The organism is Rheinheimera muenzenbergensis (assembly GCF_036984005.1).
Classification (GTDB): Bacteria; Pseudomonadota; Gammaproteobacteria; order Enterobacterales; family Alteromonadaceae; genus Alishewanella; species Alishewanella muenzenbergensis.
Genome location: NZ_JALAAR010000009.1, coordinates 1 through 57671, shown reverse-complemented (window position 1 = coordinate 57671; position 57671 = coordinate 1). Strand labels below are relative to the sequence as shown.

The following is a 57671-nucleotide window of genomic DNA, read 5'->3' as shown; positions in this document are numbered from 1 at the left end:
TTTGGCAATATCTTCGGCGCCGATTTTGCGCGCCATATCGATAATTTCCTGCTTGTCCTGATAGATCAGCGGCCGCAGGATTAAGGTATCGGTTACCCGGTCGATCACGTTCAGGTTGGCAATGGTCTGGCTGGACACCTGGCCAATGCTCTCACCGGTAACCAGGGCTTTAATACCCAGACGCTGCGCCACCTCACTGCCGACACGCATCATCATGCGTTTTAACACCACGCCCATCAGGCCGTTGTCGATTTTTTCCAGAATTTGTTCTACCACTGGGGCAAAATTGACGCTGACAAATTTTACCTTGTGCGACAAGCTGTAGCGCTGCCAGATATGGAAGGCCATCTCACGCACGCCGGCTTCATGCGCCGCGCCGCCAAGGTTGAAAAACAGATAGTGAGTACGTAACCCTTTGCGGATCATCAGGTAACTGGCTACAGCTGAGTCATAACCGCCGGAAATCAGCGACAATACATCTGACTGTGACGGCAGCGGAAAACCGCCCATACCCGGGTGCATTTTACGCACCATGATCAGCAGGTCTTTTTTAATTTCCAGCGTGACAACCAGATCCGGCTTTTTCAGCTGAACTTTGGCGCTGGCAACATGCTGATTTAAGCCACCGCCGATATAGCGCTCGGCTTCAATTGAACTGAAGTCATGGTTGCCACTGCGCCGCACTCTGACGCTAAAGGTTTTATTTACCAGCTGCTCGGCATACACCACCAGCACCTGCTCAAAAATATCGTGCAGGCTGCTAAAGCTGCTGGATTGCATTTCCGCAAAAGCCACCACACCCGGAATGCAGCCTAAACGGTCGATTAACTTTTGTTGGATGGCCGGATCGTCGTTGTCACAGCGCACGGTAAGATGATCATAGTTATTGCTAACCTCTACCGCAGAATCAACCTGCAACAGAATAGTTTTAAGATTACGCTCCAGCAGCAGTGTCTGGCGTTTACGCACCGACTTGCTTTTAATGGCAATTTCCGGATGCAATTTAATAAGAAATTCAATCATCTGAGGTTAGCTTTTATTGACCGCAAAAAACAGGGCGCAGATTATAGCGGATCTTGTTACAAAACCCTAATCTGCGCCCGGTATAGCAGCAAAGTAATACTAGGATTGCGGCGCCTCTAAGCTGATAGGCTCAGACTCTTTCGCCTTACCCTGCATTATCGACACTTCAACCCGGCGGTTGCGCCGCCGGTTTAGCTCAGAATCGTTAGGCACCAGTGGTTTGGTGTCCGCATGGCCAACCACAACCAGCCGTTTACGATCAAAACCCGGCGCTTTAACCATTTCAGTTGCCACCGATACTGCTCGCTGGGCGGATAAGTCCCAATTATTACTGTGCAGCTCATCCGCTACCTGAATATCATCAGTATGGCCGGTCACAGTAATTTCACCCGGCACCTCATTGAGCAGCTCGCCAATGCGCTGAATTATTGGTTTAAAACGCGGCTGTAAAAACGATGAACCCGATGGAAAAGAGCCATTTTCACGGATGCGGATGATAATTTGCTGGCCAAGTGACTCCAGCTCTATGGCACCGTCCACAATTTGCTTTTCTAACTGTTCGGCCAGTTTTTTAACCATTTCATTGCTTTGCTCTTGCATCGCCTCAGCTTGAGCCTGCTCAGCCGCAGCTTCGCCATCCATAGTTTCGTCGGCGTTGCTCACCGACTGGCCACCGCTAAGATCCTCGCGTTGCTCTTGCCGGCCACCGGCCGAATCTTCCTCACCGGCCTGAAACTCTATAACCTGCTGGGTAATATCGATGGTTTGCTGCTGTAATGTTTCAATGGGAGTCGGGTCCGGCCGGCCAGGACGAAACTCCATGGCAATAACGCTGGTACCCTTGGGAATATCTTCTACTTCTATTTTATTTTGCACCCCGAAAGCAAACTTCATTGAACCGGCTATTTGCTTAAACTTCAGCACATCCATTTCAGAAAATGCCAGCAACAGCACGAAAAAGCACATTAGCAGTGCCATCAGATCAGCAAAGGTGCCCATATACGCCGGCAAACCCGGCGGCGGGCATTTACACTCTTCTGCTTCGTCGCTCATCACTTACTCCGCTGCCGCAGGTTCGCGCTTACCCTGGGCTAAATAATTGCGCAAAATGCCTTCAATAACTTTCGGGTTCTGGCCATCCTGGATACCTAAAATGGCATCCAGGATCAGCTGATTATTGGTTTTTTCCTGCAGGTTTCTCACGGCCAGCTTATCAGCCAGCGGTATAGCAATAACGTTGGCAATAAAGGCACCGTATAAGGTTGTTAACAGCGCTACCGCCATCGCCGGCCCTATCGCTTTAGGATCATCCATATTGGACAACATAGCTACCAGGCCAATAAGCGTACCAATCATGCCCATAGCCGGCGCCACATCACCAAGGTTTTTAAAAATCGCAATAGCGGTTTCATGGCGTTTTTCTGTCAGGCTGATATCTTTCATCAGCGTCGCCCGCACCACATCGCCATCATGACCATCAACCAGCATATTCACGCCTTTTTGCATAAAGGCATTGGGAATTTCGGCCTCTTCCAGCGCCAAAAACCCCCCTTTGCGGGCTGAATCGGCCAGTTGTACCGCTTTTTCAATCAGCTCTTCCGGCGATTCAATTTTAAACATAAACGCTTTCGCCGCTGCCTTGCCGCAGCCGAAAAACTGGCTTAGCGTAAATTTGGATAACACCACGAAAATAGAACCTACCAATACAATAAGTACTGAAACAGTGTCCATAAACATGGCAGGCGCGCCATTACTACCCAGTATCATCGCCATGATGATAAAGCCTATAGCGCCTAACATACCAACCAGGGTGGCTATATCCACTGTTTTCTCCTTAACTGTTATACTGCTGCGGCAAAGATTTTATCAGTTTATCTTAGACGATAGATGTTTATCGACAAATGCGCCGGATCATTGAATATAAATTGTATGAAATTATCAATTTAGCCTTTCACAACCGCTTTCTGATTGACCATAATAGCCTGCTAGGGTAACTTTGCGCACACTTTTCCAGGGGGTTGTATGAGCAAAAAAAAGGCCGATTTAAGCCAGTTTGAACAAACATTGTCAGAACTTGAGCAAATAGTGCAACAACTGGAACAAGGCGAGCTGTCGCTGGATCAATCTTTACAGCAGTTTGAACGCGGTATTACCCTGGCCCGGCACAGTCAGCAATTGCTGCAATCGGCCGAGCAAAAAGTACAGTTATTAATGCAGCAGCAACAACAGGAAAACCTGCTGCCGTTCGCTCCAGAGCAGGAAGATTAAAGTGCCGCTGCAACAATTACCTTTATATCAGCAGCGGGTTGAGGCTCAGCTACAACAGCTGTTAGCGGCCAAACTGCACACCGACGTGCGCTTACTCGACGCTATGTCTTATAGCCTGTTACTTGGCGGCAAAAGAATACGGCCTTATCTGGTGTACGCCTGTGGTACCTTGCTCGGTGCCAGCCTGCACGATTTAGATGGGCCGGCCGCCGCGCTGGAAGCCATTCATAGTTACTCACTTATTCACGACGATTTACCGGCGATGGATAATGATGATTTACGCCGCGGCAAGCCAACCTGCCACAAAGCCTATGACGAGGCAACCGCAATACTGGCAGGCGATGCGTTGCAGGCACTGGCTTTTGATATCATTGCCAGTCACCCGTATCAGCAGGTTAGTAGTCAGTCTGTGGTTAGCATGTTGCAAAAGCTGGCGCAGGCTGCCGGTTACAGTGGTATGTGTGGTGGTCAGGCGATAGATTTAGCCCAAACCAACCAGGCAACCAATTTGCAGCAACTTGAGCGCATGCACCGGCTAAAAACCGGTGCCCTGATTGAGTGCGCCGTACAACTGGCCTGGCTGTGCAGCCGTAAACAAGATCCGGCAGAGCTTGCTGCGCTGCAGGCTTTTGCCGGAGCATTAGGGCTGGCTTTTCAGGTGCAGGATGATATTCTCGACATTGAAAGTGACACCCAAACACTGGGCAAGCCGCAGGGCTCTGATACTAAGGCGAATAAGTCAACCTACCCGGCGCTGCTTGGGCTACCCCAAGCCAAAGAAAAAGCACAGCAGCTATATCAGGACGCGTTGGACGCACTGGCTGCACTACCTTATAACACCGATGAGTTACGTGGCTTTGCCCGGTACATCATCGAACGCAAGTTTTAATACAGGCAACAATTATGGCGTTAGATCTTAACGATTATCCACTGCTGGCCAAAGCCCAATTACCTGAACAGCTGCGACAGCTGCCACAGGCTCAGTTGCCTGCACTTAGCGATGAACTGCGTCGCTATTTGCTGCGCAGTGTTAGCCAGAGCAGCGGCCATTTCGCCTCTGGTTTGGGTACGGTGGAGCTAACTGTAGCGCTGCACTATGTTTACAATACACCTTTCGACCGGTTGATTTGGGATGTCGGCCACCAGGCCTACCCGCATAAAATTTTAACCGGCCGCGCGGAAAAAATGCATACCATCCGACAGAAAGATGGCTTGCACCCGTTCCCCTATCGCGAAGAAAGCGAATATGACGTGTTGTCGGTTGGCCATTCCAGCACCTCTATCAGTGCTGCGCTGGGTATGGCAATAGCCGCGCGTCAGGCCCGGTCAAACCGCAAAGTGGTTGCCGTAATTGGAGATGGTGCCATTACAGCAGGTATGGCCTTTGAAGCCTTAAACCATGCCGGCGAAGAACGGCCGGATATGCTGGTTATTCTAAATGACAATGAAATGTCTATTTCAGAAAATGTCGGCGCTTTAAACCGCTACTTCGCCCGCATTTTATCCGGTAGCTTTTACACCAGCCTGCGCGAAGGCGGTAAGAAGATTTTAAGCGGTGTCCCGCCCTTGCATGAGCTGGCCAGCCGGGCTGAAGAGCACTTCAAAGGTATGGTAACACCGGGTACCTTTTTTGAAGAGCTCGGTTTTAATTACATTGGCCCGATAGATGGCCATGATGTCTGTGGCCTGGTAGATACCATTCGCAATATGCGTAATCTGAAAGGCCCGCAACTGCTGCATATTGCCACCAAAAAAGGTAAGGGCTATGCCCCTGCTGAGGCAGATCCTATTGGTTATCATGCGGTATCGAAATTTAACCCGGATGAAACAAAACAGCCGACTAAAAAAGCCAGCCTGCCAAGTTTTTCCAATGTATTTGGCAACTGGATTTGCGATATGGCAGCCCAGGATGAACGACTGCAGGCTATTACTCCGGCGATGCGTGAAGGCTCGGATCTGGTGCGCTTTTCCAAAACCTACCCACAACGCTATTTTGATGTTGCCATAGCAGAGCAGCACGCCGTTACGCTGGCTGCAGGTATGGCAATTGAAGCGTTGAAACCGGTAGTAGCCATTTACTCCAGCTTTTTACAGCGCGGTTATGATCAACTCATCCATGATGTCGCCTTGCAAAATCTGGACGTATTGTTTGCTATCGACCGAGCCGGTGTGGTGGGTGCGGATGGCCCAACCCATCAGGGCGCCTTTGACATCAGCTTTATCCGCTGTATTCCCAATATGCTGCTGATGGTCCCGTCAGATGAAGACGAGTGCCGGCAGATGCTTTACACCGGCTATCAATATAACGGCCCGGCTGCGGTGCGTTACCCACGAGGTAGTGGCACCGGTGTAACGCCGACACAAGATATGCAATTACTGCCGCTGGGCAAAGCCAAAGTGGTACGCCAGGGTACAAAGCTGGCCATCCTGGCGTTTGGCCCACTGCTGAGTGCCTGTCAGCAGGCAGCAGAGCAGTTAGACGCCACGCTGGTTGATATGCGCTTTGTTAAACCGCTGGATGAAAGCCTGCTAACTGAACTGGCCAAGCAGCATCAGCATTTTGTTAGCGTGGAAGATAACGCCATTATGGGTGGTGCCGGTTCTGCAGTAGCGGAATTTATCGCCCGGCAACAGCTTAAGGTAAAGATCAGCATGTTGGGATTGCCGGATAACTTTATCAAGCACGGTACGCAACAGGAAATTTATACCGAACTGGGGCTGGATAGCGCCGGCATTCTGGCACAAATTAAGACACTGATGTAAGAAAAAACCCGCAGCCATTGCGGGTTTTTTCTGGTACCTAAGCGGGGCCTTTCATATCAAAATGCGCCAGTCCGGCAGACAATAATCGTTCGACCTGCGCCTCGACATGCGAGGAGTCTTCAAATTCAAATGCATCGACTTGCTGATCAAACGCGATGGTCGCGACGCCATTTTTGCCGGCATGTTTAACATGGTGCAGCGCCATTTCAGCCAGCTGCAGCGAAATCTCCCAGTTAATTAGCTGCCCGCCCAGCAGTTCCAGCGGGTAAATGGCATAACCGACCGAGCAGGTTAGCCGGGTACGGTGTCCGTCCGGTAAATTAAATACGGTGCGGGCCACCAGTTCATTCAGACGCTGGCTGAACTCTGCCACCAGTTCGGTTTGAATATCCCGCAGCACCAACACAAATTCTTCGCCGGCAAAGCGCACCACATAGTCAGAACCACGGGTTTCGCGGATCAGTAAACCAGCAACCTGCTGAATGCAACTATCACCGGAGCTGTTACCAAACTGATCATTAACCTGTTTAAAGTTATCCAGATCCAGATGGATCAGTGCCACACATTTGCCTTGCGCCAGCATGGAGTCCCGATTGCGCTGAAAATGTTCAATGTCTTTCGGTAACTGCTCAAACAGGAACCGGCGGTTACGTAAGCCGGTCAGACTGTCTTTATGCGTTAACAAGGTTAGCTGCTCGTTTAGCTCATTTAGCTTAACGTTACTGTTTTCCAGCTCCTGGGTACGCTGTTTTACCAGGCGCTCTAATTGTTGCTGCTGATACATACTGTTGCGCCGCATCAGCCACATTATCCAGTACAGGCAAAACAACGCCAGTAACAGCCATAAACCGCGATACAGCAAGGTTTCATCAAAGCGTTTGGGTATCGTTAAAGCCAGCCGTGCAGAGCGTGCCTGCTGCCAGGATTCATTATCAAAGCGGGCTTGTAGAAGAAACTCAAACCGGCCTGGAGTCAGATTGGTATAAACCGCCTCCCGCCGATCACCGGCTTCGTGCCATTGCTGATCAAAGCCCTGCAGCTTATAGCGAAACCGCAACGCCGTTGGTTTAACAAATTCTAATGCTGAGTATTGGATTGTCAGATTGCGATCGTCCAACTCCAGTACCAATGGTTGTAGCTCATTGTCTACCACATAGCTTTTTGTACCTTGCACCTGTTTTATTACCGGCTTTAACTGCCGGGTGGCTGATGCCGATAAGTCTGCTTTTACGGCGACAACCCCTTTTAAGGTAGGGTACCAATATTGCTGCTGCCAAAACGCCACCTTAGCGTGCCCGGCGCCGTTGCAGCAGCGCCCGGGTACGGTGCCTAACTGCCTGTCATGCGGGCCTAAAACCTGCTGTGCCGTAAGGTCTGCCTGGCGCAATTGTGGTAAATCGGCAGAGTGCACACGGAAAATACCCTTATGGCTACTTACCCACAAATACTCAGTCGTCGTGTCGAAAATCAGGCTGACCACCGGGCTATGCGGTAAACCATTGCCGCTATGCCACTGCAACCACTGTTGCTGCCCGGGTAAGCGGATAAAAATTCCGTCATCTAATGTAGCCGCGACCACAGTGCTGTCAGGTAATATTTGCAACGCCGTGATATAGCTATTGTACAAAGCACTGCCGATCCCCAGCCTGAGCAACTGATTGTTACTGTACTGATACAAACCACGCGTCGTACCAAACACCAGTAAGCGCTGCTGTTGCTGCATAGCGGTAATATTGCGCGATTCCAACTCATTATTGTGCGAAAACGCTGTCAGCCCACTGCCCTGATAATGAAAAATGCCCATCACGCCACCAATCCACAGGCCGTCAAGGCCATCAGGCAGTAACATGCGAACCGTATACTTACTTAACTCCGGAAATTGCGCTGTCAGGGTATTTTCACCACGGTTCAACCTTTGAACACCGCGGTCAGTCGCCAGCCACATCTCATCGGCTGACGGCCAGAACACGTCATGTATAGTGTTAGCGCCCAGTGCCGAGGCATCCAGTATTTTATGATAACTGCCATCGGCTTTTAGCTCACCGATATCAGACTGACCGGCCAGCAACAAGTTATTGTCCGGCGTCACCGCAACACTGCGTACCACCGGATCAGCGTGCTCGGCCACGATACGGCGAATATTACCGCTGGAGGCCCGGTACAGGCCGTCGCTGAAACTGGCCAGCCAGATATTCTGTTCACGATCTTCAAAAATATCACTAAACCAAGGGTAACTACCGAGCTCGTCACCGGTAATATGTTGCCACTCCTGATCGACATGTTTATGGAACAGTTTGCGGTGTGCTGAAATCCAGTTATTACCTCTGCTGTCTTTTAGCAGCTTATAAACGGCAGTATTATTGTTGTCCGGTAATTGGCATTGCTTTACCGAGCCATCAGCTTCCAGATGAAAAAAGCCGGGCTCTGCGGCTATATGCAGGCGGTCTTTACTCCAATATAAATCATATACCGGTGTCTGCATCAGCTCTGGTGGCAGGTTATAACTTTGCACATCACCGTCGGTGTTAATCAGGTACAGCTTTTCTGTGCTACTTACCCAAACCTGTTCGCCAACCAGCTCTAACTGACTCACCTGGGCCTTTATTTGTTCAACCCGGCTAACCTTACCATCTACCACGCGAAACAAATGATCGGCGGCCACCCAGATTTCACCGGGCCTGACTTCCACAATTGAAGTCACTTCTGCCAGTATTGGATAGCGGTCAAATGTCAGTGTTAACGGATCCAGACCAGACAGGCCGGCCTTAGTGCCTACCCACATGTAGCCCCTGCTGTCATGCAATAAACGGGTAACCGCATTACTGGCAAGATGCCGGTGTTGCTCCATGGTAAAGTGTTCAAACTGCATACCATCGAAGCGGTTTAAACCGTATAAGGTTGCCAGCCAGATAAACCCCTGCGAGTCCTGACTGACCGACCTTACCGAGTTGCTCGACAGGCCATCACCACTACTCCAGTGTTTAATATCAAAATCATATACAGATTGTTGTTGGTAGGCCGCGCCAATAAAGCTGGTGCACAATAAAATGAAGGACAGCAGATATTTCATTGATGGCAGCCTGTTTTCATCGGTTAACTCAGTGGCAGCATTGCCAATATTGTCTGTAACGCCAGCAGTGCAAAGATACCTGCAACGATATCATCCAGCATAATGCCGACACCGCCATGCACTTTTTTATCCAGCCAGCTGATAGGCCAGGGTTTTACAATATCAAACAGCCGGAATAAAACAAAGCCCAGTAGTAAGGTGTGCCACTGCAGTGGTACCCACAACATGGTAATACCATAGCCGATAATTTCGTCCCAAACGATGGCGCCATGATCGTGCACCGCCACATCTTTCGCCGTCTGACCACAGATATAAACACCCAGCACTGAACCTAGCAACACAAACAGCAGCAGATAGATGTTACCGGCCCACAGCAGCAACGCCACCAGCGGTACAGCCGCCAGGGTACCGCAAGTGCCAGGCGCTTTGGGTGCCAGGCCACTGCCAAACCCCAACGCCAGAAACTGATGCCACCTGGTTAGGTTAAATACGACCTTTGTCATGAGAAATGCGTAAATCCCTGATGCTGATAAGCGTACTGTTGCTCAGCTTGTTTCAGTTCCAGTTTGCCGGCAACACCGGTAATGCGGCCAATACAGCTCAAGGGTATGCCATAAGGAGATAGCAACACATCCAGTGAGCCGCGCCGCGCTTCAGGCACGGTAAACAGTAGTTCATAGTCTTCGCCACCAGACAGCGCCAGCTGGATTGCCGTGGCCGGATCACAACTGTCTTTTAATGCCTGAGACAAGGGTAACTTACCGACATCAATACTGGCGCCAACTTTAGACCGCGCCATTATATGCTGGATATCGCTGTACAGGCCGTCGGATAAATCCATCGCGCTACTGGCGATATTACGCAGTGCCTGCCCCAGCGCAACCCGGGCTGACGGATAGTGAAAGCGTTGCAAAATATGGGTCTGGTGCTTTTTGCTGACCTGATGGACGCCCTGACATAACCGCAGCCCCAACGCAGCATCGCCCAGGGTACCGGTAACATAGATGTAGTCACCAACACTGGCGCCGCTGCGGCTAATTGCCTTACCGCGTGGTACTATACCTTTGGCAACCATCGTCAGACTAAGCGGGCCCCGGGTGGTATCACCGCCAATCAGCTGGCAATTATAGTATTCGGCCGTTTCATGCAAGCCGGCAGCAAAAGCACTCAGCCAGTTTTCATCGACATTAGGTAAAGTCAGCGCCAGCGATAACCAGGCCGGTTCAGCGCCCATAGCCGCCAGATCGCTAACATTGACCGCTACCAGCTTATGGCCCAGCGCCCGGGGATCGTCATCAGGAAAAAAATGCGTGCCCGCGACCATAGTGTCAGTGGTGACAACCAAATCATAACCGTCACGCACCTGCAATACTGCGCCATCGTCACCGACACCTATAGTGGTATCACTGCGTTTAGCACCGCTGCTGGCAAAGTAACGGGAAATAAGCTCAAACTCGCCCATAGACTAAAAAGCCGGCGTATGCCGGCTCTCCTTTTAACTTGGCCGTAAAACCCGCACAGCCTTATCGAGAATGCCATTAACAAACTTATGGCTGTCATCGGCAGCAAATGCTTTTGCCAGTTCAATGGCTTCGTTAATTATCACTTTATACGGCACATCCTGGCGGTATTTCAACTCGTAAGCTGACACGCGCAAAATGGCCTTTTCCACCATATCAATTTCTTCGAAAGGGCGGTCCAGATACGGCTTTAACGCTTCATCCAGACTGGTATGGTTTTTCACCACACCACGCACCAGATCCTGAAAATAGCCAACGTCCAGATGTTTAACGTTGGTTTCCAGCATCAGTTGCTGTTCAATTTCAGTAATAGGGTTCTGGCTGACATGCCAGCTGTAAATTCCCTGTACGGCAAGTGACCGTGACTGACGACGGGCGTTCGGTTTCATTAACGTTTCTCTTCCTGTTACAGCTGGTTCAGCAGGTTAACCATTTCCAGCGTCGACATTGCCGCTTCACTGCCTTTGTTACCGGCTTTAGTACCAGCACGCTCAATGGCCTGCTCAATACTGTCAACGGTTAACACGCCAAAGGCGACCGGCAAATTAAACTGCATCATGACCTGGGCAATCCCCTTAGTGCATTCACCGGAGACATATTCAAAATGCGGCGTACCGCCACGGATCACTGCGCCTAAGGCAATAATGCCATCATATTTTTTACTGGCCGCCACTTGTTGTACAGCCAGTGGCAACTCAAAAGCGCCAGGCACGCGGATTACCGTAATATCCTGTTCAGCAACGTTACCAATACGCTTTAACGTGTCGATTGCACCTTCCAACAAGCTTTCAACAATAAAGCTGTTAAACCGCGCAACAACCAGCGCAAATTTTTTCCCGTTGGCAGCATATCCCGCTTCAATCACCTGCATGAGTTACCCTTAAAAATAACAGCGCTAAAAATTAGCCGTGCATAATAGCACAACCTTAACAAAACCGGCAGCGTCTTTGTGCAGACGCGGGCCCTGATTTAACCTTGCTTATTCGCTAACGTAATCTACCACTTCCAGGCCAAAGCCAGACAGCGCATGATACTTTTTCGGCTGGCTTAACAAACGCATTTGCTTCACGCCCAAACTGGCAAGAATTTGCGAACCGACACCTACATTTCGCGATGTGCCATTCCAGGGCGCACTGCGTGGTTTTTCGCCCTTATCTTCAGCTTCAAACGCCTGTACAGTACGAATAAGATGGTCAGCAGACTCATGCTTACCCAGCAATACCAGCACGCCGCCATCACGGGCTATGCGCTCCATCGCAGTATGCAACGGAAAACTGCGGTTAGCCGCCCGGTTTGCCATTAACAGATCACTAAAGGTGTCGTGCAGATGCACCCGTACCAGTGTAGGCTCATCTGCTTTTATCTCGCCTTTAACCAGTGCAAAGTGAATTTGGCTGTCGATAGTATCTTTAAACGTGACCAGCTTAAAATCACCAAATTCAGTTGGCAGATGGCAGCTGGCAACCTGCTCAATAGTGGTTTCATTCAGATTACGGTATTCAATTAAGTCGGCTATGGTGCCAATTTTAATGTCGTGCTTTTTCGCAAACAGCTCTAAATCGGGGCGTCGCGCCATAGTGCCGTCGTCATTCAGAATTTCGACAATCACTGCTGCCGGCTCCAGCCCGGCCAAGCGGGCTAAATCGCAGCCGGCCTCAGTGTGGCCTGCCCGCACCAACACACCACCATCCTGTGCCATTAACGGGAAAATATGTCCCGGCTGTACGATATCACTGGGGCGGGCATCCCGCGCTACCGCCGCTTTTACAGTACGGGCACGATCTGCGGCTGATATACCGGTCGTGACCCCTTCAGCGGCTTCGATAGAAACGGTAAAGTTAGTTGAAAACGGCGACTTATTGGCATCCACCATCAACGGCAGCGCCAGCTGGCTGCAACGCTTTTTGGTCAGGGTTAAACAAATCAGGCCGCGGCCATGGGTGGCCATAAAATTAATCGCTTCCGGCGTAATATACTCAGCAGCCATCAGCAAATCGCCTTCGTTTTCACGGTCTTCATCGTCCATCAGGATCACCATTTTGCCCTGACGGATATCTTCAATTATTTCAGCTGGAGTATTCAGTTGCATAGCAAACCTTATTTATAAAAAACCGCGCTGAGCCAGCAGCGCCATACTGACACCGCCGCTGCTGGCAGCGTTGTCTTTGTTAAGTAACCGTTCGAGATATCGGGCGATAATGTCGACTTCCAAATGCACGACAGTGCCAGGCTTAAACTGGGCAATAGTGGTATGCGCGGCCGTATGTGGCACTATAGTTAGCCGAAAGGCATCCTTTGTCAGTTCGTTCACAGTAAGGCTAATGCCATCGACTGTTACTGAGCCTTTGTGGGCAATGTAATGGGCCAGTTGTTTTGGCAGTGCCAGCCAAACCTGCCAGGCGCGACCGCTTTGTTCAATTTTAACCACGGAGGTAACACCATCGACATGGCCGCTAACAATGTGCCCGCCCATACGGGTGGTCGGCAACATGGCTTTTTCCAGGTTGATCACCTGCCCGGTCTGATATTGAGCAAACAAGGTAAGCGCCAGCGTCTCCGCTGACACGTCCGCATCAAAACTATGCTGGCCAAGCCGGGTCACGGTTAAACACACACCGTTGCTGGCGATACTGTCGCCCGGTTTAACGTCACTAAAATCCAGCTGTTCGCTGCTGATCGTCACGCTGATATCGCCGCCACGCTGGCGGATAGCTTTTAGCTGGCCTGTGGCCTCAATAATACCTGTAAACATAGATTACCCCATTAGGCTGTGACGGCAGCATTAAACCGCGCTGTCAGGCGGATGTCCTGCCCTACCATGCGTACATCTGTCCAGCTCAGCTCAGGCACGTCAGCCAGAGCCTGAAACTGTGGCAGCACCGCCAGTGGCTGCGCCGTATTACCCAGCAGCTTAGGTGCTAAATATACAATCAGCTCATCCACCAGTTGCAGCTGCAATAAGGTCCCCGCTAAGGTGGCGCCGGCTTCTACCCATAAGGTATTAATTTGTTCCCGTACCGCCAGATGTTCCAGCAATGCCGGTATATCAAATTGCGCATTACTGTCTAACGGGCAATGAATTTGTCTGGCGATATTGGGCAACTGCCGGCTATTTTCAACCTTGCTGACACATAACAGCACTTCTCCGCCGTCAGCAAATATTGCCAGTTTGCCGTCCAGCAAGCCGTTGCGATCAAGGATCACCCGCTTAGGTAGGCGTAGCTCACCGTTTTCCAGCCTGGCAACACTATGCTCTAATTGCTCTGGGCGTAAATTTAGCCGGGCATTATCAGCGATAACAGTCGTGGCCGTGGACAATACAGCGCAGCTTTGCGCACGATAATGCTGCACATCCGCACGGGCTGCTGCGCCGGTCAGCCATTTACTGTCACCATTTGCTAACGCCGTGCGCCCATCCAGACTGGCAGCCAGTTTTAATTGTACATAAGGACGCTGGCGTTCCATCCGGCTTAAAAAACCAGGGTTCAACGCTCTAGCCTGTGTGTGCAGCAACCCGGTTTCAACGGTGATACCGGCTGCACGTAGCATAGCAACGCCCCGTCCGGCTACTTGCGGGTTAGGGTCCTGCATGGCAATTACTACCCGGGCAACACCGGCTGCAATCAGTGCTTCAGCACAAGGTGGCGTACGGCCATAATGGCTGCACGGTTCCAGTGTGACATAGCAGGTGGCGCCCTGAGCGGCAGCACCGGCTTCGCGCAGTGCAAATACTTCAGCATGCGGACCACCCGCTTGTTTGTGATAACCAGTGCCTATCACTATGCCGTTGTTAACCAGCACAGCGCCAACATTCGGGTTTGGGCTGGTGGTATAGCAGCCAAGCGCCGCCAGTTGGATAGCTTGCGCCATAAAAGCGGCATCGCTGGCACTGAACATCAGGCTTTTTCCCCTAAACGGGCAATTTCTTCACCAAACTCACGGATATCTTTAAATGAGCGGTAGACAGAGGCAAAACGCACATAGGCAACTTTATCCACTTTAACCAGCTCGTCCATAATCAGGTTACCCAAGAGCTGGCTGCCGACTTCACGTTCACCGGTAGCCCGCAACTGAGATTTAATTTTATTGATCAGCAGTTCTATTTGCTCGGTTGACACCGGCCTTTTTTCTAACGAGCGCAGCAAGCCACTGCGTAACTTGTCTTCGTTAAACGGTTCGCGTGAGCCATCGCGTTTAATGATACGCGGCATCACCAACTCAGCCGATTCAAAAGTCGTAAAACGCTCATGACACGCCAGACATTCCCGCCGGCGGCGCACCTGGTGGCCGTCAGCGACCAACCTGGAATCTATTACCTTGGTATCATCAGCATTACAAAACGGACAGTACATTATAAAACCCCGCCAAGCCGTCCAAAAATCCAATTAAGCTCAGGCCAGATAAAGAAATGGCCGCAATAGCGGCCATCATAGCACTTAATCAGCGCTTAGGCATAAACAGGGAAACGGCTGCACAGTTCAGCCACCTGAGCACGAACTTTGTCAATTACCGCGGCATCGCCACGGCTATCCAGCACGTCACAAATAAAATTAGCTACCGTACGCGCTTCTGCTTCGTTAAAACCACGACGGGTAATCGCAGGTGTACCGATGCGCAAACCAGACGTCACAAAAGGTGAACGCGGATCATTAGGTACCGAGTTTTTATTTACCGTGATGTGCGCCTGGCCCAGCCATGCATCAGCTTCTTTACCGGTAATGTCTTTATCAATTAAATCCATCAGGAACAGATGGTTTTGCGTACCGCCAGACACTATTTTGTAGCCGCGGGCCATCATGGCGTCACACATCGCCACAGCGTTATTCAGCACTTGCTGCTGGTAACTTTTAAACTCTGGTTGCAGTGCTTCTTTGAAAGCTACAGCTTTAGCCGCAATAACGTGCATCAAAGGGCCACCCTGGCCGCCCGGGAATACCGCAGAATTAAGTTTTTTCTCAATTTCTTCGTTTTTACGCGCCAGGATTAAACCACCACGCGGACCTGCCAGTGTTTTGTGTGTTGTGGTTGTAACCACATCGGCAACAGGTACAGGGTTAGGATACAAACCGGCGGCAACTAAGCCAGCAACGTGCGCCATATCTACCATCAGGTAAGCACCGACTTTATCGGCGATGTCACGAAAACGCTGCCAGTCAACTATGCCAGAATAAGCGGAGAAACCAGCGATAATCAGTTTTGGTTTATGTTCCAGCGCTAACGCTTCGGCCTGATCATAATCGATCACGCCGGTTTCCGGGTGCAGGCCATATTGCACCGCTTTGTACAGTTTGCCTGAAGAGCTGACATGAGCACCGTGCGTTAAGTGACCGCCATGTGCCAGGCTCATACCTAAAATAGTGTCTCCGGCGTTTAACAGCGCCAGAAACACGGCAGAATTTGCCTGCGAACCTGAATGCGGCTGCACGTTAGCGTAATCGGCGCCAAACAACTCTTTAGCGCGGGCGATAGCCAGATCTTCAGCAATATCAACGTATTCACAACCACCGTAATAACGCTTGTGCGGATAACCTTCGGCATATTTGTTGGTCAGTTGAGAGCCTTGCGCCTGCAGTACGCGTGGGCTGGCGTAGTTTTCTGACGCGATAAGCTCGATGTGCGCTTCCTGACGGTCAGTTTCGTTGGTAATGGCTTGCCATAATTGCGGATCAAAATCGGCAATATTCATATCACGCTTTAACATGCTCTCTCCTGGCGCGGCTTACACGCTTAGTCTTAATAAAATCGGATCTTAACAAATACAGTTTTTCATAAAAATGCAGCACAAAAAACGGGCTGATAAAATTGGCCGCTATTCTACCGCTAAAAAAACCTTTATGCACTTAGAATTTAGCCATCTAAACGTCTGCTGATAAAAAAGCCTTGCTGTCATCGCTACGCTGCTGTGGCGCACACTTTACAATCAACACAATACCACCTAACATACTGTATATATACACAGCAATGGTAAGCCAATGCGCAAAATAATACATATTGATATGGATTGCTTTTTTGCTGCGGTAGAAATGCGCGATAACCCGGCGCTAAAACACCTGCCGCTAGCCATCGGTGGAGCACGCCAGGCACGTGGTGTTATTTCTACCTGCAATTACCCTGCCCGCGCCTATGGTGTGCGCTCAGCTATGCCAACTGGCCAGGCGCTGAAATTGTGCCCGCAACTGACACTATTAAGCGGCAATATGGATAAATACGTTGCTGCAAGCCGACAAATTCGCGCTATTTTTGCCCGTTACACCGATCAAATTGAGCCACTATCTCTGGATGAAGCCTATCTGGATGTCACTGACTGCACGTTGTTTCAGGGCAGTGCTACCCGTATTGCCGATGATATTCGCCGCAACATTTTTTTAGAAACGGGTCTGACGGCCTCTGCCGGTGTGGCACCAAACAAATTTTTGGCCAAAATTGCCAGCGACGAAAATAAGCCCGATGGCCTGTTTGTTATTACGCCAGCTGAAGTCAGTGAGTTTGTTAAGCGCTTGCCATTGCAACGTTTGCCCGGCGTTGGCGTAAAAACAGCTGAACGGCTAAGCCTGCTTGGGCTACACAACTGTGCCGATATTGCAGCTGCCCCGCTGCCACTGCTGATAAAACATTTTGGCGCTCAAGCCGATAATTTACTTAAGCGCAGCCAGGGCATTGACGAGCGGGCTGTCTGTTGCAATGAACAACGCAAATCGCTCGGCGTAGAGCGTACCTTAGAACATGATTTAACCCAGTATACCGAGTGCGTTGAAACCTTAAGCCAACTATTACCTCAACTGCAACGCCGCTTGGACCATTACAGCAATACTGCCGCCGGGCGGCTGACGCCGGTGCAAAAAGTGGGCGTTAAACTTAAATTCAGTGATTTTCGTCAAACTACGGTAGAAAAACAGGGCCAGCCATTACAACTGGATAAACTATTGCCATTGTTAGATGAAGCCTGGCAAAGACGTTCTGAACAAGGCGTTAGGTTAATAGGCTTACAAATTGGCTTTAAAACGAATGCTTTACAGCAACTCTCTCTGCCATTTTAATGTATCTGTGATTTATAGCAGCGACTAAGGCAGGGCCAGAAAACAGAAAACCGGCCAAAAGCCGGTTTTACGCTAACCTGACCGGAATTATCCGATTACAGTTACGTTCTCAGCCTGAGGGCCTTTCTGACCTTCGGTGACTTCGAAAGTCACTTTCTGACCTTCAACTAACACCTTACGGCCGGTACCATTGATCGCACGGAAGTGAACAAATACATCTTTGCCACCTTCACGCTCAAGGAAACCGTAACCTTTCTCATCGTTGAACCATTTAACCGAACCGGAAATTAACTGTGACATAACACTCTCTTACATTAACTAATTTTGCCAGTGTGCTGGCGTCTTAAATATTACCGGCCATATCAGGTAGCAAGTACATATTTTCGCCTTCATTATCAGTTAAGCATTATGAAGGGTCAATAAGCTGGCTAACTGAACAGAAAAAAAATTCTCTGTGGCCGTATCAGCCAACTGACACTAAGGCTGATAACCCTGTGTAATCAGCCTGGCTGAACACACAATTTTAGTGTAGCAGCATTAATGCTGAAAAAATAACCAGAAAGTGTAATTATTTTTTCCGTCTAACCGGCGCCAATCCATCATCTCCGCCTTCAAAGAAAGCCGGCTTGGTTTTAACCGGCTTCTTCGGGCTTTTCGCAGTAATACTGTTAGCAGGTGCTTTTTTCTTTACTGCTGTTTTGGTTTTTACCACTGCCAGCTGGCGAATATCTTTTTTTGCTTCTAATCCGGCTATCTGGCTAAACTCAACCGGAGTGCGCAATAGTGCTTCTATTCGCTGCAGCGCTGGTGCATCTTTGGGCCCCACTAAAGAAATAGCATCACCTTTATGCCCAGCCCGGCCTGTGCGGCCAATACGGTGAATATACTCTTCTTCATGTTTGGGTAAATCGAAATTCAGTACGTGCGATACCTGTAATAAATCCAGCCCGCGTGAGGCTAAATCAGTCGTCACCAGCACCTGATATTTACCTGCTGAAAACGCCTGCATTACGCTGTTACGGGCGACCTGGCTTAGTTGACCACTTAAACTGACCGCGGTTAAACCTAAAGTTTCACACAATGCCGGTAAACGCTCCGCATCGGAGCGGGTTGCGGTGAAAATAATGACCTGATTTATCGCTTCCTGTTGCAGAAAATGACTTAACAAGGCTTCTTTATGGCTTAAATTGTCTGCCATATAAAAGCGCTGCCGGATGTCCTGATGCTGCTGATAACTGGTTCCTACGGCTACCCGATAGGGGTTTTTCAATAGCGTCAGTGCCAGTTCGCTGACTTCGGCATGGTCCAGTGTTGCTGAAAACAGTAATGTCTGACGCAGCCGATGATCTGCCGCTTTATTGATCATGCTCAGCTGTGGCATAAAGCCCAAATCCAGCATGCGATCTGCTTCATCCAGGATCAGTACTTCAAGACCGTTGATAAATACCGACTTGTGTTCCAGATGATCAGCAAAACGTCCCGGCGTCGCCACGACAATGTCAGGTTCGCGCTTGAGCAGTTTTTCCTGATCATTAAAGTTTTCTCCACCGACAATCAGCGCAGAGGTCAGTGGCGTATTCGCCACAAATAACCTGAGCTGAGCATACACCTGTTTTGCCAACTCACGAGTGGGCGCCAGTATTAATGCCCGCGCATCGCGTTTTGACAACGGCCGGCTTTTTAATAACCGTTGCATCATCGGCAGTAAATAAGCCAGGGTTTTACCAGAGCCGGTTTGCGACGACACAATAAGATCACGCCCTACCATTACTGCAGGTATAGCTTCGCGTTGGATCTCAGTAGGTTTGTCAAAACCCAAGTGCTGCACAGAACGCAATAAGCGTGGATCAAGCGATAAATCAGTAAACAAAGGAAACCTCAAAAAACGGCATTAACCGCTATATGATAACCGATGCAGCGCCATCGCGTTAGTTTGATTTCTCCAACAGCGGGCTTTGCGCTACTATAAGCGCATTACCAAGCGTGACAGTACTATAGGACACTACATGAGTAACGCGTTAAAAGAGCAATTATTAAAAGCCGGCCTGGCGGACGCCAAAAAGTTAAAAGCCGTTAAAAAAGCCAAACATCAGGAAAAAGTACAGGCCGGTAAAAATAAAGCTGTGGTCAACGAAGCCAGTGTGCTGGCAGAGCAAACCCGGCAACAACAGGTCGCACGTGACAGAGAGCTTAATCAGCAAAAACAAGCCGAGTTGCAAAAAAAAGCTATCGCCGCTCAGGTTCGACAGCTCATAAATAACAACACTATTAAAGCGCAGGGTGACGTGGCCTATAACTTTACTGATGGCAAACTGGTTAAACGCATATATGTGAACAACAAGCTACATGACGAGCTAAGCCGGGGTTTACTGGCTATCGCCAAGCAAGACGAACAATATGCGCTGGTACCTGCTGCAGTTGCAGAAAAAATTCAACAACGTCAGAGCGATAGCATTATTGTACTGAATGTAAAGCAGCAGCAAGTCAACGAAGACGACCCTTACGCTGATTACCAGATCCCAGACGATTTAATGTGGTAACCCATTAACTCAGCTATGGCAATACAGCGACCTACGCAACTGGTGCAGGCCAGCATCAGCGAAATGCGGCAATTACAAAGCTGGTTTAATAATGCCGGGCAACAGCATAGCTGGGGCGGTGATAACTTTACCTATCCCTGCACTGAGCAACTGTTTTTATCACTGTTAAACCGCCCCGCGACAGACAGCTACAGTCTTATTGACGCCGATACCGCGAACTTAGTTGGCTTCGGTCAAATTTGTGATCGTTTCGGCTGCCATCATCTTGCCCGTCTGATTATTGCACCGGGTTGTCGCGGGCAGGGCCTGGCTAAAACGCTGTTATGTGAATTGTTTATTAAAGCGCGGCAGCAGCCGTCTCGGCCATTTTCGTTGTACGTGCACCGGCACAACCAGATTGCAGTCGAACTTTACCGTAAAATGGGCTTTGCTGTCACAGAGCCACCGGAAGCTGAAAATGCACGGTTATTCTTTATGACATTAAATGCTGACCAGGCCGCAGTGTTGGCTAACAACTACCTGAGTCAGTGTTAACTGCCCCCTGACGCGCACTGACGCCTTTAACTGACTGAGCAAATGCCGGCTCAGGTTGCCATTTTGGTCTTACCGGAGTAAGCGGGAGTTCGCGTTTACGGGCTACCAACAAATAACTGCTGCCAACAAAGCTCAAATAACGCTCGAGCCAGTGTTGATAGCGGCTGTTATCGTGTTGTTCGGCTAACAACGCCGAGCAGAAAAAACGCTGTTCAGCTAACACTTCAAAGCCAACCAGGTGCAGCCAGTCAATAACACGCGATGCACTAAAAAATCGTCCCTGCCAGGGATAGCGGCTGCGACAGGGTGGCCATGCCTTCATTAAACCCACAGCACTGTATGGGTTTACACCGGTAAGCAGCAAGTAACCATCAGACAGTAACACCCGGTGTGCTTCACGGACAACATGATGAGGATCGGCTGAAAATTCAAGACAATGGCTCAGTAAAACTGCATCGACACTATTACCGCTGACAGGTAAAGCATCGGGCTGCGCCCGTAACATCGCCGCGGGGCTTTGGTTACCAATGGCAATATGCTGCTGAACCTTACTGGCACTGGTATCAATTTCACAGCTCAGGTCGCCAACCTTCAACAGGTAATAACCAAATATCTGCTGCCACCAGGGTGCCAACTGCGCCACTATAGCTGCAGACAGCGCATCGCCCTGGCGAAATTGACGCCAACCCGAGGGCACTATGTGGTCTTTTTCGCTCAGTGCCGGTTTCATGCTACATTGTTACCAGATTGAATTTCACAGAACATCATTATGCTTCAGATTACACCTATACCGGCATTTGAGGATAACTATATTTGGGCTTGCTGTCAGCCCGGCTCGCCATTTTGCCTGATTGTCGACCCGGGCGATGCCGATGCCGTGCAACACTTTCTGACAACCGAAAACAAAATTCTGCACGCGATACTCGTTACCCATCATCACCGGGACCACATAGCGGGTATAGCCGCACTGCGTCGGGCCTTTCCTGAAGTACGTGTTATCGGCCCCAAAGCTGAAGTGTCACGTATAGCCGATCTGAACGAATGGGTAAGCGATGGTGATGAAGTTGATATAACCAAGCTGGATATCCGTTTTAAAGTTAGCGCAGTACCTGGCCACACTCTGGGCCACATTGCATTTTATTCAGCGCCGGTACTGTTTTGTGGCGATACGCTGTTTAGCGTGGGTTGCGGTCGTTTATTTGAAGGCAGTCCGCAGCAGATGTGGCAATCTTTAACACTATTGCAGTCCTTACCGGACGACACCCTAGTGTACTGCAGCCATGAATATACATTGGCAAATATCAGGTTTGCCTTAACCGTCGAGCCCAATAATCAAGATCTGCTGGAATATGCGGCGCTGTGCCAGACTTTACGCCAGCAAAGTCAGCCAACTTTGCCTGCGCTGCTGGCAAAAGAAAAACAAGTTAATCCGTTTTTACGGTGTAATAACAAAGATTTACAACAAGCCTGGCGGCAAGGATCTGCGTTGGAGCTGTTTACGGCAATCAGACGGGCAAAAGATCAGTTTACCGGTTGACTTGCAATCAGTTGCCGAACAGGTAACATTCGGTTTTTTAGAAGTGGAATTACGTGATGTCAAACAGATTATCTGCTGCAGTTTTAGTTGCTTTACTTTCCGGCTGTGTCAGCACCAGTACACCAGACGACGCCAGTCCAACGGCAAAAAACAGCCCCAAATCAACGGCAGATTTTCATCACAACGCAGCCTCAGCCCAACAAGTAGCACTGAGATTGTTAGCCGGTACGGACGCAACGTTAGATGAAGCGCCGCAACCGGATGCAACTGAACTGGAAGATCTGTGGCAACGTATTCAGATGCAGCTGACCTTCACTGTACCTCAAACAAGACCAATCGTCGAGCAACGCAATTTTTACAGCCGGCATCAGGCTTACCTGGACCGTGTTGCTGGCAGAGCGCAACCGTTTTTATATTTTATCGTCCAGGAAATCGAAAAACGCAATATGCCGCTTGAGCTGGCATTGCTACCCATAGTTGAAAGTGCTTTTGATCCTTTTGCCTACTCGCACGCAGCGGCTGCCGGCATGTGGCAATTTATGCCGGCGACAGGCAAACGCTTTGGTTTAAAGCAAAACTTTTGGTATGACGGCCGGCGTGACGTTATTGCTTCAACCCGGGCGGCACTGGACTACCTGCAGTTTTTACATGACCGGCTCGAAGGAGATTGGTTAAATGCCATCGCGGCCTATAATTCTGGCGAAGGTCGTATTTTAGCTGCCATCAAACGCAACAAACAGAAGCGGTTACCTACCGATTTCTGGTCACTTGATTTACCGGCAGAAACCACAGCTTATGTGCCAAAGCTATTGGCATTGGTTGACATATTAAAACGGCCGGATGATTTTGACATCGTTTGGAAATTTATTGCCAACGAGCCGAAGATCGCCGTAGTAGATGTCGGTGCCCAAATTGATTTAGCCATAGCCGCCGACTTAGCCGGTTTAAATGTGTCTGAGCTGCAGGCACTTAACCCGGGATTTAATCAGTGGGCTACCGATCCTGACGGGCCACACTACCTCGCCCTGCCCCAGCATAGCGTAGCCGGATTTCAACAAAAACTGGTGCAAACGCCAAGCCAGAGCTGGGTACGTTTCAAACGCTACACTATTGCCAAAGGTGATACCCTGGGCAAAATAGCCAGAGCCCATAACACCAGTACAGATGCCATTCAGCGTATTAATAAACTTAAAAGCAATACCATTCGCCTGGGCCAGCATTTGCTGATCCCAACCGCATCATCAGATATATCCGACTATGAGCTAAGCTCTGCTAATCGTATAGCGCGTGCCCAGCAACAGACAACAGGCAACAAGCTGACCTATACTGTACAGCAAGGTGACACCTTATGGGATATCAGCCGTGAGCATAAAGTCAGTGTCGAGCAACTGACTAAATGGAATGGCATAGCGCAACGCGCACCGCTGCGCCCAGGACAAAAGTTGGTGATAGTAGAACAAACTACGTCTGACAGCCGCAGTGTTGGTATTTCGCGCACGGTAACTTATAAAGTGCGCAAAGGCGACTCACTGGCGCGGATTGCACAACGTTTTAGTGTCAGTGTGTCAGATATTGTTAAATGGAATCAAATTGATACCAACAATTACTTGCAGCCTGGTCAACAACTTAAATTAATTGTCGGCCTGACGCAGGTATAACACGGAAGGCGAAAATGAGATCCTGGTTGCTTGCTGCACTGTTATTTACCATGCCAGTACAAGCGCAGTTTGACATTGACGGCGAAGGAAAAGTCTCGCTGGTAAATGGCAGCGAGCAAGTTTTTGATTTCGGCTTTAGTTTTTTCCGTCAGGATGGTACTTATCGTTTTATCGTTGGCCGTTACAGCCTCGATGTACATACGGTACCGCAAAAATACTCACTGTCACTGATACTGCAAGATGACAAGCAAGTCTGGGTACCTGATTTTATTAACGAACCCCTGCTGAGCTTTGAACTGCAAATAGAGCAGTATCACATACGTTTGTTTCAGGATCCTGAAGCCAACTCCAAGGGCAACTTTATTCTGCAGTTAAATGACGAGCGCTATCAGTTTAGCCGTGGGCCAGGCCAGATCAATTTTTTGTTTACCGAAAATGGCATCAAAGATGTGCGGGTAGAAGGTATGTTTAAGCCGCGACGCTAAGCTTACTCTTTTTGCAGTTGCAAAGCCGGCACTACACCCGAGCCAATACATAATAGCGGTGCCAGCAAAGTAAGCCACCAACCGGAATAAAATACCAAACCGTGCCAGAGCATAAATATCGCAGCACAAAGCTGAAATACCACACCAAATATGCCGGCGTATAGCAACCCCCGGTTTAACCACCTCTTCGGTACATGTAATAACATCATTTTTACCACTTACTACTACGCTGCTGCGCTTTAAGGCTTTAGCTTAACCTGCCGGCATCAGCCGGCGTTAATCCATTTTTGTACTGCTGATGTCAGCTCGTCCGGGTGAAATTTTGCAATAAATTGATCGGCCCCCACTTTGGTGACCATCGCCTGGTTAAATACCCCGCTTAAAGACGAATGCAAAATAATATGAATTTTGCGTAAATTTTCATTCGACTTAATTTCACTACACAGGGTGTAACCATCCATTTTGGGCATTTCGATATCAGACACTAATAACGGTATTTGTTGGGCAAAGTTGTCACCCAACTCTTCTGATTTTCGCATTAACCACTGCAAAGCTTCACTGCCGTCATTCGCCAGTTCTACCTTGACGCCAATTGCGGCCAGAGCACGTTTAACCTGGTTGCGGGCCACGGCTGAATCATCTGCCACTAAAACTGTGATCTGTGATAAATCAACCGCGGATGCCTGTTGTTTTACACTGTCACTCACTTCTTCATTCACCGGACAAATCTCAGCAAACACCTTTTCAACATCGAGAATTTGCACCAACTTTTTATCAATTTCGGTTACCGCAGTCAGATAATGTGATTTACCGGAACCTTGCGGTGGCGACTGTATCTGCTCCCAGTTCAAGTTAACAATGCGATCAACACCACCGACTAAAAACCCCTGTGTATTGCGGTTGTACTCAGTAACCAGAATATAGGCGGACTTCAGATCCTGCAGCGGTTTGCCGCCGGTGGCCTGACTCATATCAATAACCATCACCGGTACACCACGCAAATGGGCAATACCACGGACACAAGGGTGAGAGCCTGGCATATCAGTTAAATCAGGACACTGAATGACTTCACGAACTTTGAAAACGTTTATACCGAAACGTTGTTCACCATGCAGCCTGAATAACAGCAACTCAAGTCGGTTTTGTCCGACCAAATTAGTACGCTGGTTCACTGATGCCATTAAATTACTCATAATTCTCGCCTTTTTTTGAGCAAATGCTTAATTAGGATAATGCCAGTATAACCAAGATGCCAGCAGAACACACAAGGATACCCGGCTTTTTATAAGCATAGGTGACATTAGCTAATCGTCTAGTTAAACGGCGTGAAACAACAATGCCGGTCGTAAAACCGGCATGTTAGTTGTAAGGCTATTGGGCGTCCGGTTGCTGCTCCGGCGCAGCTAACGCAAAGGCGGCCAATTGCAGGCAATTATGCTGCACAGCCATAATAGTGGGAAACGCGGCCATATCGAGGGCAAAACGCTGAGCGTTATACACTTGTGGTACTAAACAAATATCTGCCAGTGTAACCTCATCGCCAAAACAATACTGTCCTGCACTCTGGCGTAGTCGCTGTTCCACTGCAGTAAAACCAGTGCGCAGCCAGTGTTTTATCCAATCATTTTTGGCAGCGTCAGTGACGGCAAGCGGGCCGCTTAAGTACTGCAATACCCGCAAGTTGTTCAGCGGATGAATATCACAGGCAATGTCCAACGCCAGAGCCCGTACCTGAGCCTTAGTTGCGCTGTCTTGCGGCAATAAAGCCGGACTGGGATACATCTCGTCCAGATATTCAATAATCGCTAACGATTGATTAAGGCTGATATCGCCATCAACCAGGGTTGGCACCAGCTCAGACGGGTTTAATGCTTTATAGCTGTCACTGTGTTGCTCGCCGCCATTTTTTACCAGATGTACCGGCAGGTTTTCAAAACTCAGCTGCTTTAAATTCAGCGCTATGCGCACGCGATAGGCTGCTGAAGAGCGCCAATAGCCGTAAAGTTTCATTGCAAGTCCTTAAGATACCAAGCTTCGAATACGCGGCGGCTGCGTATATTTTTTCTGCGACTCGCCGTAACCCCATCCTGAGGGCTGTTAATGAGTTTCATCCCTGAAACCCACCGTTGCGGCCAGCGACGCTGTCTAAATCCGCTCGTGGCGCCTTTGTCACGCCATCCTGGCCTGCAACAGTCGCAGAAAAAAGTACATTCGCATCCGCTTGCTAAAGGTTAAGCTTTATATTGCACCACTTGCTGGTCGATGGCACCAAAGATACTGTTGCCCTCTGCATCCAGCATTTCCATGCGGATGGTATCGCCAAACTTCATAAAAGAGGTCGACGGCTTGCCATCGCGAATGGTCTCAATCATACGGATTTCAGCAATGCAGCTGTACCCGACACCGCCTTCATCAACAGCAGTACCATATTCGGTACCCTGCTTATTCGATACTGTGCCCGACCCTATAACCGCACCAGCGCCTAAATTACGGGTTTTGGCCGCATGGGCAACTAACTGGCCAAAATCGAACGTCATATCAATACCGGCGTTTGGTTTACCAAACAGTTTACCATTATAAGTAGACAACAATGGCAAATGCACCCGGCCATCACGCCAGTTGTCGCCCAACTCATCCGGTGTAACCGCAACCGGACTAAAAGCCGACGCCGGTTTAGACTGGAAGAAGCCAAAGCCTTTAGCCAGCTCGTTTGGAATAAGCCCCCGCAGCGACACGTCATTTACCAACATCAGCAAACGGATTTTACTGCGCGCTTCGTCAGCACTGCAGGCCATTGCTACGTCATCGGTAATAACGGCAACTTCACCTTCAAAGTCAATGCCATAGTCTTCACTTACCACTTCTACCTGGTCGCGCGGGCCGATAAAATCATCTGAACCGCCCTGATACATTAATGGATCGGTCCAGAAGCTTGGCGGCATTTCCGCGTTACGCGCCTTGCGTACCAGCTCGACATGGTTAACATAAGCACTGCCGTCTGCCCACTGATAAGCGCGGGGTAAAGGTGATTCGCACTGCGCTTCGTCAAACGCCATTTCGCCGTCTACTTTGCCATTGTTCAGTGCCTGATAGACTTCATGCAGTGCCGGGCTTAGCCGGCTCCAGCTATCCAGCAGTTGTTGCATCGTTGCAGCTACCGCCGGTACTGCCACGCAGCGGCTTAAATCACGGCTGACGACCACCAGCAAGCCATCACGGCTGCCATTTTTTAAACTTGCTAACTTCATTATTATTCCTTAGCCTGCTCAGGTTTAACTTTCCAGCTATTCACATATTCCGGGTTTTCGGTGGCCAAAGCGGCTTCGCCAATCTCCAGCGCATCGCGGGTATCCAGCATTACCGCCACTTCATCGGTAAATTTCTTTTTATACTCCCGTCCTGCCGCAAAGGCTTTTGGATGCGGGCCATGGGTGAAACCAGCCGGATGGAAAGTAACCATACCTTTTTCAATATTATCGCGGCTGAAAAAGTCACCGGCATGGTAAAACAACACTTCATCATAATCGTCATTGTTGTGATAAAACGGTACTTTTAATGCCCCCGGATCACTTTCAATCGGTCTGGGTACAAAGGTACACACCACAAAGCGCTGCGCCACAAAGGTAGTATGCGCTGACGGCGGCAAATGATAGCGGTGGCTCATCAGCGGTCGGATATCACGCCAGTTAATGCGCATTACCGCTAAATCACCATGCCAGCCAATGGCGTCCAACGGGTTATACGGGTAAGTAATGACCGATACCTGGCCATGACGTTTTACCTCTACCTGCCATTGCTGTTCGCTATATTGCGCTTTAAAAGCATCGTCAATTTTTGGCGTATCCAGCATCGCCGGGTCAAAAATTGCGTGGTTGCCTACCAGGCCTTTTTCCGGCAGCTGATAGCTGTCGTTAGTAGCTTCAACCAACAGGATAAACATCGGCTCTTTTGGCTCCAGCCGCCACATGGTAGAGCGCGGAATAACAATGTAATCGCCGTCGCGCACTGTCATATGGCCGTAGTCGCAATACAGCTCAGCACTGCCCTCATGGATAAACAGCAGCTCGTCGCCATCAGCATTACGCACCAGTTTGCTCATTTTGTCGTTTAAACGCCAGGTGCGCATCTTACAATGCGCATTAAACAGCAAATTGGGTACCGCCCATGGCGAATTCGAGCTGTCTGCACCTATGTCATTAAAATTAAACAGATGCGGTCGCAAAGGGCCTTGCCAGTCCGTCCAGCCGGTTGGCGCATGACGATGATGAAAGTGCGTGGCCGGACCAAAAAATCCGCTGCGGCCCGTTTCGCGCTCATAAATCGCCTGCTCCGGAAAGTCGGCATGCGCCTGTCTTGATACATCTCCTTCCTTTAACGGAAACGATGCCCATTTACGCATTGCTTAACACTCCGCGCTGAATTTGATCTTCTTCAATCGATTCGAACAGTGCTTTAAAGTTACCTTCGCCAAAGCCTTCATTGCCTTTGCGCTGAATAATTTCAAAAAACACCGGACCAATTACCGTTTTAGTGAAAATTTGCAGCAAAATACCGTCTTTCATCGGTGCGCCGTCGATCAGAATACGTAAATCGCGCAGCTGATCTAAATCTTCGTCATGCCCCACTACCCGGTCGTTTACTTTGTTGTAATAGGTATCAGGTGTTGGCATAAAATCCATGCCACGGCTGCGTAGGGTACGCACGGTTTCATAGATGTTATCTGAGGTCAGCGCGATATGCTGGATACCTTCACCTTTGTATTCGCGGATAAACTCTTCAATCTGTGATTTATCATCTGACGATTCGTTAATTGGAATACGAATTTTGCCGCAAGGCGCAGTCATAGCTTTTGACACCAGGCCAGTTAATTTGCCTTCAATGTCAAAATAACGGATTTCGCGGAAGTTACCGATATTTTCATAAAAACCAGCCCAGACATTCATATTGCCGCGCATTACGTTGTGGGTTAAGTGGTCCAGCACTTCCAAACCTACGCCGTGTTTGGCCATGTCGACCTGCCAGTTGTCATAGTATTTAAAATCAATGTCATACACTGAACTGGCACCATAACGGTCAACAAAATACAGCAGGCTGCTGCCAATACCATACACCGCCGGGATATTCAGCTCCATCGGACCAATTTGGTTTTTGTACTCTTTAGCACCGTTAGCAACAGCATGTTTTAAAGCCTGAGCAGCATCTTTAACCCGGAACGCCATAGCGCATACGCTTGGGCCATGAACCCGGGCAAACTCTTCTGCCTGCGAGTTAGGCTCAGCATTAACGATAAAGTTAATGTCGCCCTGCTTATACAGCCAGGCTTGTTTTGAGCGGTGCTTTGCAACTTCAGTAAAGCCTAATGAATAGAACAGCTCTTTTAATTTCTGAATGCCGTCGGCATCTGCAGCGGTATATTCAACAAACTCGAAACCATCAGTTCCCAGCGGATTAATTTTATCTGTCATTGTCTTGTCCTTGCTACGTCTTAGATGGCGCTAATAATGCGCGCGCCAGAAAAAAAAGGAAGAGGGCCAATGAAGGCAGTGAACATGGGGCTGACAGGCACTTTTGTAAAGTTGGCAATACAATTTGGTAACTTTGGCTAATTTAGCAACAAAAAAGGCCGCCAACTCAAGTTGGCAGCCTTACAAAGGTACAGTTTATTGCACAAAGTGTAGTTAAATTTTGACAGTCTTCCGATTTATGCCGTAATCACGCAGTTTATTTGCAACAGCGGTGTGGCTTAAACCCAGTTTTTTCGCCAGCTGGCGCGAACTCGGGTAGGCCGGAAACAGCTTACGCAGCAAATTCGCTTCAAAACGCTTTACCGCTTCGTCCAGCGTGCCGTCAAAGTCCTGCTCTAAATAGCCAAAATCATTGTTGTAGCTTGGTAGTTGTAAGTGTTCTTTATCCAGTTCGAAGCCATCTAACAATGTTATAGCCCGATATAGCGCATTTTCTAACTGACGCACATTACCCGGCCAAGGATAGCTTTGCAAAAAGCTGGCACAACTGTCAGTCAGTTTCGGCGCTTTACGCCCCTGTCTGGCAGCAAAACGGGCGATAAAAAACTCAGCCAGTGGTACCACATCCTGTTTGCGTTCGCGCAGTGCCGGTAAAGCCAGTGTCAGTACATTCAGACGGTAAAATAAGTCCTCGCGGAATTTACCTTCCTGCACCATTCCCGGCAGATCTTTTTGCGTAGTGCAAATCACCCGCACATCAACTTTGACTTCGTTCTCATCGGCAACACGGCGAAAACTGCCATCCTGCAAAAAGCGGATCAATTTGGTTTGCAATGAATGCGACATTTCGCCGACTTCATCCAAAAATACCGTGCCGCCGTTGGCTTGTTCAAAAATGCCTTTTTTACTGTCAGAACTACCAGGGAAAGCATTGGCGCCATAACCAAACAATTCAGACTCAGCGACGTTATCCGGCAAGGAGGCGCAGTTCAGTGCCAAAAACGGCTTGCCCGACCGGCTACTGGCAGCATGACAGGCCCGTGCTAACAGTTCTTTGCCGGTACCGGTTTCACCCATGATCAGGATCGGCGCATCCAACTGCGACATTTTTTTCGCTTCACGCACCACTTTGCGCATTAAATTGCTGTGCGCCTGCAAGGTATTAAAGCTCTCCTGATCGCCCTTTTTAAACGCCACCATATGCTGGCCCAACCGGCTTTCAGATTTTAAGTTAATCACGGCGCCAGCCAGAATTTCATGACCGGTTTCATCTGGAACCATTACCGGCAATATATCGGCGACAAAACGCTTGCCGTGTATTTCCAACCGTCGGGTTTGAGCCAGAACGTCGTCACCTTCAAGCCAGCGCTGAAAATTAAACCCTTTCACCATCCCCTGTAGTGATTGCCCGACGATAGCTTCATAAGCGACAGCCAAAACCTCTAACGCGGCATCATTAATAACAGTGACATTGGCTTTGCTATCAATAGCAATCAGGCCATCGGGTAAGGTTTTAAGTAAAGTAGACAGTTCGTTGTGCTCGCGCTCAGACGGCAAAAAAGCGGTGGTTTTCACATCTTCAACGCCGGTGATGCGGCGCATCTTTGCCATTAGCTCCTGAAACTTCTCAAAATTTAACGTCGGAAAAGATACATACATCCGACCCAGACCGGGATCAACTTCAATCCCACGCAGGTCAAGTTGATAACTTACCAGTACATTTAATACTTCCTGCGCCAGCCCAAGCCGGTTCTGACATTGAATTTCTAATCGCATATAGGCAAAAGTCCCGCACGAAAACAGTGAGCTGCATAATACGGTATAATGCTAATAACAGACCAGCAGTTTTGTAAAGATATGTGAACAAATGCGGTGATCCGCAGTTGAATGCGACCAGTTACAGCGGAATGAAACAAAGTAGTAGAACAACATAGCACAGTTGCCAACAAGCTGCTGCTGTGCTTTATTAGCGCGGCAGGTCAGACAGTTAGCAGTGCGTCAGTTTTAGCCGCACAGATAAAATCATTCTTATGCAACCCCTTGATGGAGTGTGACCACCAGGTCACCGTTAACTTACCCCATTCCAGCAACAACGCCGGGTGATGGCCTTCTGCTTCGGCAAGTTCTGCCACTTTATTGTGAAACGCCCAGGCCAGTTTAAAATTTTTAAATTTAAACTCACGCTCCAGCTGCAAAATGCCGTCACGTACCTGCGGTGTCCAATCAGGGATCTGACGCATTAACTCCGGTAACTCAGCGTCAGATACCTTAGGTGCATCGGCTTTGCACGCTTCACATTGCATTGTTTTTAATTCAGACATGGTTATTCCTAACTTGCTTGTTTTTCTTTAGGTGGAAATTTCGGTGCATGCAATCCCAGGGCTTTAGCCTGCTCTACCAGCGTCATCATATCGAGATGAGCTATATCAAACAGCTGATCGATGCGGTCAATCATAAAATAAACAGGCTGCATAATGTCTATTCGATATGGAGTGCGCAGCACATCCAGCGCATCAAAGACTTTACGTTCTGGCACGGTAGAATCCAGCGCATAATGGGTTTCACCCGGTGAAGATAAAATACCGCCACCATAAATTCGTAAACCCTCTGGTGTATTCAACAAACCAAATTCAATGGTAAACCAATACAGCCGCGCCAGGTACACACGATCCTGCTTACTGGCTGCTAAACCCAATTTGCCGTATATGTGGGTAAATTCGGCAAACGCCGGGTTGGTTAGCATGGCACAATGGCCAAAAATCTCATGAAAAATATCCGGCTCTTGCAGATAATCAAACTCTTCGCGGCTACGGATAAAAGTCGCCACCGGAAAGCGTTTATTAGCCAGCAATTCAAAAAACTTATCAAAACTTATTAAGGCCGGTACTTCAGCGCATTCCCAACCGGTAGTGGCGCGCAATACTTTACTGACTTCTTCTAATTGCGGAATACGATCGGTTGGCAGCTGCAGTTTTTCCAACCCGGCCATGTATTCCTTACAAGCCCTGCCTTCAACAACACTTAGCTGTCGATTTATCAATTCATGCCAAATCTGATTTTCTTCAGCTGACCAGGCAATAAAGCCATTTTCGTCTGACTGACGTGATACGTACTTACTCGACTTACTCATATACAACCTGTTGAATAAAGTGTGATACGGGAGTGTCCCGCTTGCCCGCTGCCGCGTTGTTATAATGATGTCGGCAGGCAATTAGTTAAGGCGGATACTAAGCGATAGTGAAGCAGCTGTTAATCTGCTGGCAGATTTAGTTAGCTGTTCAGGCGTAAAGAATGGATTACAGGGCTGCGCCGGGCAGAGCACAGTGGCATCGTAAAGCTGCCACTGTGCCGGTAGTGTCGCTATTGCTTGGCTGTTTTACTGGCTTTTAATAAATCAATCTGACTTTTCGATAGTCGAATAACGCTGCCAGGATAAGGACGACCGCCGGGGTAATCCCAATCTTTCGGCCGGCTTTCCTCGACAATTTGTTTAAAATGATTACAGATGGCTCTGGATGGCGTCATACCTAGCTTTTTAGCATAAGCGGCTAAATAGTTCGGCTCAGCACCTTCATTGCTTAGTAAACAGTAGGTCTCGGTTGAATATACCATTTCCTGATCAGTTTCGGCATTGGCGGCTCCCATGAACAGTGCAGCAGACAATACCATACAGGTTTTTATCGTTTTCATAGTTATCCTTCGAATTTTAATACCGACGCAATCAGCCGCGTCCCATTAAAACTAGTCTAAGTTCACCATAATGCTACTGCTGTCAGTTTGAATTTTGCTGCCTGGTTTGCATCTGCTGCAACGCCTGTTGTAAGTCAGCAATAATGTCATCGACGTGCTCTAAACCCACCGATATACGAATTAAGCCGTCACTGATACCTGCCATTTGCCGCTCTTCTGCTGTATAGGGGCTGTGGGTCATTGACGCCGGATGTTGGATCAGTGATTCGGCATCCCCCAGGCTTACCGCCAGACTGAGCAAACGACACTGATTGATAAAGTACCGACTGTCGTCCAGGTTGGCGTTTAACTCAAACGCCAGCACGCCACCCGCCGCTTTCATTTGATTACCAATAAATTTATACCCAGGGTGCGATGGCAAACCAGGATAATACACATCGCGCACCGCAGGATGTGCCTGTAAAAATTCCGCTACTGTCTGCGCGTTACTGCAATGGCGTTCCAACCGTACTGATAAGGTTTTTAAACCACGGATAATCAGCCAGGCATCATGCGGGCTGATGGTTGCCCCCATGTCTTTTAATGTGGTCAGTTTTATCGTGTTAATGGTTTGGGCATCCGATACAATCAGCCCCGCTACCACATCTCCATGGCCATTGAGATATTTAGTCGCACTATGCACGACGATATCGATGCCGTATTCGGCCGGCTTTTGCAGCAACGGCGTCATAAAGGTGTTATCAATAACCGAAATCAGTTGATGACGGCGGCAAAAATCACCAATAAAAGTCAGGTCCAGCACCACCATATTTGGGTTAATCGGCGTTTCAGCAAACAGCATTTTGGTATTGGGCTTAACAGCCTGTTCAACTGCGGCATGGTCTGTCATATCAACAAAGCTGACGTCGATACCATAACGGGCAAACATATGGTTAAACAACGCAAAGCTGCAGCCATAGATGGCTTTACTGGCAATCAGATGATCGCCCTGCTGTAAAAAGGCCATAGTACTGGCGGCAACTGCGCCCATGCCGGTGGCCGTAGCTGCCGCATCAGCCATGCCTTCCAATGCGGCTATTTTCAATTCCAACTCGCGGGTCGTTGGGTTGCCCAGCCGGGTGTATATGTAACCTTCCGCTTCACCGGCAAAGCGGGCAGCGCCTTGCTCGGCGTTATCGAAAATAAAGGTAGAACTTTGATACAGCGGTGTGGCTAAAGTACCGTGTTGATTTTTTTCTTTCCCAGCGTGAATACACAGGGTTTCGGCTTTTTTATTATTGTCATGCATAAAGTTACTGCTACTGATAGTTAAAGTCGCAGTAACAAATAGCAGAAACTACTGGTAATGGAAGCGTGCCAGACATCTTGCAGTCTGTAACGGCAAGTTTTAGCTGGTTTAACTGTCAGCTTTAGTTTGCACTGAGCTGTTAAAGCGCTGTAATAACGCGCCGCTAAGCGTTTTAATGCTAACCCTTGCTGTTTTACCGGCAGGCAAAGGCCGCAATTGTTGCTGTGCCAAATTACCCAACCTGGCCAGCAGTAAACCTGCGATCACGCCCTGACCAGCACGTGCTGACAATTTCGCCGTTAGCTCACCACCAATTACATCCGACGCCATATCCAACGCCAGCTCTGAGCCTCCGGCCCACAATAAAGCGGCCAGCAATCGCTTTATCAGCAGCAAGCTGCGCAGTTGGCCGATAGCACTACCATACAATTGCGCCAATTCACGCATTAAACGACTGGCGCGCCACAGTACCAGCAACATATCAGCCAGGGCAAAAGGGCTGATGGCAACCGCCAGACTGGTGTCGGTAGCGGCGCGGTACACCAACTGCTGCGCCTGCTTATCCAGCTCTGACAAAACAAAATGTTCAAATAGTTGCAGCTGTTCTTCGTCGCTATGTTGCCCTTGCAGCGCTTTTTGCCATTGCGCCACTGCCGCCGTTATTGCCGGAGTAGACGGCAAACTGGCAACAATCTGTCGGCATAATGGTTCTGCTTCGCCAAACTGCACGCTATGACGAATACGCTGTGCACTCTGATGCCACTGCCGGTTACGCGCCAATCGACGCCATAGCTTTAACTCGCGCCATAGCACGCTCACCAGCAACAGTAATAAGGAGGCGCTGATAAGGCTAAGCAGAGCGCCTTGCAGTATGCTGTGTTGCCAGCTTTGTTGCAGCGTTAATCCCCATTGCCAGACCGATAACAGCACTATAGCCAGCAGCGTAACGCCGGTCAGACGCCACCACCACATGCTGGGCGTACTTAGTTTTACCGGTGCAGAGCCACTGTCGGCGACAAAATCGTCGTCATTGTAATAACCGGCTGGTTTTAATTCAGTGGGTTTTAATGCTGACGTTTCAACCTTAACGCCCTGGCAGTCAAAATGCTGTGCTGGTTTTAATTCGCTCATCGTAATTTATCTCCCAGCAAAAACTGCAATACATGGTCCATCCGCACGTGCGGCAAGGCCTGGCCATCCTGCCACGGCAGAGGCCGCAGCGGGATAAAGTCAAACTTGTGTTGATTAAACAACGCCTGATCGGGGATGGATGATGGCACTTCGCCCGGAAAATATGTCACAGCCTGCTGTGCCAAATCGGTACCGCTGATGCAGGGCTGAGCCAGCCCATCAAGCCGGACAAAGCCACTGTCGCTGGCCCGGATTGCCGCTATGGCCATCGCTTCTGTCGTGGCGGCCTGATACTGGCTGTGTTTTAGCGGCTGCTGCAACAGTTGCTGTAATAGCAGAGTCAGCGCTTTATGTTGCTCAGGCGTAACGTGGTCGGCTTTACTGGCAGCGAACAATACTTTGCTGATTTTTGGTGTAAACAACCGGTTTAGCAGGCTGGACGGGCCATAATTAAAACTCTGTAAAATCAGCCGCAGCGCCTGCTGTAATTCCATCGTTGCCGCAAAACCGGCATTTAATGCAGACAAACAATCTACCAGGATCACCTGACGATCCAACGAAGCAAAATACTGGCGGTAAAACGGCTTAATGACGTGCTTGCAGTAACTGTTGTAGTGCTGCGTCAGTTTTGCTACCAGAGCCGTGTTTTGCTCAACCTGCGCAGGTAACAGCGGAAATAACTGCAACATAGGAGCGCCGGCCAGAGTACCGGGTACCAACAAACGACCGGGCTGGTTTAAATAAGCACCGGATAAATTATGGTATTGCTGCAATAATTGTTTATAGCTGTCTGTCAGCTGCTGTACGTACAGCTCGCCATCATTGGCTAAATCTGCGTCTTGCAACTGCTGTAAAAATGGCTGTGTCAACGCCGCCCGGTGCTCTCGACTGAATAACTGCCAACTGAACTGACACCACTGGGCGTAACTCATATCCAGCAAGGGTAAGTCCAACAACCATTCACCGGGATAGTCAATAATGTCCAGCGCCAGCTCACTGTGTGACTGCAACCGCGCCCTTATGCCCGCCGCAGCTTTATAACGCAGCTGCAACCCCAGACGGCTACTGCCGATGGTCGACGGCGGCCACTGTGGCGGCTGTTGCTGCAGGTATTGCAAATTTTGCTCCAGCGGGAAACGCGGCATGTCCGGTAACTGTGACGCCAGCTTACCGCCCAGGTAGCGGCGTTCACGCACCACATCAAAAAATGGCAGGTTGTCGGGCAAATCGCCCTGGGTTAGCTGATGCACCAAAGAAGTGATAAAAGCGGTTTTGCCACAGCCACTCAGTCCGGTTACCCCAAGACGAATATGACGATCAAAGGCACGATGTGTTAAATCGTGCCTATGCTGTTGGATTTTCTGCAATAAACTCATCAGGTTACAAGATACCCTACAGGCTGTTAAACTCGCGGTTTAACTGAAACTTAGCTGACGTTACATGGCGTTCCATATCGCGTAAGCGTAACTCTAAGCCATTAAACTGGCTGCTCAGATGCTGTAAAGCATCTTTGGGGGCTTCACCGCGTTGCCACAGCCGGGTTTTTACCTCTACCACCTTCTCCGTTTGCGGGCTTAAGTCAGCCGTAGTACTGGTTTTGAAGGTGGCTTTGGACTTTTTTTCTAACACTACCCAGGCAGCAATGTACAGTACTAACACCAGGCCACCAGCACCCAGGAAAAAGGCAGATATGGTGATTATGCGTACCAGCCACAATTCCCAGCCAAAGTAGTCAGCTATTCCGGCGCAGACGCCGGCAATCTTGCCATTGGCGTCATCGCGCAGCAGTTCACGTTTTAGCTTAGTCATGCTGCGATCTCCAGTTTGGACTTTCCGCATCTAATATCGCTTCCAGCGTTTTGATGCGGTCTGCCATTTTCTCTGCCCGCTGAGCCAGATCGTTTAACTGTGTCAATTCCTGATCTGACAAGCCCTGCCCCATTTTATTCTTACTGCGGTAATGCATTATGACCCAGATAGGTGCCACAAAAATCATAAACAGTATAAACGGGATGCCAATGACCTCTGATATTTCCATGTCGACTCCTGAACGCCTGAAGATCAGGCGTCTTTATCTTTTTGATTCACTTTAGCTTTTAAGGCAGCCAGCTCATTATCTATTTTGTCCTGTGCTGCCAGTTCGGCAAACTCGTCTTTCAGAGTTTTCTTACCTAAATCATAGGCTTCAACCTGAGCTTCCAGCGTATCAATTTTTTGTTCATAGCGCTCGAACTTGTACATCGCATCGTTGATGCGGTTGCTGTCCAGTGTCTTTTTCACTTCCAGACGTGACGCCACTGTTTTCTGACGCATCAGCATCGACTTCTGCCGTGCTTTGGCATCTGCCAGTTTTTCCTGCAATTGCGCCACTTCATCCTGAAGTTTGCTGATGTGTTCATCCAGATTCGCAATGTCAGCAGCAACCGTTTCAGCTTGTTCAGCGGCCTTTTGCCGTTCAATCAGCGCTGCCCGGGCTAAGTCGTCACGCTCTTTGCTCAGTGCCAACTCAGCTTTAGCCTGCCAGTCAGACGCTTCTTCCTGCAAGCGGTTAACTACGCGCTGCAGTTCTTTTTTCTCGGCAATGGTTTTAGCCGAAGATGACCTTACCTCTACTAAGGTGTCTTCCATTTCCTGAATAATCAGCCGTACCATTTTTTCCGGATCTTCGGCTTTATCTAACAGGGCGTTAATATTTGAATTCACAATATCTGAGAAGCGTGAAAAAATACCCATAATGTTTACCTCTTGATTGACTAGTTAAGTACAACCTTGTCTATTCAGTTTCCTTGCCAACTTTACAAATTAATTTAAAGCTATGTTTTATAATGTTTTTTATTTATTTTGCGTTTATACTTCTGCTAACCGGCATTATGAAATACACTACTAATTAGCCAATTTAACTAACTAATAGCACGCCATGAGCAGAAAATTTCAACAAGATAATCTGGTGGGCCAGTCTAACAGTTTCCTCAATGTGCTGGATCAGGTGTCCCAAATTGCGCCGTTGGACAAACCGGTATTAATTATTGGTGAACGCGGCACAGGTAAAGAACTTATCGCCGCCCGTTTGCATTATTTATCCCAGCGCTGGGATCAGCAATATCTGACACTGAATTGCGCCTCGTTAAATGAAAACCTGCTGGAAAGCGAATTATTTGGCCATGAATCAGGCGCCTTCACCGGCGCCAGTAAACGCCATGAAGGACGGTTTGAGCGTGCCAATGGCGGCACATTATTTTTAGATGAACTGGCCAATACACCCGGTCTGGTGCAGGAAAAACTGTTGCGGGTAATTGAGTATGGCGAGTTTGAGCGGGTTGGCGGTAGCCGCTCAATCAAAACGGATGTCCGGCTGGTGTGTGCCACCAACGAAGATTTACCCAGCCTGGCTGAGCAAGGCGAATTTCGCGCAGATTTGTTAGACCGGCTGGCGTTTGATGTCATCACCTTACCGCCAATGCGCGAGCGTCGGGAAGATATTTTGCTACTGGCAGAAAACTTTGCCATTAATATGGCACGCGAACTTGGTTTAGAATTATTTAGCGGTTTTAGTGAAAAAGCCAAGCGTACCCTGCTTGATTACCATTGGCCGGGTAATGTGCGCGAACTTAAAAATGTTGTCGAGCGCGCAGTCTACCGCACCAATAATGGCTATGTGCCGGTGCATGACATTCAGCTGGACCCCTTTGAATCTCCATTTCGGCCAACCCAGCGTATTAAAGCAGTTAAAACCACGCCAGTGGCAGCCAGCACTGCAGCGCCAGTGGCGGCCAGTACCGTTAGCAATGCGCCAGCCCCGGCAACAGCATCGCTGGATTTCAACCAGGTGCAGGATTTCAAAACCTTGTCACAAGACTTTGAAATTAATCTGATCAAGCAGGCATTAGCTGCCAGCCAATTTAACCAGAAAAAAACCGCCGACCTCCTTAACCTGACCTATCATCAGTTACGTGGTTATATGAAGAAATATCAGTTACTGGACAGCCAGCAAGCATGAAAACCCTGACAGGCCAGGCGTGGTGCCGGTTAAAAACCACCGGTTCTACGGCAATTGTGTGTAGTATGCTGACACTTAGCGCCTGCCAGCCGCAATTACCGCAAGCGGTGCGCAGCGGCCTGGTGTATTGCTCTGAAGGATCGCCGGAGTCATTTAATCCACAATTGGTGACTTCAGGCACCACCATAGATGCCATCAGCCAGCAGCTTTACGACCGTTTACTGGATATCGACGCGCAAACTGGCGAGCTAAAACCAGGCTTGGCCAGCAACTGGCAGGTAAGTAGTGATGGTAAGGTGTATCACTTCAGCCTGCAAAGCGATGTGCAGTTTCATCACACCGAATATTTTCGTCCCAGCCGTGCCCTGAACGCGGATGACGTGGTATTTACCTTTAACCGTATTATGCAAAAGCAGCATCCGTTTCATTATCAGGGCGGTGGAAACTATCCGTTTTTTCAAAGTGTTGACTGGGCAGGCCTGGTTGCTAACGTTAGCGCCGAACAGCCACTATTGGTAAGGTTTGAACTAAACCGGCCTGACAGCTCTTTTTTATCTAACCTGGCCACCGATTTTGCCGCCATTTTATCGGCTGAATATGGCGAACAATTACGGCAATCCGGTCAGTTACAGCGCATAGACAGCCATCCGGTAGGCACCGGGCCATTTCGGTTTCGCGAATACCAAAAAGATGTACTGATCCGCTATTACCGGCACAATGACTACTGGCGTGAACCTGCTAAACCTGAGCAACTGGTTTTTGATATTGTGCCCAACAATGCCAGGCGGATGGCCAAATTGTTTACCCACGAATGTGATGTAGTGGCATTTCCACGCATAGCCGAACTTGAACTAATTAGTAAACGTGCAGATGTCGACGTGCAGGAAAGCACGGCGATGAACATAGGTTTTTGGGCTTTTAACACCGCAAAAGCGCCTTTTAACCATGTTAAAGTGCGCCAGGCACTGGCTATGGCAATTAACCGTGACGCCATTTTACAGGCTGTATATTTTGGCCATGCTACCGCCGCTAACTCCGTACTGCCACCAACTTCATGGGCGTATAATGCCAACCTGGAGCCGTTAAAATACGACCCGGCCCAAGCCAAAGCCTTACTGGCAGAAGCGGGCTACCCAAACGGTTTCAGTATGGATATCTGGGCCATGCCGGTACAACGGCTATACAACCCCAATGCTTTGAAAATGGCCGAATTGATGCAAGCAGATCTGGCACAGATTGGTATTAGAGCCTCGGTCGTATCCTATGAATGGAATACCTTTCGCCGTAAGCTAGGCGACAATGAACACGATTCAGTGCTGATTGGCTGGTCAGCAGACAATGCCGATCCGGATAACTTTTTCCGGCCTTTGCTAAGCTGCAGCGCAGCGCAAACGGGCAGTAACAGGGCGAATTGGTGTGATGAAAACTTTGACCGTCTTATCAGCCAGGCATTATTAACGGCTGATCAAAAACAGCGCCGCAGCTATTATATGGCTGCACAGCAATACCTGTCCGAGCAAATGCCGCTGCTAAGCATCGCTCACTCTCAGCGCTTTCAAGCCTTGAACAGTCGGATTAACGGCGTACAGATTAATCCCTATGGTGGCATCGCTCTGGCTGGTGCCAGCAAGGAGGCCAAATGATTCTGTATCTGCTGCGCCGTGTGTTTTTGCTGGCGTTTGTGTTTATTGCCCTAAGCATACTGGCATTTAGCCTGGGATACCTGTTTCCGGGAGACCCACTGCAAAACTTCACCGGTTTGCGTACTATTTCTGCCGAGCAGTTACCCCTGTTAATTGCCGAATATCGTATGGATCAAGGCTATATACAGCAGTATCTTGGCTATCTGCAACGAATTATCAGTGGTGACTGGGGCCTATCCTTCGCCAGCCAACAACTGCTGTTAGTCGAAATCAAAATGCTATTGCCGGCCACTCTTGAGCTGGCTGCCTATGCCTTGCTGATATCATTTTTTATTGGCATTCCACTGGGTATTATCGCCGCCATTAAGCCAGACGGTGTGCTGAGTAAAGCCATTTCGGCGCTGGCCTTAACCGGCTACTCCCTGCCGATATTCTGGTGGGCACTGCTGCTTATAATGGTCTTTTCGCTATGGCTTGGTTGGTTACCCACCGCTGGCCGCATTGGCGTGTTATACGAAATTCCTTATCAGACCGGCTTTATGCTGATCGATATACTGTTGGCGCAAAGCCAGTATCAACAAGAAGCGCTGTTCAATGCTCTGCGCCATTTGCTGCTGCCGACCTTAGTACTGGCAACGTTTCCAACAACCGTCATGATCAGGTTTACCCGAGACTCTATGCTGGAGGTGTGGGAGCAAAGCTATATTAAGACCGCCCGCGCCAAAGGTCTGAGCAGAAGCCAGGTACTGTACCGGCATGGTTTACGCAATGCGTTGCTGCCGGTAACCCGGCAAATAGGCCTGCAATTTAGTACCCTGATCACCTTGGCGATGATTACCGAAGTCATTTTTTCCTGGCCAGGTATTGGCCGCTGGCTGATAGACAGTATTTATCAGCGCAATTTTCCCGCCATTCAGTCCGGTTTGCTGATTATTTCAACCTTAGTTATCACGGTAAACATGCTAACAGAAGTGCTGCATACGTTGTTTAATCCACTGGCAAGGAAACGCTAACATGGCACAGTTTGGTGTAATTTCCGCAGAGTTACTTGCCCGCTCTCCAGCCAGGCAGTTGTGGCGCGACTTTTCAGCTCAACATAGTGCTGTAGCTGGCCTGGTATTGTTCAGTGTGTTTTTTCTGCTAGCTGTATTGTCGCCATTACTCACGCCACATGATCCTTATCTGCAAAACGATACTTTATTATTACTGGCGCCGTCCTGGTCTGAACTTGGTCAGGTGCAGTATCCTTTGGGTACCGATGACCTGGGCCGGGATATATTCTCACGTCTGCTTATAGGTGCCCGTTATTCTTTTGGTATAGCGGTAATTACTGTGGTGGGTGCGCTGTTGATGGGGCTGTTGTTGGGCACGCTGGCGGGCATGAGCCGCGGGGTAAAATCCAGTGTATTTAATCATATTCTGGATTTAGCCTTAACCATTCCGTCTTTGTTACTGGCGATTATTATCGTCGCTATTCTCGGCCCAGGCTTGCTCAATACCACCTGGGCCATCATGCTGGCACTGTTGCCGCAGTTTGTACATGGCATCCGTAATGCCATTGCCGAACAGCTAAATCAGGATTACGTCATTGCTTACCGGCTGGATGGTGCCAACAACTGGCAGATCTTTAGTCGCATCGTGCTGCCCAATATCTGGGAAAAACTGACGCTGATGGCAACCATGGCATTATCTACAGCCATTTTAGATATAGCAGCACTGGGCTTTCTCGGTCTCGGCGCACAAACGCCAACAGCGGAATGGGGTGCTATGATGGCTGACTCTCTGGATCTGATCTATCTGGCGCCATCTGGTGTTGCCATGGCAGGCTTGTTAGTATTTCTGGCGGTATTGTCGGTTAATCTGGTTGGCGACGGGCTGCGAAATGCGGTTAAAAAACGGCGGGACAGCTGATGCTGCTACTTGATATTAAAAATCTCACCATTGAGTTGTCGACAGCTAACGGCCTGATCCGGGCAGTCGACAGAGTAAACCTGAGTTTGCGTGAAGGTGAAACCCGGGGTTTGGTTGGTGAATCAGGCTCAGGTAAAAGCTTAATTGCCAAAGCGATAGTTGGCGTGCTGAACAAACGCTGGCGCGTCACGGCAGACCGTTTTAACTGGGCTGGCAAGGACTTGCTTAACCTGCCGTACGAGCAACAGCGCAAAATCATTGGCCGCGATATCGCGATGATTTATCAGGAACCCAGCCGTAGCCTGGATCCAACCGCAGTAATACTGGAGCAACTGGAAGAAGCAATCCCTGCTCATGTACTCGATGGCCCCTGGTGGAAGCGCAGTTACCTGCGCCGGCATAAAGCCATCGCCCTGCTGCATAAAGTTGGCATTCGTGATCATCAGAGCGTATTGCAGAGTTATCCTTATCAGCTGTCTGAAGGCATATGCCAGAAAATCATGATTGCGATGGCCGTAGCGAAAAGCCCAAAACTACTAATAGCCGACGAGCCGACTACTGCACTGGAAAGTACTACTCAGGCGCAATTGTTTCGTCTGCTTAGCAGCATTAATCAGCTTAAAGGCACCTCGGTGTTGCTAATCAGCCATGAGTTAGAAAGTATTGCCCGTTATACCCAAACCCTCAGCGTATTGTACTGTGGCCAATTAGTTGAAGCCGGTGAAACCGCCGCTATCCTTAAACAGCCGTTTCACCCTTACACGAATGCGCTGATAAAAAGCGTACCTGAGTTTCAACCGGATTTAGTGCCCAAAACACCTTTGTATGCCCTACCCGGCAGTATCCCAGTATTGCAACATTTACCCATTGGTTGCCGGCTTGGGCCGCGCTGTCCAAATGCACGCAAAGAATGCGTAAAAACGCCGGCGATAGAGCGGCTACAAAACCACTACTTTAGCTGCCACTTCCCTCTTACCGGTAAAACCGTATGACAGCGTTATTAGACGTGCAACAGCTCAGCAAAAGCTATCGTAAGCAAACCGGTTTATTCCGCTATCGCACGGTACAGGCGCTACACGACATCAGCTTTACCCTGCAAAGCGGTAAAACACTGGCGATTGTTGGCGAAACCGGCTCAGGCAAAAGTACGCTGGCCCGTTTACTGGTGGGCATAGAAAAACCGGATGCCGGCGATATTCTGCTGGCCGGTAATACGGTTACAACCAGCCACTACCGCCAGTATAATCATACTATCCGCTTTATTTTTCAGGATGCGGCTAAGTCTCTTAATCCGAACCAGAAAATAGGCCAGATGCTGGACGACGTTCTGCGGTTAAATACCGTATTTGACGCCACGCAACGGGCGCAAAAAGTCCGCCTGACACTGAAGCAGTTAGGCTTACTGAACGAACACATCGACTACTACCCGCATATGTTTTCTGGCGGCCAGCTACAGCGTGTTGCCCTCGCCCGGGCATTAATTCTGGACCCGAAGCTGTTAATCCTCGATGAAGCCTTAACAGCACTTGATCCGTCTTTGCGGGCGCAGATAGTGAATTTATTACTTGAACTGCAGCAACAATCCGGCCTGGCCTACCTGTTAATCTCGAATCACTTACGTTTGGTGCGGCATATTGCCGACGACGTATTGGTGCTGTATCAGGGAAAGATGCTTGACTATGCGCCAGCCAGTGAGGTATTCAGTAACCCGCAACATGATTACACCCGTAAACTGATCAACAGTTCGCAGGCATAAAAAAACCGTAGCAAGCTACGGTTTTTGACGGCCAATTAGCGGTAACTATTCAGCGCTTTGCATCAGGCGTAAATTACGGCTGATATCGGCATCGGCCTTTATCGCATCGATCATCGCACGGTAGACTTTCTCAGCCTGCTGATCTGACAACGCCTTTAACTGAGCGTTATCGGCAACGGTTGTCAATTCAGCATCAGTAACCGCAGTAACGGTTACCAGAGCAACATCGCCGTTAGCCAGCTCAACCAGTTCAATCGCCGGCTTATCGGCCTGCGGTCTGGCCATAGCGAAAGCTTTAGCACGGATCTGACCATCCAGTGAACCACCAAAACGTGGTGTGGCGGCTGAATTCTCCAGCGTTCTACCCAGCTGTTCGGCCTGGGCCGCTAAACCGGTTTCTGCAGCAGCCTGCAACACCTGCTCGGCTTGTTGTTTAGCCAGCAAAGCGCTTTGCTCAGCTGTTACTGCCGCTTCTACCTGCACTTTCACTTCGTCCAGGCTCTGGGTACGGGCAGCTAACTGTTCTTTAACCCGCACCACTATCGCATGTTCTTTGTCCAGCTCAATCAGCTCACTGTTTAACCCTTCGGCTATAAAATCAGCATTGAATATTTTATTTAATACCACAGGTGTCGCCAGCGGCATCGTTGCCTCACTGCGGCTAAACAGCGGAGTAGAAATGACCTTTTGTCCGGTCACCTGAGCGGCTTCTTCCAGCGTATCTGGTACTTCAAAGCTCACTTCTGCCAGACGTTGCTGTAGATCATAAAACGCCGTGCTGGCCCGCTCCTGCTTAATACGCTGGCTAATATCGTCGGCAACTTCAGCTAACGGGGTCACCTGCGCCGGCTCTAATGCCACCAGCTTAATAATATGGTAACCGTAAGCACTTTTTACCACGTCTGTTAAAGCGCCTTCAGATGTCAATGCAAAGGCAGCTTGTTCAAACTGTGGGTCCATATCACCGGCCGCTAACCAATCAAGCACGCCACCGTTTTCGGCAGAAAATGTATCGGCAGATTTTTCTTTTGCCAGTGCGGCGAAGTCTGCACCTGCTTGCAGTTGTGCCAGCAATGCCTCAGCCTGCGCTTGTATTTCGCTATTGTCTTCTTCAGACTCCAGCATAATATGGGCAACCTGACGACGCTCCTCGCGGCTGTAACGCGCTTTGTTCGCCTGATAATACGCATCAACTTCTTCAGCCGTTACCGGCACATCTGATGCCAGTGACGCTGCGGAAATCTCAATGTACTCAACCGCCACCTTTTGCTCAGTTTCAAATTGCGGCAAATTGGTAACGTAGTAGTCTTGCAGCAGTTGGTCCGTCAACTCAACCTGAGCGGTATAGTCTGCTGCATTAAAACGTAAAAAAGCGATATCGCGCTGTTGTTGCTGTAACTTCATTAGCTGTTGCATCTCAGCTGCAGTAGCAAACTCGCTGCCAACCATACCTTGCAAAAGCTGATTCCGTGTCATTTGTGAGCGCATCAGTTCGCGGAATTGATCTGGCTGAAAGCCGTTTTGGCGCAATAAGGCTAAATAGCGGTCATTGTTAAAACTGCCATCAATCTGAAACTCTGTCATGCCACGTACCGCCTGGCGCACCTGGTCATCACTTACACGCAAGCCCAGCTTAGTGGCCAGTTGCTGCTCCAGCTTTTCATTAATAAGGCGTTCCAGCACATCATTACGAAAGTTGTTCATGTAGGCGGTATCAGCAGCTAACGCAGCGTACATTTCGCCAAACTGCTGCTGCATGCGGGCGCGCTCGCTTTGAAATGCCTGATCAAAATCAGCGCGGCTGATTTTTTCGCCATTTACCTCGGCAACATTTTGTTCTGCCGGAGTACTTAAATAACTACCAACACCCGCCAGGGCAAATGTCAGGATCACTAAGCCTAAAATAGACTTGGCAATAATTCCTTGTGAGCCTTCTCTGATTTTCTCTAACATCTTAGTGTCATCTCTTTATTCAACTTTATCCGGCCAGCAGACGTTGAGTCTTTGCCGTAAAAAAAAACGCATCTTAGCAGATGCGCTTTTTTTAGAGAAGCCTTGGGAGGCCTTGCGAAACCGATAAGTTATCTTTAATGCGCTCCCAAACTGTATGTGCCGCAAGCGGCACCACCACAGCTTAGTTACAAGCGTCTTTTAACGCCTTACCTGGCTTGAAAGAAGGAATTTTCGCAGAAGCGATTTGAATAGTAGCACCAGTTTGTGGGTTACGGCCTGTACGGGCAGCACGCTCACGTACGCTGTAAGTGCCAAAACCAACTAATGCTACAGAGTCGCCTTCTTTAAGAGCTTCGGTAACAGCGTCAATGAACGAATCTAAAGCACGACCAGCTGCCGCTTTAGAAATGTCTGCACCAGCAGCAATTTTGTCGATAAGTTGAGACTTGTTCACAATATCATCCCCTTCAATTGTTATTATTTTCAACAACTACACTTTATTAGTTCTGTAAGTGAGCTCAATCGTTATAACAAGCATCTTTTATGCTTGCAAGCAAAAGAAGCGACAAAACTAATAATTCTGGCTTTGACTGCAGCCCTTGTATAACAAGGGCTTGGTCGAAACTTTCCATAAGTTAGCACAGCCAACGGGAATGAAAAGCCCCTATACCGGATTTTTTTCCGTTTTTTTGCTTTTTACCGTACTTTTTGTTGTTTCTACAGGCGAAACGCGCTCTAGCGGCTCCTGCAGCGCCAGTTGCAACACTTCATCTATCCATTTCACCGGACGAATTTCGATGTCGGCTTTGACGTTTTCCGGGATGTCTTTTAAATCACGTGCATTGTCATGCGGTATAAGTACCCGTTTAATTCCGCCGCGATGCGCTGCCAGCAGCTTTTCTTTTAAGCCACCTATTGGTAATACTTCACCACGTAAGGTAATTTCACCTGTCATAGCTACATCAGCCCGCACCGGATTACCTGTCAGACTGGATACCAACGCGGTAACCATAGCGATACCGGCACTTGGGCCATCTTTGGGCGTGGCACCTTCTGGTACATGCACATGAATATCACGTTTTTCGTAGAAATCCGCATTAATACGCAGCACTTCTGCACGGCTGCGTACAACAGTCATCGCTGCCTGTATCGATTCTTTCATAACATCGCCCAACGAGCCGGTATAGGTTAACTTACCCTTGCCCACTACTGAGGCTGCTTCAATCGTTAGTAAGTCACCACCAACCTCGGTCCAGGCTAAACCGGTAACCTGACCAATACGGTTGCTGTCTTCCGCCTTACCGTAGTCATAGCGTTGTACCCCTAAGAAATCTTCCAGGTTTTGCTGATTGATCACGACCTGCTTTAAATCTTTCGTCAGCAAAATCTGCTTAACCGCTTTACGGCACAGTTTAGAGATTTCCCGCTCCAGACTACGCACACCGGCTTCACGGGTGTAGTAACGGATAATGCCAATAATAGCGCTATCCTCAATAACTAACTCGCCGGCTTTTAGCCCATTGCGGCCAACTTGCTTGGTGATTAAATGCTGTTTTGCGATGTTAAGTTTTTCATCCTCGGTATACCCTGCCAAGCGGATCACTTCCATCCGGTCCAGCAATGCAGCCGGAATGTTCAGGCTGTTAGAGGTTGCAAAAAACATCACATCAGACAGGTCGTAATCGACTTCCAGGTAATGATCGCTAAAGGCGGTGTTTTGCTCCGGATCCAGCACCTCTAATAAGGCTGCAGCCGGATCACCGCGAAAATCTGACGCCATCTTGTCAATTTCATCTAACAAAAACAGCGGATTACGCACACCAACTTTGGCCATCTTCTGGATAATTTTACCCGGCATAGAGCCAATATAAGTGCGGCGATGGCCACGGATCTCGGCCTCATCGCGCACTCCACCCAGTGCCATGCGCACGTATTTACGCCCAGTCGCTTTGGCAACAGACTGGCCCAGTGAGGTTTTACCAACACCCGGCGGGCCCACCAGACATAAAATTGGGCCTTTTAATTTGTTTACCCTCTGCTGTACTGCTAAGTACTCCACGATGCGTTCTTTTACTTTTTCTAAGCCATAGTGATCTGCATCTAAAATCTGCTCGGCAACAGCCAGATTCTTTTTAACCTTGCTGCGGGTTTTCCATGGTACTTGCGCCAGCCAGTCTATGTAGCTGCGCACCACGGTAGCTTCCGCAGACATCGGGGACATCATTTTAAGCTTTTGCAGTTCAGCTTTAGCTTTATCGGCCGCTTCGGCCGGCATTTGTGCATCGGTAATTTTTTTGCTCAGGGTTTCAAATTCATCCGGAGCATCCTCGAGCTCGCCCAGTTCACGCTGAATGGCCTTCATTTGCTCATTCAGGTAATACTCGCGCTGGCTTTTCTCCATTTGCTTTTTCACCCGGCTGCGAATACGACGTTCTACCTGCAGAATATCAATTTCGCTTTCCATCATCGCCATCAGGTATTCTAACCGTTCGGTGACGTTGAAAATTTCCAGCACTTTTTGTTTGTCTTCAACCTTTAACGGCATATGTGCCGCCATGGTGTCGGCCAGTCTGGCAGGCTCGTCTATCCCGCTTAATGCTGTCAGCACTTCTGGCGGAATTTTTTTATTCAGCTTGATATAGCCTTCAAACTGGTTAATCGCCGAGCGCAAAAATACTTCCTGTTCGCGGCTGTCTACTTCAGCGGTTTCAATCACTTCTACATAGGCGGCAAAGGCTTTGTCGGTTTCAGTAAATTCAGCCAAACGAGCTCGGCGACTGCCTTCTACCAGCACCTTAACCGTACCATCAGGCAATTTCAGCAATTGCAAAATGGTCGCTACAGTGCCCACCTGATACAGATCAGCAGCAGTAGGATCATCCAGCGTCGCGTCTTTTTGCGCCACCAGGAAAATCTGCTTGTCGTTTTCCATAGCAGCATCAAGGCACTTAATAGATTTAGCCCGCCCGACAAACAACGGAATAACCATATGCGGGTAAACTACAACGTCGCGTAATGCCAGCACCGGCATATGCAAACGTTCAGCATGTTCAGATGTCATTGATCCTCTCTTGAAATTTAGTTACTGCAGGCGCAAATATGTTTCAGTATATGGGGTTCGTTTTAAAAACTTCAATTGCAGATACGAAAAAGGAGCTAAATCAGCTCCTTTTTATCAAGAAAATCACACCTTAATGTGATTCTGCCGCTACCGGCTCGCTACTCTGATAAATCAGAATCGGCTCGCTTTCGCCGCGGATCACGGTTTCGTCAATCACTACCTTGGAAACATCCTGCATTGACGGTAATTCATACATAGTATCAAGCAGCACGCCTTCCACTATAGAACGTAACCCCCGGGCACCGGTTTTACGTTCCATCGCTTTTTGCCCAATCGCTTTTAGTGCATCCTCACGAAACTCCAGCTCGACATCTTCCATGGCAAACAAAGCGGCAAATTGTTTTACCAACGCGTTTTTCGGCTGGCTAAGAATTTGTACTAATGCGTCTAAATCCAGTTCGGTCAGGGTTGCCACTACCGGTAAACGACCGATAAACTCAGGGATCAGACCATACTTGACCAAATCTTCCGGCTCAACATCACGGAAGGATTCACTTAAGCTACGGCTGCTCTCTTTGCTGCGCACCTGAGCGCCAAAACCGATACCTGAACCTTTGGCGCAGCGCTGCTCAATCACTTTATCCAGGCCGGCAAAAGCACCGCCACAGATAAACAGAATTTTTGAGGTATCAACCTGCAAAAACTCCTGCTGCGGGTGCTTACGACCACCTTGTGGCGGTACCGAGGCAATAGTGCCTTCAATCAGTTTCAGCAGAGCTTGTTGCACACCTTCACCCGATACATCGCGGGTTATTGATGGGTTGTCAGACTTACGCGAAATTTTATCAATTTCGTCAATGTACACTATGCCACGCTGGGCTTTTTCCACGTCATAGTCACATTTTTGCAGCAGCTTCTGAATAATGTTTTCCACGTCTTCGCCGACATAGCCCGCTTCGGTCAGCGTGGTTGCATCTGCCATGGTAAAAGGCACATCCAGCAAACGCGCTAAGGTTTCTGCCAGTAAGGTCTTACCGCTACCGGTAGGGCCAATTAGCAGGATATTACTCTTACCCAGCTCTACATCTTGTTTGTGCTGGGCGCTACGTAAGCGCTTATAGTGGTTATATACCGCTACTGCCAGTACTTTCTTGGCATGCTCCTGACCGATAACATAATCGTCCAGATGAGCACGAATTTCGCGCGGCACCGGTAATTTATCGGCATCCCGTTTTGGGGAAATGTCTTTAATTTCCTCACGGATGATGTCATTGCATAAATCAACGCATTCATCACAAATATAAACCTGTGGGCCTGCAATCAACTTACGCACTTCATGCTGTGATTTGCCACAAAAAGAACAGTACAACAGTTTACCGTTCTTATCGCCGTCAGTGCGGTGATCGGACATGTAACTACCTCTTTCACTACGGTGCAGCCCTCGAAACCGGGCCGCCGGACTTAATTACTTAGTGCTTTCTCTGTTCGTTAATATGGCATCGACCAGGCCATAATCCAAGGCTTGCTGCGCGCTTAAGAAATTATCACGCTCAGTATCCTTGCAAACCTGCTCATAGCTTTTACCACTGTGTTCAGCCATCAAACGGTTTAGCTTTTCTTTAATACTTAAAATTTCCCGGGCATGAATTTCAAAATCGGTCGCCTGGCCCTGGAAACCACCTAACGGCTGGTGGATCATTACCCGGGCATTTGGCAAACAGTAACGCTTACCCTTAGTGCCGCCTGATAACAAAAAAGCGCCCATACTGGCCGCCTGGCCAACACACACAGTAGCAATATCCGGTTTGATATAACGCATCGTATCGTAAATAGACAACCCTGCCGTTACCGAACCGCCTGGTGAGTTAATGTAAATATAGATGTCTTTTTCCGGATTTTCCGACTCTAAGAACAATAATTGCGCCACAATAAGATTTGCCATGTGATCTTCGACCTGGCCAGTCAGAAAAATCACCCGCTCTTTTAGCAGACGTGAGTAGATATCAAAGGAGCGTTCACCTTTGGCCGTTTGCTCAATAACAATAGGCACCAGAGCATTAACTATGTCATTCAGATGATGTGGCATAGACATATTACAGAATTCCCTCTTTCAGACTGGGTTTTTGCGGGGGCAGAAAATAAAATGGCCCGAACGGTTGTTCGAGCCATTAAAGCTGTCAAGCCAGCAGAAGTCAATCTTAGTTGGCTGCCTTCGGATTCATAATTTCATCAAAGGCGGCTTTTTGTTCAGTAACTTTGGCAGAGGCCAAAATAACATCAATAGCCTGCTCTTCCAGAGCAACATTACGCATGCTTTGCAGCAGCTCTTTATTGCTGTTGTAGTACTGAATCACTTCTTGCGGATCTTCATAAGCAGAAGCCGCTGTCTCAATTAACGCCTGAACTTTGCTGTCGTCTACTTTCAGTTCGCTGGTTTTGATCACTTCACCCAGTAACAAACCTACTTTAACGCGATCTTTCGCCTGCTCTTCAAACAGTGAAGCCGGCAGCTCAGGTAATTGCTTAGGATCAACGTTATTACCAAAACGCTGCAGTGCCTGCTTACGTAATACGTCTACTTCACCAGCAATCAGCGCCTGAGGTACTTCTACTTCGTTGTTTGCTAACAGGCCTTTGATAACCTGATCTTTCACTTTAGCTTTAATGTTTTGGTTCAGCTCGCGTTCCATGTTTTTACGCACTTCAGCTTTCAGCGCGTCAACAGTAGCGGTTTCCAGGCCAAACAGTGTCGCAAATTCATCGTTCAGTTCTGGCAGAACCTGCTGTTCAACAGCTTTAACTGTTACGGCGAAGCTGGCCGCTTTACCTTTTAAATTTTCGGCATGGTATTCAGCCGGGAAGGTCACGTCTACTGTAACTTCTTCACCCGCTTTTTTGCCAACGATGCCATCTTCAAAACCTGGGATCATCCGGCCCTGACCCAACTCCAGCGTGAAGTCAGTGGCTTTGCCGCCGTCGAATTCTTCACCGTCAATTGAACCAACAAAATCGATTACCACACGGTCACCGTTTGCAGCTTTGCCTTTTTTCGCTTCCCAGCTTGCGTGTTGCTTGCGCAGGGTTTCCAGCATTTTGTCTAAGTCAGCGTCAGCAATTTCAACTACTGGTTTGTTCACTTCAATTTTATCCAGATTTTTAACTTCAACGTCCGGGTAAACTTCAAAAGTGGCTTTAAATTCTAAATCTTTGCCTTGCTCCAACTGACCTGGTGCAAAAGTTGGGTTGCCCGCTGGTGTCAGCTTGTTGGCAATGATGGCCTCATAAAAATGACGCTGCATTTGCTCGCTGGCTACTTCCTGTAACACTGCCAAACCGTAACGCTTCTGGATCAGTGCAACCGGAGCCTTACCCGGACGGAAACCGTCGATACGCTGACGCTTGGCCAGATCACGTAAACGGCTTTTTACTTCAGTATCAATTTTGTCTGCCGCAACCGTGATTGTTAACTGGCGCTCTAAACCCTGAGTGGTTTCCACAGAAACTTGCATTTTGTTACCTCAAATTCAAAAACAGGCGTTGATGCTTCGCCTTACTGGTGTGATCTGGTTTCAAAAATGCAGCACTGAACCAGACCTGTTATAAAATAGGACGCGGCATTATAGCGGGCTAAATGTCTGACGTCGAGCCCCTAACCAGACTACTGCACAGTACTTAAAAAAACGCAGCATAGTCAATAACATAACTATACTGCGCTGGTGTATTCTGGCTATTTTTATCTTCTAACTTCGGGTTTGGCCGCTGCCAGTTACCACATATTTTTCGGTCGTTAGCGCTTCCAGCCCCATAGGGCCATATGCATGCAGTTTACTGGTTGAAATACCAATTTCAGCACCCAAACCAAGTTCACCACCGTCGGAGAAACGTGATGACGCATTGTGCATCACAACAGCAGAGTCAACCTGACGGATAAAACGCTCGGCATTGGCCTGATCAGTGGTACAAATGACTTCAGTGTGCTGGCTGCCAAACTGGTCAATATGCGCCATCGCAGCGTCAACATCATCAACAATACGGACAGCAATTTCCGCTGCCAGATATTCCTGACCAAAGTCGTCATCTGCTATAGGCTGTGCCTGGTTAAAATAGCCAATACTGTCTTTGCAGGCATGTACTATTACAGCATGCTCAGATAGTGCCCTGGCAACCAGGGGCAGAAAATCTGCAGCGACATGTTTATTTACCAGCAAAGCTTCCAGTGCATTACACACACCTGGCCGTTGCACCTTACCATTTAACAGCAGACCCAACGCCATGGCTAAGTCAGCACTTTGGTCCACATACAGGTGACATACACCTTTATAGTGCTGTATTACCGGAATGCGGCTGTGCTCGGTAACAAAACGAATTAACCCTTCGCCGCCACGCGGAATGACCAAATCGATGTATTGATCTTGTTTTAGCAGTGCCAGCATTAACTCACGATCCGGGTTCGGTACTATGCTGATAACCTCATCAGGTAAATTATGTTCACGCAAGGCCTGCTGCATCGCTTCGGCTATTGCCAGGCTGGTTTGGATCGCTTCGCGGCCACAGCGTAAAATAACTGCATTACCCGCTTTAAAGCACAAAGCACCGGCATCAGCAGTAACATTAGGCCGGGCTTCGTAAATCATACAAATAACGCCCAGCGCTATTCGGCGTTTTTCAATATTAATACCATTAGGCCGCTGTTCAATATGTCTGATTGCTCCTACGGGATCGGGCAGCGCTATGATCTGTTCAATAGCACTGGCCATGCTTTCTATCCGCGCCGGTGTCAGTGTCAGACGATCCAGCATTGCATCTGTGGTGCCGTTGGCAGCAGCGCTGGCGACTTCGTCTTTATTAGCTAGCAAAATAGCATCAGAGGCACTGCGAATGTTATTCGCCATGCTTTGCAGTACAAAGTTTTTCTGCTCAGTAGTTAAATTTGCCACGGCCTTGGCGGCCCGTGACGCTTTGGCGGCAATTTGCGCCGCAGCTTCGCTAATCATATTCTCTCCAGTAACATCATTTCACTGCGATGAATAACGGCATCGCTGCCGGTTGGGCAATACCCCAGGCAAGATGCTATATCGCGGCTTTGCTGGCCTTTAATCGAAAACAGCTCGCTGGCACTAAAGCGGCTGACACCTTTGGCAATTTTGCGTTTACCGGTGGCGCAGCGCACCAGCACTGCGTCGCCTGAGTCAAATTCGCCGTTAATGCTAACAATACCGCTGCACAGCAAGAACGCTCCCTGCCGGCATAAGGCTTCAACACAGCCGTCATCCACCCAAATCTCGCCTTTGGCTCTTAATGTATGACGTACCCAATGTTTTTTAGCCGGTAAGGGTTTGGCCTGGCCAAAGAAAATCGTTCCCGGATTTTTACCCGCTAAAATACACTGAAACCCATCAGGTTTATGGCCGTCAATTATCACAGTATCAATGCCGTGTGCGGTGGCTTTTTCTGCTGCTTCGATTTTCGTCAGCATACCACCAGTGCCCACTTTAGATGAAGCGCCACCCGCTAAACCATAAATATATTGATCAATCTGCCGCACTTCGGGGATCAGACTAGCTGAGGGATCTTTATTTGGGTCAGCGGTATACAGGCCGGCGACATCCGAGCAGATAATCAAGGCATCCGCATTGGCTACTGTGGCTACCATAGCTGCCAAATTATCGTTATCCCCAACTTTAAGCTCGGTCGTAGCTATAGTGTCGTTTTCATTCACTATAGGCAGCACCTGGTGGTCCAGTAACCGGCGCAGGGTATTTTTAATATTCACATGCCGCACCCGGTCGCTTAAATCACCATGGGTCAGCAATACCTGCGCACAAGGAAATTCAAAACAGCGGCTCCAGAAATTCATCAGCTGATTCTGGCCAACCGCTGCCATAGCACGTTTTAAAGCGATAGGTACGCGTTGATGCTGAAAGTTAAAATGATGACGGCCGGCGGCGACGCTGCCTGATGAGACCAGGATCACTTCAAGACCCTGTAGTCGGCATTGCCGGATAAATTCGGCGATGGGACGCAAAAACTGCTCACTACACCCCTGGTTGTCTGGCGCTATCAGGGCACTGCCGACTTTCAGCACGACCCGCCGCCAGGATGGGTTAATCATAACTCCTCCAATGGTTGTTCCGGCGGCAATGATAGCAAAAACTGTAACCCGGCACCAGCAAGGTTACAGTTTCATAACTCAAAGAGAGGCATTCACTACACGTAATACACTGTTTTTATTCAAATATAAGCAGCATGAATAACTGGTATTCAAGTAGAAAAGCCAACAAGCCAGCATAATTATGTAATTTTATTACAAAAATAGTCAGTACAGCAGACAGGCTTAAGCGTAAAGCTGCACAGATTCATTTGATGGTAGCATGGCAACCATTTTTTCAAACTGCAGACCTAAACGGGTTAATACTTTAATTGAAGCAATATTGCCGGCACTGACCAAACCAACAATTCTCGGCAGATTTAACTGACTATAACCAAAATGCATAACGGCAGACGCGGCTTCAAACGCATAACCCTGGCCCCAGAATTCGGGCAAAAAGGCAAAACCTATATCCGTTTCCTGTAAATGTTCACGAAATAGCAAACCGCAAAACCCCAGTGCGACAGCATCCGTGCTGCTTTCTACTAAAAACAGCCCGTAACCATGCTGCCGATAACTGCGCACCGGGCCATCAACTAAATATTGCACCGCATCCTGCTCTGTCCGTACTCCCCGGTCTGCAATATTCTCGATAAAAGAAGGCTCGTTTAGCAAACGGCAGGTAAAAGCGGCATCGTCTGCTATCAGATGCCGGATCCTAAGCCGCGGGGTTTCGGCAATTATCAAGATTTGTCTCCAAAATCAGCTTTTCTTCAGCATATACCAGTGCAATTTAAAATGGGAATGAATAAACAAGAATAAAATCTGATAAAAATCTAATGAAGTGCATTAAGCAGAAGATTCAAAGCTTTTGAGGCGAGAGCTTGGTGATACAAGAATTATATTTGTTTAAGGGAGAATGGTCGGTGATGCAGGATTTGAACCTGCGACCCGTGGGATTAAGAATACCCAAACCAAGTGCGCTTTCAATTTGAACATTAAGGGAGAATGGTCGGTGATGCAGGATTTGAACCTGCGACCCGTGGGATTAAGAATACCCAAACCAAGTGCGCTTTCAATTTGAACATTAAGGGAGAATGGTCGGTGATGCAGGATTTGAACCTGCGACCCGTGGGATTAAGAATACCCAAACCAAGTGCGCTTTCAATTTGAACATTAAGGGAGAATGGTCGGTGATGCAGGATTTGAACCTGCGACCCGTGGGATTAAGAATACCCAAACCAAGTGCGCTT

Annotated in this window: 56 protein-coding genes (1 of these 56 running past the window's edge); 15 read left to right on the top strand and 41 right to left on the bottom strand. The window is 48.8% G+C overall.

The features are described 5' to 3' along the window. The 3 genes from thiI to pomA all read right to left on the bottom strand — a co-directional run. Positions 1 to 1023, bottom strand: the 5' portion of a protein-coding gene (gene thiI, locus MN202_RS11650) for a tRNA uracil 4-sulfurtransferase ThiI (RefSeq protein ID WP_335736297.1). It extends 435 nt beyond the left edge of the window; 1023 of the gene's 1458 nt are visible here — the first part of the coding sequence; the start codon lies at positions 1021 to 1023; its stop codon lies beyond the left edge, outside the window. Between the two features lie 99 nt (positions 1024 to 1122). Then, a complete protein-coding gene (locus tag MN202_RS11645) occupies positions 1123 to 2076 on the bottom strand; it encodes a flagellar motor protein MotB (protein WP_335736296.1) in 954 nt (317 codons plus the stop codon). A 3-nt stretch (positions 2077 to 2079) separates the two neighbouring features. Beyond that, positions 2080 to 2847 carry a flagellar motor protein PomA gene (gene pomA, locus MN202_RS11640; RefSeq protein WP_335736295.1) on the bottom strand — a complete coding sequence of 256 codons (768 nt, stop codon included), beginning with the start codon at positions 2845 to 2847 and terminating at the stop codon, positions 2080 to 2082. Positions 2848 to 3045: 198 nt separating this feature from the next. Here pomA and MN202_RS11635 point away from each other — a divergent pair, with 198 nt between their 5' ends. The 3 genes from MN202_RS11635 to dxs are packed head-to-tail and all read left to right on the top strand — an operon-like array spanning position 3046 to position 6054. Then, positions 3046 to 3291 carry an exodeoxyribonuclease VII small subunit gene (locus MN202_RS11635; protein WP_335736294.1) on the top strand — a complete coding sequence of 82 codons (246 nt, stop codon included), beginning with the start codon at positions 3046 to 3048 and terminating at the stop codon, positions 3289 to 3291. 1 nt (position 3292) lies between these two features. Beyond that, positions 3293 to 4180 carry a (2E,6E)-farnesyl diphosphate synthase gene (ispA, locus tag MN202_RS11630; RefSeq protein ID WP_335736293.1) on the top strand — a complete coding sequence of 296 codons (888 nt, stop codon included), beginning with the start codon at positions 3293 to 3295 and terminating at the stop codon, positions 4178 to 4180. 14 nt (positions 4181 to 4194) lie between these two features. Continuing rightward, on the top strand, positions 4195 to 6054 hold the full coding sequence (dxs, locus tag MN202_RS11625) for a 1-deoxy-D-xylulose-5-phosphate synthase (RefSeq protein WP_335736292.1): 1860 nt from the start codon (positions 4195 to 4197) through the stop codon (positions 6052 to 6054). Positions 6055 to 6091: 37 nt separating this feature from the next. On the opposite strand, the gene MN202_RS11620 is transcribed toward dxs, so the two are convergent. From MN202_RS11620 to glyA, 10 genes are all read right to left on the bottom strand, one after another. Continuing rightward, positions 6092 to 9124, bottom strand: coding sequence for a ligand-binding sensor domain-containing protein (locus MN202_RS11620; protein WP_335736291.1), 3033 nt, complete (start codon positions 9122 to 9124; stop codon positions 6092 to 6094). Between the two features lie 23 nt (positions 9125 to 9147). After that, on the bottom strand, positions 9148 to 9627 hold the full coding sequence (locus MN202_RS11615; RefSeq protein WP_335736290.1) for a phosphatidylglycerophosphatase A family protein: 480 nt from the start codon (positions 9625 to 9627) through the stop codon (positions 9148 to 9150). After that, the gene (gene thiL, locus MN202_RS11610; protein WP_335736289.1) at positions 9624 to 10586 is read right to left on the bottom strand and encodes a thiamine-phosphate kinase; all 963 of its coding nucleotides are present in this window, start codon (positions 10584 to 10586) and stop codon (positions 9624 to 9626) included. Before thiL ends, MN202_RS11615 begins: the two co-directional genes overlap by 4 nt. A gap of 33 nt (positions 10587 to 10619) precedes the next feature. Further along, positions 10620 to 11033 carry a transcription antitermination factor NusB gene (gene nusB / locus MN202_RS11605; protein ID WP_335736288.1) on the bottom strand — a complete coding sequence of 138 codons (414 nt, stop codon included), beginning with the start codon at positions 11031 to 11033 and terminating at the stop codon, positions 10620 to 10622. Positions 11034 to 11050: 17 nt separating this feature from the next. Next, positions 11051 to 11515, bottom strand: a complete 465-nt coding sequence (ribH, locus tag MN202_RS11600; protein ID WP_335736287.1) for a 6,7-dimethyl-8-ribityllumazine synthase — start codon at positions 11513 to 11515, stop codon at positions 11051 to 11053. 108 nt (positions 11516 to 11623) lie between these two features. Continuing rightward, positions 11624 to 12733 carry a bifunctional 3,4-dihydroxy-2-butanone-4-phosphate synthase/GTP cyclohydrolase II gene (ribBA, locus tag MN202_RS11595; RefSeq protein WP_335736286.1) on the bottom strand — a complete coding sequence of 370 codons (1110 nt, stop codon included), beginning with the start codon at positions 12731 to 12733 and terminating at the stop codon, positions 11624 to 11626. Between the two features lie 12 nt (positions 12734 to 12745). After that, complete coding sequence (locus tag MN202_RS11590; protein ID WP_335736285.1) at positions 12746 to 13396, bottom strand: riboflavin synthase; 651 nt, start codon at positions 13394 to 13396, stop codon at positions 12746 to 12748. An 11-nt stretch (positions 13397 to 13407) separates the two neighbouring features. Next, positions 13408 to 14541, bottom strand: coding sequence for a bifunctional diaminohydroxyphosphoribosylaminopyrimidine deaminase/5-amino-6-(5-phosphoribosylamino)uracil reductase RibD (gene ribD, locus MN202_RS11585; protein ID WP_335736284.1), 1134 nt, complete (start codon positions 14539 to 14541; stop codon positions 13408 to 13410). Beyond that, positions 14541 to 14996: a transcriptional regulator NrdR gene (nrdR, locus tag MN202_RS11580; RefSeq protein WP_335736283.1), complete on the bottom strand. Its 456-nt coding sequence runs from the start codon at positions 14994 to 14996 to the stop codon at positions 14541 to 14543. Before nrdR ends, ribD begins: the two co-directional genes overlap by 1 nt. A 95-nt stretch (positions 14997 to 15091) precedes the next feature. Beyond that, entirely contained in the window at positions 15092 to 16345 is a 1254-nt protein-coding gene (gene glyA, locus MN202_RS11575) for a serine hydroxymethyltransferase (RefSeq protein WP_335736282.1), read from the bottom strand. Positions 16346 to 16616: 271 nt separating this feature from the next. On the opposite strand from glyA, the gene dinB reads away from it, so the two are divergent. Next, entirely contained in the window at positions 16617 to 17681 is a 1065-nt protein-coding gene (gene dinB, locus MN202_RS11570; protein WP_335736281.1) for a DNA polymerase IV, read from the top strand. Between the two features lie 87 nt (positions 17682 to 17768). Here dinB and MN202_RS11565 read toward each other — a convergent pair whose 3' ends face one another. Both MN202_RS11565 and MN202_RS11560 read right to left on the bottom strand, forming a co-directional pair. Then, positions 17769 to 17981 carry a cold-shock protein gene (locus MN202_RS11565; RefSeq protein WP_335736280.1) on the bottom strand — a complete coding sequence of 71 codons (213 nt, stop codon included), beginning with the start codon at positions 17979 to 17981 and terminating at the stop codon, positions 17769 to 17771. A 268-nt stretch (positions 17982 to 18249) separates the two neighbouring features. Further along, entirely contained in the window at positions 18250 to 19551 is a 1302-nt protein-coding gene (locus MN202_RS11560) for a DEAD/DEAH box helicase (RefSeq protein WP_335736279.1), read from the bottom strand. Positions 19552 to 19687: 136 nt separating this feature from the next. Here MN202_RS11560 and MN202_RS11555 point away from each other — a divergent pair, with 136 nt between their 5' ends. After that, on the top strand, positions 19688 to 20221 hold the full coding sequence (locus MN202_RS11555; protein ID WP_335736278.1) for a DUF2058 domain-containing protein: 534 nt from the start codon (positions 19688 to 19690) through the stop codon (positions 20219 to 20221). A gap of 15 nt (positions 20222 to 20236) precedes the next feature. Then, positions 20237 to 20755, top strand: a complete 519-nt coding sequence (locus MN202_RS11550) for a GNAT family N-acetyltransferase (protein WP_335736277.1) — start codon at positions 20237 to 20239, stop codon at positions 20753 to 20755. On the opposite strand, the gene MN202_RS11545 is transcribed toward MN202_RS11550, so the two are convergent. After that, a complete protein-coding gene (locus tag MN202_RS11545; protein ID WP_335736276.1) occupies positions 20730 to 21485 on the bottom strand; it encodes a methyltransferase domain-containing protein in 756 nt (251 codons plus the stop codon). The two genes, MN202_RS11550 and MN202_RS11545, sit on opposite strands and share 26 nt — an antisense overlap. A 39-nt stretch (positions 21486 to 21524) precedes the next feature. On the opposite strand from MN202_RS11545, the gene gloB reads away from it, so the two are divergent. The 3 genes from gloB to MN202_RS11530 are packed head-to-tail and all read left to right on the top strand — an operon-like array spanning position 21525 to position 24435. Then, the gene (gloB, locus tag MN202_RS11540; protein ID WP_335736275.1) at positions 21525 to 22292 is read left to right on the top strand and encodes a hydroxyacylglutathione hydrolase; all 768 of its coding nucleotides are present in this window, start codon (positions 21525 to 21527) and stop codon (positions 22290 to 22292) included. A gap of 56 nt (positions 22293 to 22348) precedes the next feature. Next, positions 22349 to 23950, top strand: a complete 1602-nt coding sequence (locus tag MN202_RS11535) for a LysM peptidoglycan-binding domain-containing protein (protein WP_335736274.1) — start codon at positions 22349 to 22351, stop codon at positions 23948 to 23950. Positions 23951 to 23964: 14 nt separating this feature from the next. Continuing rightward, entirely contained in the window at positions 23965 to 24435 is a 471-nt protein-coding gene (locus tag MN202_RS11530) for a hypothetical protein (RefSeq protein WP_335736273.1), read from the top strand. A 2-nt stretch (positions 24436 to 24437) separates the two neighbouring features. Here MN202_RS11530 and MN202_RS11525 read toward each other — a convergent pair whose 3' ends face one another. From MN202_RS11525 to pspA, 16 genes are all read right to left on the bottom strand, one after another. Continuing rightward, entirely contained in the window at positions 24438 to 24644 is a 207-nt protein-coding gene (locus MN202_RS11525; protein WP_335736272.1) for a hypothetical protein, read from the bottom strand. A gap of 57 nt (positions 24645 to 24701) precedes the next feature. Further along, positions 24702 to 25628, bottom strand: a complete 927-nt coding sequence (locus MN202_RS11520; protein ID WP_335736271.1) for a chemotaxis protein CheV — start codon at positions 25626 to 25628, stop codon at positions 24702 to 24704. 178 nt (positions 25629 to 25806) lie between these two features. After that, positions 25807 to 26445: a maleylacetoacetate isomerase gene (maiA, locus tag MN202_RS11515; RefSeq protein WP_335736270.1), complete on the bottom strand. Its 639-nt coding sequence runs from the start codon at positions 26443 to 26445 to the stop codon at positions 25807 to 25809. A gap of 221 nt (positions 26446 to 26666) precedes the next feature. After that, positions 26667 to 27683 carry a fumarylacetoacetate hydrolase family protein gene (locus MN202_RS11510; RefSeq protein ID WP_335736269.1) on the bottom strand — a complete coding sequence of 339 codons (1017 nt, stop codon included), beginning with the start codon at positions 27681 to 27683 and terminating at the stop codon, positions 26667 to 26669. A gap of 2 nt (positions 27684 to 27685) precedes the next feature. Continuing rightward, the gene (locus tag MN202_RS11505) at positions 27686 to 28834 is read right to left on the bottom strand and encodes a homogentisate 1,2-dioxygenase (RefSeq protein ID WP_335736268.1); all 1149 of its coding nucleotides are present in this window, start codon (positions 28832 to 28834) and stop codon (positions 27686 to 27688) included. Continuing rightward, on the bottom strand, positions 28827 to 29900 hold the full coding sequence (gene hppD, locus MN202_RS11500; RefSeq protein WP_335736267.1) for a 4-hydroxyphenylpyruvate dioxygenase: 1074 nt from the start codon (positions 29898 to 29900) through the stop codon (positions 28827 to 28829). Before hppD ends, MN202_RS11505 begins: the two co-directional genes overlap by 8 nt. A 213-nt stretch (positions 29901 to 30113) precedes the next feature. Further along, a complete protein-coding gene (gene tyrR, locus MN202_RS11495) occupies positions 30114 to 31676 on the bottom strand; it encodes a transcriptional regulator TyrR (RefSeq protein ID WP_335736266.1) in 1563 nt (520 codons plus the stop codon). 203 nt (positions 31677 to 31879) lie between these two features. Continuing rightward, positions 31880 to 32221, bottom strand: a complete 342-nt coding sequence (locus MN202_RS11490; protein ID WP_335736265.1) for a 4a-hydroxytetrahydrobiopterin dehydratase — start codon at positions 32219 to 32221, stop codon at positions 31880 to 31882. Between the two features lie 8 nt (positions 32222 to 32229). Next, complete coding sequence (gene phhA, locus MN202_RS11485; RefSeq protein ID WP_335736264.1) at positions 32230 to 33030, bottom strand: phenylalanine 4-monooxygenase; 801 nt, start codon at positions 33028 to 33030, stop codon at positions 32230 to 32232. A 230-nt stretch (positions 33031 to 33260) separates the two neighbouring features. Beyond that, the gene (locus tag MN202_RS11480) at positions 33261 to 33590 is read right to left on the bottom strand and encodes a hypothetical protein (RefSeq protein WP_335736263.1); all 330 of its coding nucleotides are present in this window, start codon (positions 33588 to 33590) and stop codon (positions 33261 to 33263) included. An 82-nt stretch (positions 33591 to 33672) separates the two neighbouring features. Further along, positions 33673 to 34878 carry a trans-sulfuration enzyme family protein gene (locus MN202_RS11475; protein WP_335736262.1) on the bottom strand — a complete coding sequence of 402 codons (1206 nt, stop codon included), beginning with the start codon at positions 34876 to 34878 and terminating at the stop codon, positions 33673 to 33675. 108 nt (positions 34879 to 34986) lie between these two features. Next, the gene (locus tag MN202_RS11470) at positions 34987 to 36009 is read right to left on the bottom strand and encodes a TIGR01620 family protein (protein WP_335736261.1); all 1023 of its coding nucleotides are present in this window, start codon (positions 36007 to 36009) and stop codon (positions 34987 to 34989) included. After that, positions 36006 to 37385 (bottom strand): YcjX family GTP-binding protein, encoded by a 1380-nt coding sequence (locus MN202_RS11465; RefSeq protein ID WP_335736260.1) that lies wholly within the window; start codon positions 37383 to 37385, stop codon positions 36006 to 36008. The genes MN202_RS11470 and MN202_RS11465 overlap by 4 nt, the downstream gene beginning before the upstream one ends. Before the next feature lie 16 nt (positions 37386 to 37401). Continuing rightward, positions 37402 to 37818, bottom strand: coding sequence for an envelope stress response membrane protein PspC (gene pspC, locus MN202_RS11460; protein ID WP_335736259.1), 417 nt, complete (start codon positions 37816 to 37818; stop codon positions 37402 to 37404). Next, complete coding sequence (gene pspB, locus MN202_RS11455) at positions 37811 to 38047, bottom strand: envelope stress response membrane protein PspB (protein WP_335736258.1); 237 nt, start codon at positions 38045 to 38047, stop codon at positions 37811 to 37813. The genes pspC and pspB overlap by 8 nt, the downstream gene beginning before the upstream one ends. A 23-nt stretch (positions 38048 to 38070) precedes the next feature. Next, entirely contained in the window at positions 38071 to 38742 is a 672-nt protein-coding gene (pspA, locus tag MN202_RS11450) for a phage shock protein PspA (RefSeq protein WP_335736257.1), read from the bottom strand. Between the two features lie 184 nt (positions 38743 to 38926). Here pspA and pspF point away from each other — a divergent pair, with 184 nt between their 5' ends. The 6 genes from pspF to MN202_RS11420 are packed head-to-tail and all read left to right on the top strand — an operon-like array spanning position 38927 to position 45316. Continuing rightward, positions 38927 to 40006: a phage shock protein operon transcriptional activator gene (pspF, locus tag MN202_RS11445; protein ID WP_335736256.1), complete on the top strand. Its 1080-nt coding sequence runs from the start codon at positions 38927 to 38929 to the stop codon at positions 40004 to 40006. Continuing rightward, a complete protein-coding gene (locus MN202_RS11440) occupies positions 40003 to 41649 on the top strand; it encodes an ABC transporter substrate-binding protein (protein ID WP_335736255.1) in 1647 nt (548 codons plus the stop codon). Before pspF ends, MN202_RS11440 begins: the two co-directional genes overlap by 4 nt. Beyond that, positions 41646 to 42662: an ABC transporter permease gene (locus MN202_RS11435; protein ID WP_335736254.1), complete on the top strand. Its 1017-nt coding sequence runs from the start codon at positions 41646 to 41648 to the stop codon at positions 42660 to 42662. The genes MN202_RS11440 and MN202_RS11435 overlap by 4 nt, the downstream gene beginning before the upstream one ends. Before the next feature lies 1 nt (position 42663). After that, the gene (locus tag MN202_RS11430; RefSeq protein WP_335736253.1) at positions 42664 to 43560 is read left to right on the top strand and encodes an ABC transporter permease subunit; all 897 of its coding nucleotides are present in this window, start codon (positions 42664 to 42666) and stop codon (positions 43558 to 43560) included. Beyond that, positions 43560 to 44552, top strand: a complete 993-nt coding sequence (locus tag MN202_RS11425) for a peptide ABC transporter ATP-binding protein (protein ID WP_335736252.1) — start codon at positions 43560 to 43562, stop codon at positions 44550 to 44552. Before MN202_RS11430 ends, MN202_RS11425 begins: the two co-directional genes overlap by 1 nt. Then, a complete protein-coding gene (locus MN202_RS11420; RefSeq protein ID WP_335736251.1) occupies positions 44549 to 45316 on the top strand; it encodes an ATP-binding cassette domain-containing protein in 768 nt (255 codons plus the stop codon). Before MN202_RS11425 ends, MN202_RS11420 begins: the two co-directional genes overlap by 4 nt. 45 nt (positions 45317 to 45361) lie before the next feature. Here the strand turns inward: MN202_RS11420 and MN202_RS11415 are convergent, their stop codons facing one another. From MN202_RS11415 to MN202_RS11375, 9 genes are all read right to left on the bottom strand, one after another. Continuing rightward, on the bottom strand, positions 45362 to 47269 hold the full coding sequence (locus MN202_RS11415) for a SurA N-terminal domain-containing protein (RefSeq protein ID WP_335736250.1): 1908 nt from the start codon (positions 47267 to 47269) through the stop codon (positions 45362 to 45364). Between the two features lie 181 nt (positions 47270 to 47450). Then, positions 47451 to 47723, bottom strand: a complete 273-nt coding sequence (hupB, locus tag MN202_RS11410; protein WP_008220336.1) for a nucleoid-associated protein HU-beta — start codon at positions 47721 to 47723, stop codon at positions 47451 to 47453. A 210-nt stretch (positions 47724 to 47933) separates the two neighbouring features. After that, positions 47934 to 50330 (bottom strand): endopeptidase La, encoded by a 2397-nt coding sequence (lon, locus tag MN202_RS11405; RefSeq protein WP_335736249.1) that lies wholly within the window; start codon positions 50328 to 50330, stop codon positions 47934 to 47936. Between the two features lie 130 nt (positions 50331 to 50460). Next, the gene (gene clpX, locus MN202_RS11400; protein ID WP_335736248.1) at positions 50461 to 51741 is read right to left on the bottom strand and encodes an ATP-dependent protease ATP-binding subunit ClpX; all 1281 of its coding nucleotides are present in this window, start codon (positions 51739 to 51741) and stop codon (positions 50461 to 50463) included. Positions 51742 to 51795: 54 nt separating this feature from the next. Next, a complete protein-coding gene (gene clpP, locus MN202_RS11395; RefSeq protein ID WP_418334338.1) occupies positions 51796 to 52422 on the bottom strand; it encodes an ATP-dependent Clp endopeptidase proteolytic subunit ClpP in 627 nt (208 codons plus the stop codon). A gap of 106 nt (positions 52423 to 52528) precedes the next feature. Further along, complete coding sequence (tig, locus tag MN202_RS11390; protein WP_335736247.1) at positions 52529 to 53839, bottom strand: trigger factor; 1311 nt, start codon at positions 53837 to 53839, stop codon at positions 52529 to 52531. Positions 53840 to 54070: 231 nt separating this feature from the next. Further along, a complete protein-coding gene (locus tag MN202_RS11385; RefSeq protein WP_335736246.1) occupies positions 54071 to 55324 on the bottom strand; it encodes a glutamate-5-semialdehyde dehydrogenase in 1254 nt (417 codons plus the stop codon). After that, positions 55321 to 56442: a glutamate 5-kinase gene (gene proB / locus MN202_RS11380; protein WP_335736245.1), complete on the bottom strand. Its 1122-nt coding sequence runs from the start codon at positions 56440 to 56442 to the stop codon at positions 55321 to 55323. The genes MN202_RS11385 and proB overlap by 4 nt, the downstream gene beginning before the upstream one ends. 222 nt (positions 56443 to 56664) lie before the next feature. Beyond that, positions 56665 to 57165: a GNAT family N-acetyltransferase gene (locus MN202_RS11375; protein ID WP_335736244.1), complete on the bottom strand. Its 501-nt coding sequence runs from the start codon at positions 57163 to 57165 to the stop codon at positions 56665 to 56667. Positions 57166 to 57671 lie beyond the last annotated feature (506 nt).

What these genes read in the sequence shown, in the direction of transcription:
- nrdR (WP_335736283.1), bottom strand. Translation starts at nt 14,996, where the DNA reads ATGTACTGTCCGTTTTGTAATGCTGATGATACCAAGGTAATAGATTCC.
- MN202_RS11525 (WP_335736272.1), bottom strand. Translation starts at nt 24,644, where the DNA reads ATGATGTTATTACATGTACCGAAGAGGTGGTTAAACCGGGGGTTGCTA.
- proB (WP_335736245.1), bottom strand. Translation starts at nt 56,442, where the DNA reads ATGATTAACCCATCCTGGCGGCGGGTCGTGCTGAAAGTCGGCAGTGCC.
- MN202_RS11415 (WP_335736250.1), bottom strand. Translation starts at nt 47,269, where the DNA reads ATGTTAGAGAAAATCAGAGAAGGCTCACAAGGAATTATTGCCAAGTCT.
- hppD (WP_335736267.1), bottom strand. Translation starts at nt 29,900, where the DNA reads ATGACAGATAAAATTAATCCGCTGGGAACTGATGGTTTCGAGTTTGTT.
- tyrR (WP_335736266.1), bottom strand. Translation starts at nt 31,676, where the DNA reads ATGCGATTAGAAATTCAATGTCAGAACCGGCTTGGGCTGGCGCAGGAA.
- MN202_RS11425 (WP_335736252.1), top strand. Translation starts at nt 43,560, where the DNA reads ATGCTGCTACTTGATATTAAAAATCTCACCATTGAGTTGTCGACAGCT.
- MN202_RS11555 (WP_335736278.1), top strand. Translation starts at nt 19,688, where the DNA reads ATGAGTAACGCGTTAAAAGAGCAATTATTAAAAGCCGGCCTGGCGGAC.
- clpP (WP_418334338.1), bottom strand. Translation starts at nt 52,422, where the DNA reads ATGTCTATGCCACATCATCTGAATGACATAGTTAATGCTCTGGTGCCT.
- nusB (WP_335736288.1), bottom strand. Translation starts at nt 11,033, where the DNA reads ATGAAACCGAACGCCCGTCGTCAGTCACGGTCACTTGCCGTACAGGGA.
- maiA (WP_335736270.1), bottom strand. Translation starts at nt 26,445, where the DNA reads ATGAAACTTTACGGCTATTGGCGCTCTTCAGCAGCCTATCGCGTGCGC.
- MN202_RS11635 (WP_335736294.1), top strand. Translation starts at nt 3,046, where the DNA reads ATGAGCAAAAAAAAGGCCGATTTAAGCCAGTTTGAACAAACATTGTCA.
- ribBA (WP_335736286.1), bottom strand. Translation starts at nt 12,733, where the DNA reads ATGCAACTGAATACTCCAGCTGAAATAATTGAAGATATCCGTCAGGGC.
- MN202_RS11480 (WP_335736263.1), bottom strand. Translation starts at nt 33,590, where the DNA reads ATGAAAACGATAAAAACCTGTATGGTATTGTCTGCTGCACTGTTCATG.
- MN202_RS11465 (WP_335736260.1), bottom strand. Translation starts at nt 37,385, where the DNA reads ATGAGTTTATTGCAGAAAATCCAACAGCATAGGCACGATTTAACACAT.
- dxs (WP_335736292.1), top strand. Translation starts at nt 4,195, where the DNA reads ATGGCGTTAGATCTTAACGATTATCCACTGCTGGCCAAAGCCCAATTA.
- MN202_RS11435 (WP_335736254.1), top strand. Translation starts at nt 41,646, where the DNA reads ATGATTCTGTATCTGCTGCGCCGTGTGTTTTTGCTGGCGTTTGTGTTT.
- pspC (WP_335736259.1), bottom strand. Translation starts at nt 37,818, where the DNA reads ATGACTAAGCTAAAACGTGAACTGCTGCGCGATGACGCCAATGGCAAG.
- MN202_RS11505 (WP_335736268.1), bottom strand. Translation starts at nt 28,834, where the DNA reads ATGCGTAAATGGGCATCGTTTCCGTTAAAGGAAGGAGATGTATCAAGA.
- MN202_RS11470 (WP_335736261.1), bottom strand. Translation starts at nt 36,009, where the DNA reads ATGAGCGAATTAAAACCAGCACAGCATTTTGACTGCCAGGGCGTTAAG.
- tig (WP_335736247.1), bottom strand. Translation starts at nt 53,839, where the DNA reads ATGCAAGTTTCTGTGGAAACCACTCAGGGTTTAGAGCGCCAGTTAACA.
- MN202_RS11530 (WP_335736273.1), top strand. Translation starts at nt 23,965, where the DNA reads ATGAGATCCTGGTTGCTTGCTGCACTGTTATTTACCATGCCAGTACAA.
- thiL (WP_335736289.1), bottom strand. Translation starts at nt 10,586, where the DNA reads ATGGGCGAGTTTGAGCTTATTTCCCGTTACTTTGCCAGCAGCGGTGCT.
- gloB (WP_335736275.1), top strand. Translation starts at nt 21,525, where the DNA reads ATGCTTCAGATTACACCTATACCGGCATTTGAGGATAACTATATTTGG.
- MN202_RS11535 (WP_335736274.1), top strand. Translation starts at nt 22,349, where the DNA reads ATGTCAAACAGATTATCTGCTGCAGTTTTAGTTGCTTTACTTTCCGGC.
- pspA (WP_335736257.1), bottom strand. Translation starts at nt 38,742, where the DNA reads ATGGGTATTTTTTCACGCTTCTCAGATATTGTGAATTCAAATATTAAC.
- MN202_RS11420 (WP_335736251.1), top strand. Translation starts at nt 44,549, where the DNA reads ATGACAGCGTTATTAGACGTGCAACAGCTCAGCAAAAGCTATCGTAAG.
- MN202_RS11440 (WP_335736255.1), top strand. Translation starts at nt 40,003, where the DNA reads ATGAAAACCCTGACAGGCCAGGCGTGGTGCCGGTTAAAAACCACCGGT.
- MN202_RS11645 (WP_335736296.1), bottom strand. Translation starts at nt 2,076, where the DNA reads ATGAGCGACGAAGCAGAAGAGTGTAAATGCCCGCCGCCGGGTTTGCCG.
- MN202_RS11520 (WP_335736271.1), bottom strand. Translation starts at nt 25,628, where the DNA reads ATGAGTAATTTAATGGCATCAGTGAACCAGCGTACTAATTTGGTCGGA.
- MN202_RS11590 (WP_335736285.1), bottom strand. Translation starts at nt 13,396, where the DNA reads ATGTTTACAGGTATTATTGAGGCCACAGGCCAGCTAAAAGCTATCCGC.
- MN202_RS11385 (WP_335736246.1), bottom strand. Translation starts at nt 55,324, where the DNA reads ATGATTAGCGAAGCTGCGGCGCAAATTGCCGCCAAAGCGTCACGGGCC.
- MN202_RS11615 (WP_335736290.1), bottom strand. Translation starts at nt 9,627, where the DNA reads ATGACAAAGGTCGTATTTAACCTAACCAGGTGGCATCAGTTTCTGGCG.
- pspB (WP_335736258.1), bottom strand. Translation starts at nt 38,047, where the DNA reads ATGGAAATATCAGAGGTCATTGGCATCCCGTTTATACTGTTTATGATT.
- MN202_RS11550 (WP_335736277.1), top strand. Translation starts at nt 20,237, where the DNA reads ATGGCAATACAGCGACCTACGCAACTGGTGCAGGCCAGCATCAGCGAA.
- phhA (WP_335736264.1), bottom strand. Translation starts at nt 33,030, where the DNA reads ATGAGTAAGTCGAGTAAGTACGTATCACGTCAGTCAGACGAAAATGGC.
- ribD (WP_335736284.1), bottom strand. Translation starts at nt 14,541, where the DNA reads ATGTTCAGTGCCAGCGATGCCGCTTTTATGGCGCAAGCTATCCAACTG.
- clpX (WP_335736248.1), bottom strand. Translation starts at nt 51,741, where the DNA reads ATGTCCGATCACCGCACTGACGGCGATAAGAACGGTAAACTGTTGTAC.
- ribH (WP_335736287.1), bottom strand. Translation starts at nt 11,515, where the DNA reads ATGCAGGTGATTGAAGCGGGATATGCTGCCAACGGGAAAAAATTTGCG.
- lon (WP_335736249.1), bottom strand. Translation starts at nt 50,330, where the DNA reads ATGACATCTGAACATGCTGAACGTTTGCATATGCCGGTGCTGGCATTA.
- dinB (WP_335736281.1), top strand. Translation starts at nt 16,617, where the DNA reads ATGCGCAAAATAATACATATTGATATGGATTGCTTTTTTGCTGCGGTA.
- MN202_RS11545 (WP_335736276.1), bottom strand. Translation starts at nt 21,485, where the DNA reads ATGAAACCGGCACTGAGCGAAAAAGACCACATAGTGCCCTCGGGTTGG.
- pspF (WP_335736256.1), top strand. Translation starts at nt 38,927, where the DNA reads ATGAGCAGAAAATTTCAACAAGATAATCTGGTGGGCCAGTCTAACAGT.
- MN202_RS11565 (WP_335736280.1), bottom strand. Translation starts at nt 17,981, where the DNA reads ATGTCACAGTTAATTTCCGGTTCGGTTAAATGGTTCAACGATGAGAAA.
- glyA (WP_335736282.1), bottom strand. Translation starts at nt 16,345, where the DNA reads ATGTTAAAGCGTGATATGAATATTGCCGATTTTGATCCGCAATTATGG.
- MN202_RS11475 (WP_335736262.1), bottom strand. Translation starts at nt 34,878, where the DNA reads ATGCATGACAATAATAAAAAAGCCGAAACCCTGTGTATTCACGCTGGG.
- MN202_RS11490 (WP_335736265.1), bottom strand. Translation starts at nt 32,221, where the DNA reads ATGTCTGAATTAAAAACAATGCAATGTGAAGCGTGCAAAGCCGATGCA.
- MN202_RS11430 (WP_335736253.1), top strand. Translation starts at nt 42,664, where the DNA reads ATGGCACAGTTTGGTGTAATTTCCGCAGAGTTACTTGCCCGCTCTCCA.
- MN202_RS11620 (WP_335736291.1), bottom strand. Translation starts at nt 9,124, where the DNA reads ATGAAATATCTGCTGTCCTTCATTTTATTGTGCACCAGCTTTATTGGC.
- MN202_RS11510 (WP_335736269.1), bottom strand. Translation starts at nt 27,683, where the DNA reads ATGAAGTTAGCAAGTTTAAAAAATGGCAGCCGTGATGGCTTGCTGGTG.